Origin of the sequence: Pseudomonas sp. TH08, assembly GCF_016651275.1 — a bacterium.
In the GTDB taxonomy this organism is placed as follows: Bacteria; Pseudomonadota; Gammaproteobacteria; order Pseudomonadales; family Pseudomonadaceae; genus Aquipseudomonas.
Map to the genome: position 1 here is coordinate 576,714 of NZ_JAEKEE010000004.1, position 56,259 is coordinate 632,972.

At 59.6% G+C, this 56,259-nt stretch carries 55 protein-coding genes, 2 pseudogenes and 1 riboswitch (2 of these 58 running past the window's edge); of the genes and pseudogenes, 33 read left to right on the plus strand and 24 right to left on the minus strand.

Annotated elements, in window-relative coordinates; all coding sequences use genetic code 11:
- The 4 genes in view from JFT91_RS19665 to JFT91_RS19680 are tightly spaced (at most 53 nt apart) and all read right to left on the minus strand, a layout consistent with a single transcriptional unit that may run on beyond the window.
- Positions 1–343, minus strand: partial view of an agmatine deiminase family protein gene (locus JFT91_RS19665; RefSeq protein ID WP_201204181.1) — the 5' end (the start) only. 779 nt of this gene lie to the left of the window's left edge; the window shows 343 of its 1,122 coding nt (coding positions 1–343); the start codon lies at positions 341–343; its stop codon lies off the left edge, out of view.
- 53 nt (positions 344–396) lie between these two features.
- Positions 397–1,500 (minus strand): extracellular solute-binding protein, encoded by a 1,104-nt coding sequence (locus JFT91_RS19670; RefSeq protein WP_201204184.1) that lies wholly within the window; start codon positions 1,498–1,500, stop codon positions 397–399.
- Positions 1,501–1,502: 2 nt separating this feature from the next.
- Positions 1,503–2,411 carry an N-carbamoylputrescine amidase gene (aguB, locus tag JFT91_RS19675; protein WP_201233564.1) on the minus strand — a complete coding sequence of 303 codons (909 nt, stop codon included), beginning with the start codon at positions 2,409–2,411 and terminating at the stop codon, positions 1,503–1,505.
- A gap of 3 nt (positions 2,412–2,414) precedes the next feature.
- Positions 2,415–3,467: an agmatine deiminase family protein gene (locus JFT91_RS19680; RefSeq protein WP_201233565.1), complete on the minus strand. Its 1,053-nt coding sequence runs from the start codon at positions 3,465–3,467 to the stop codon at positions 2,415–2,417.
- 111 nt (positions 3,468–3,578) lie between these two features.
- On the opposite strand from JFT91_RS19680, the gene JFT91_RS19685 reads away from it, so the two are divergent.
- Positions 3,579–4,439 carry a LysR substrate-binding domain-containing protein gene (locus JFT91_RS19685; RefSeq protein ID WP_201233566.1) on the plus strand — a complete coding sequence of 287 codons (861 nt, stop codon included), beginning with the start codon at positions 3,579–3,581 and terminating at the stop codon, positions 4,437–4,439.
- A gap of 7 nt (positions 4,440–4,446) precedes the next feature.
- Here the strand turns inward: JFT91_RS19685 and JFT91_RS19690 are convergent, their stop codons facing one another.
- Both JFT91_RS19690 and JFT91_RS19695 read right to left on the minus strand, forming a co-directional pair.
- Entirely contained in the window at positions 4,447–5,601 is a 1,155-nt protein-coding gene (locus JFT91_RS19690) for a radical SAM/SPASM domain-containing protein (protein WP_242489321.1), read from the minus strand.
- A gap of 125 nt (positions 5,602–5,726) precedes the next feature.
- Entirely contained in the window at positions 5,727–6,620 is an 894-nt protein-coding gene (locus JFT91_RS19695; protein ID WP_201233568.1) for a LysR substrate-binding domain-containing protein, read from the minus strand.
- 115 nt (positions 6,621–6,735) lie between these two features.
- On the opposite strand from JFT91_RS19695, the gene JFT91_RS19700 reads away from it, so the two are divergent.
- The 5 genes from JFT91_RS19700 to phnE all read left to right on the plus strand — a co-directional run bounded on the left by JFT91_RS19700 (position 6,736) and on the right by phnE (position 10,546).
- Positions 6,736–7,137, plus strand: coding sequence for a RidA family protein (locus JFT91_RS19700; protein WP_201233569.1), 402 nt, complete (start codon positions 6,736–6,738; stop codon positions 7,135–7,137).
- Positions 7,138–7,306: 169 nt separating this feature from the next.
- Positions 7,307–8,170: a putative selenate ABC transporter substrate-binding protein gene (locus JFT91_RS19705; RefSeq protein ID WP_201204201.1), complete on the plus strand. Its 864-nt coding sequence runs from the start codon at positions 7,307–7,309 to the stop codon at positions 8,168–8,170.
- Positions 8,167–8,964 (plus strand): phosphonate ABC transporter ATP-binding protein, encoded by a 798-nt coding sequence (locus tag JFT91_RS19710; RefSeq protein ID WP_201204203.1) that lies wholly within the window; start codon positions 8,167–8,169, stop codon positions 8,962–8,964. Before JFT91_RS19705 ends, JFT91_RS19710 begins: the two co-directional genes overlap by 4 nt.
- Positions 8,958–9,782 (plus strand): PhnE/PtxC family ABC transporter permease, encoded by an 825-nt coding sequence (locus JFT91_RS19715; protein WP_201204205.1) that lies wholly within the window; start codon positions 8,958–8,960, stop codon positions 9,780–9,782. Before JFT91_RS19710 ends, JFT91_RS19715 begins: the two co-directional genes overlap by 7 nt.
- Complete coding sequence (gene phnE, locus JFT91_RS19720) at positions 9,779–10,546, plus strand: phosphonate ABC transporter, permease protein PhnE (RefSeq protein WP_201204207.1); 768 nt, start codon at positions 9,779–9,781, stop codon at positions 10,544–10,546. The genes JFT91_RS19715 and phnE overlap by 4 nt, the downstream gene beginning before the upstream one ends.
- A gap of 39 nt (positions 10,547–10,585) precedes the next feature.
- On the opposite strand, the gene JFT91_RS19725 is transcribed toward phnE, so the two are convergent.
- The 4 genes from JFT91_RS19725 to JFT91_RS19740 are packed head-to-tail and all read right to left on the minus strand — an operon-like array spanning position 10,586 to position 16,851.
- Positions 10,586–13,486 carry a bpX6 domain-containing protein gene (locus JFT91_RS19725; protein WP_201204208.1) on the minus strand — a complete coding sequence of 967 codons (2,901 nt, stop codon included), beginning with the start codon at positions 13,484–13,486 and terminating at the stop codon, positions 10,586–10,588.
- Positions 13,479–15,299 (minus strand): hypothetical protein, encoded by a 1,821-nt coding sequence (locus JFT91_RS19730; RefSeq protein WP_201233570.1) that lies wholly within the window; start codon positions 15,297–15,299, stop codon positions 13,479–13,481. Before JFT91_RS19730 ends, JFT91_RS19725 begins: the two co-directional genes overlap by 8 nt.
- Entirely contained in the window at positions 15,299–15,733 is a 435-nt protein-coding gene (locus JFT91_RS19735) for a bpX5 domain-containing protein (protein WP_242489322.1), read from the minus strand. Before JFT91_RS19735 ends, JFT91_RS19730 begins: the two co-directional genes overlap by 1 nt.
- The gene (locus JFT91_RS19740) at positions 15,730–16,851 is read right to left on the minus strand and encodes an AAA family ATPase (protein ID WP_201233571.1); all 1,122 of its coding nucleotides are present in this window, start codon (positions 16,849–16,851) and stop codon (positions 15,730–15,732) included. The genes JFT91_RS19735 and JFT91_RS19740 overlap by 4 nt, the downstream gene beginning before the upstream one ends.
- 270 nt (positions 16,852–17,121) lie before the next feature.
- Between JFT91_RS19740 and JFT91_RS19745 the strand changes: the two genes are divergently transcribed.
- The 4 genes from JFT91_RS19745 (at position 17,122) to JFT91_RS19760 (ending at position 21,869) form a co-directional block, all read left to right on the plus strand.
- Positions 17,122–18,801 (plus strand): MFS transporter, encoded by a 1,680-nt coding sequence (locus tag JFT91_RS19745; protein ID WP_201204211.1) that lies wholly within the window; start codon positions 17,122–17,124, stop codon positions 18,799–18,801.
- Positions 18,802–19,040: 239 nt separating this feature from the next.
- Positions 19,041–19,910, plus strand: a complete 870-nt coding sequence (locus JFT91_RS19750) for a hypothetical protein (protein ID WP_201233572.1) — start codon at positions 19,041–19,043, stop codon at positions 19,908–19,910.
- A 20-nt stretch (positions 19,911–19,930) separates the two neighbouring features.
- Entirely contained in the window at positions 19,931–21,355 is a 1,425-nt protein-coding gene (locus tag JFT91_RS19755; protein ID WP_201233573.1) for a hypothetical protein, read from the plus strand.
- 295 nt (positions 21,356–21,650) lie between these two features.
- Positions 21,651–21,869, plus strand: a complete 219-nt coding sequence (locus tag JFT91_RS19760; protein ID WP_201204212.1) for a hypothetical protein — start codon at positions 21,651–21,653, stop codon at positions 21,867–21,869.
- Between the two features lie 65 nt (positions 21,870–21,934).
- On the opposite strand, the gene JFT91_RS19765 is transcribed toward JFT91_RS19760, so the two are convergent.
- The 6 genes from JFT91_RS19765 to JFT91_RS19790 all read right to left on the minus strand — a co-directional run bounded on the left by JFT91_RS19765 (position 21,935) and on the right by JFT91_RS19790 (position 27,222).
- The gene (locus tag JFT91_RS19765) at positions 21,935–22,333 is read right to left on the minus strand and encodes a DUF1801 domain-containing protein (protein ID WP_201204213.1); all 399 of its coding nucleotides are present in this window, start codon (positions 22,331–22,333) and stop codon (positions 21,935–21,937) included.
- 69 nt (positions 22,334–22,402) lie between these two features.
- A complete protein-coding gene (locus tag JFT91_RS19770; protein WP_201233574.1) occupies positions 22,403–24,430 on the minus strand; it encodes an LTA synthase family protein in 2,028 nt (675 codons plus the stop codon).
- 22 nt (positions 24,431–24,452) lie between these two features.
- The gene (locus JFT91_RS19775; RefSeq protein WP_201233575.1) at positions 24,453–25,064 is read right to left on the minus strand and encodes a hypothetical protein; all 612 of its coding nucleotides are present in this window, start codon (positions 25,062–25,064) and stop codon (positions 24,453–24,455) included.
- On the minus strand, positions 25,064–26,359 hold the full coding sequence (locus JFT91_RS19780) for a sialidase family protein (RefSeq protein WP_201204217.1): 1,296 nt from the start codon (positions 26,357–26,359) through the stop codon (positions 25,064–25,066). The genes JFT91_RS19775 and JFT91_RS19780 overlap by 1 nt, the downstream gene beginning before the upstream one ends.
- A 51-nt stretch (positions 26,360–26,410) precedes the next feature.
- Positions 26,411–26,956, minus strand: a complete 546-nt coding sequence (locus JFT91_RS19785; RefSeq protein WP_201204219.1) for a cytochrome b/b6 domain-containing protein — start codon at positions 26,954–26,956, stop codon at positions 26,411–26,413.
- Complete coding sequence (locus JFT91_RS19790; RefSeq protein ID WP_007960465.1) at positions 26,956–27,222, minus strand: PepSY domain-containing protein; 267 nt, start codon at positions 27,220–27,222, stop codon at positions 26,956–26,958. Before JFT91_RS19790 ends, JFT91_RS19785 begins: the two co-directional genes overlap by 1 nt.
- Positions 27,223–27,391: 169 nt before the next feature.
- Between JFT91_RS19790 and JFT91_RS19795 the strand changes: the two genes are divergently transcribed.
- The 4 genes from JFT91_RS19795 (at position 27,392) to JFT91_RS19810 (ending at position 31,332) form a co-directional block, all read left to right on the plus strand.
- Complete coding sequence (locus tag JFT91_RS19795) at positions 27,392–28,054, plus strand: response regulator (RefSeq protein WP_158829731.1); 663 nt, start codon at positions 27,392–27,394, stop codon at positions 28,052–28,054.
- Positions 28,051–29,430, plus strand: coding sequence for an ATP-binding protein (locus JFT91_RS19800; RefSeq protein ID WP_201233576.1), 1,380 nt, complete (start codon positions 28,051–28,053; stop codon positions 29,428–29,430). Before JFT91_RS19795 ends, JFT91_RS19800 begins: the two co-directional genes overlap by 4 nt.
- A gap of 216 nt (positions 29,431–29,646) precedes the next feature.
- A riboswitch (yybP-ykoY riboswitch) is annotated at positions 29,647–29,817 on the plus strand.
- Positions 29,818–29,825: 8 nt separating this feature from the next.
- Positions 29,826–30,389, plus strand: coding sequence for a manganese efflux pump MntP (gene mntP, locus JFT91_RS19805; protein WP_201204223.1), 564 nt, complete (start codon positions 29,826–29,828; stop codon positions 30,387–30,389).
- Positions 30,390–30,495: 106 nt separating this feature from the next.
- A complete protein-coding gene (locus tag JFT91_RS19810; RefSeq protein ID WP_201204225.1) occupies positions 30,496–31,332 on the plus strand; it encodes an SDR family oxidoreductase in 837 nt (278 codons plus the stop codon).
- Here JFT91_RS19810 and JFT91_RS19815 read toward each other — a convergent pair.
- From JFT91_RS19815 to JFT91_RS19825, 3 genes and pseudogenes are all read right to left on the minus strand, one after another.
- A pseudogene (locus JFT91_RS19815) lies at positions 31,292–32,040 on the minus strand (DUF72 domain-containing protein). The gene JFT91_RS19810 and the pseudogene JFT91_RS19815 overlap by 41 nt on opposite strands.
- Before the next feature lie 121 nt (positions 32,041–32,161).
- On the minus strand, positions 32,162–33,949 hold the full coding sequence (locus tag JFT91_RS19820) for a thiamine pyrophosphate-requiring protein (protein WP_201233577.1): 1,788 nt from the start codon (positions 33,947–33,949) through the stop codon (positions 32,162–32,164).
- Positions 33,950–34,098: 149 nt separating this feature from the next.
- A complete protein-coding gene (locus JFT91_RS19825) occupies positions 34,099–34,374 on the minus strand; it encodes a DUF2798 domain-containing protein (RefSeq protein WP_158829718.1) in 276 nt (91 codons plus the stop codon).
- A 123-nt stretch (positions 34,375–34,497) separates the two neighbouring features.
- Between JFT91_RS19825 and JFT91_RS19830 the strand changes: the two genes are divergently transcribed.
- From JFT91_RS19830 to JFT91_RS19870, 10 genes and pseudogenes are all read left to right on the plus strand, one after another.
- Complete coding sequence (locus JFT91_RS19830) at positions 34,498–35,469, plus strand: LysR family transcriptional regulator (RefSeq protein ID WP_201233578.1); 972 nt, start codon at positions 34,498–34,500, stop codon at positions 35,467–35,469.
- Positions 35,466–35,864 (plus strand): hypothetical protein, encoded by a 399-nt coding sequence (locus JFT91_RS19835; RefSeq protein ID WP_201233579.1) that lies wholly within the window; start codon positions 35,466–35,468, stop codon positions 35,862–35,864. The genes JFT91_RS19830 and JFT91_RS19835 overlap by 4 nt, the downstream gene beginning before the upstream one ends.
- A gap of 48 nt (positions 35,865–35,912) precedes the next feature.
- The gene (locus JFT91_RS19840; protein ID WP_201233580.1) at positions 35,913–36,956 is read left to right on the plus strand and encodes an alpha/beta hydrolase family protein; all 1,044 of its coding nucleotides are present in this window, start codon (positions 35,913–35,915) and stop codon (positions 36,954–36,956) included.
- A 212-nt stretch (positions 36,957–37,168) separates the two neighbouring features.
- Positions 37,169–38,224 (plus strand): Rieske 2Fe-2S domain-containing protein, encoded by a 1,056-nt coding sequence (locus JFT91_RS19845; RefSeq protein WP_201226159.1) that lies wholly within the window; start codon positions 37,169–37,171, stop codon positions 38,222–38,224.
- Positions 38,225–38,262: 38 nt separating this feature from the next.
- Positions 38,263–38,424 (plus strand): annotated as a pseudogene (locus JFT91_RS29710) (rubredoxin); the annotation flags it as partial.
- Positions 38,413–39,618: an NAD(P)/FAD-dependent oxidoreductase gene (locus JFT91_RS19850; RefSeq protein ID WP_242487334.1), complete on the plus strand. Its 1,206-nt coding sequence runs from the start codon at positions 38,413–38,415 to the stop codon at positions 39,616–39,618. The pseudogene JFT91_RS29710 and the gene JFT91_RS19850, both read left to right, overlap by 12 nt.
- A gap of 169 nt (positions 39,619–39,787) precedes the next feature.
- Positions 39,788–40,741: a LysR substrate-binding domain-containing protein gene (locus JFT91_RS19855; RefSeq protein WP_201233581.1), complete on the plus strand. Its 954-nt coding sequence runs from the start codon at positions 39,788–39,790 to the stop codon at positions 40,739–40,741.
- Between the two features lie 136 nt (positions 40,742–40,877).
- Positions 40,878–41,717, plus strand: a complete 840-nt coding sequence (gene yghU / locus JFT91_RS19860) for a glutathione-dependent disulfide-bond oxidoreductase (RefSeq protein WP_201233582.1) — start codon at positions 40,878–40,880, stop codon at positions 41,715–41,717.
- A 278-nt stretch (positions 41,718–41,995) separates the two neighbouring features.
- Positions 41,996–44,173 (plus strand): TonB-dependent siderophore receptor, encoded by a 2,178-nt coding sequence (locus tag JFT91_RS19865; protein ID WP_201204239.1) that lies wholly within the window; start codon positions 41,996–41,998, stop codon positions 44,171–44,173.
- A gap of 141 nt (positions 44,174–44,314) precedes the next feature.
- On the plus strand, positions 44,315–45,508 hold the full coding sequence (locus JFT91_RS19870) for a GAF domain-containing sensor histidine kinase (protein ID WP_201204240.1): 1,194 nt from the start codon (positions 44,315–44,317) through the stop codon (positions 45,506–45,508).
- A 15-nt stretch (positions 45,509–45,523) separates the two neighbouring features.
- Here the strand turns inward: JFT91_RS19870 and JFT91_RS19875 are convergent, their stop codons facing one another.
- Positions 45,524–46,165 carry a LysE family translocator gene (locus JFT91_RS19875; protein WP_201204241.1) on the minus strand — a complete coding sequence of 214 codons (642 nt, stop codon included), beginning with the start codon at positions 46,163–46,165 and terminating at the stop codon, positions 45,524–45,526.
- Between the two features lie 100 nt (positions 46,166–46,265).
- On the opposite strand from JFT91_RS19875, the gene JFT91_RS19880 reads away from it, so the two are divergent.
- Positions 46,266–47,021, plus strand: coding sequence for a phytanoyl-CoA dioxygenase family protein (locus tag JFT91_RS19880; protein WP_201233583.1), 756 nt, complete (start codon positions 46,266–46,268; stop codon positions 47,019–47,021).
- The gene (locus JFT91_RS19885) at positions 47,021–48,019 is read left to right on the plus strand and encodes a zinc-dependent alcohol dehydrogenase family protein (RefSeq protein WP_201204243.1); all 999 of its coding nucleotides are present in this window, start codon (positions 47,021–47,023) and stop codon (positions 48,017–48,019) included. The genes JFT91_RS19880 and JFT91_RS19885 overlap by 1 nt, the downstream gene beginning before the upstream one ends.
- Before the next feature lie 117 nt (positions 48,020–48,136).
- Here JFT91_RS19885 and JFT91_RS19890 read toward each other — a convergent pair whose 3' ends face one another.
- Both JFT91_RS19890 and JFT91_RS19895 read right to left on the minus strand, forming a co-directional pair.
- Complete coding sequence (locus JFT91_RS19890; protein WP_201204244.1) at positions 48,137–48,478, minus strand: hypothetical protein; 342 nt, start codon at positions 48,476–48,478, stop codon at positions 48,137–48,139.
- A gap of 86 nt (positions 48,479–48,564) precedes the next feature.
- Positions 48,565–49,209: an ATPase gene (locus tag JFT91_RS19895; protein ID WP_201204245.1), complete on the minus strand. Its 645-nt coding sequence runs from the start codon at positions 49,207–49,209 to the stop codon at positions 48,565–48,567.
- A 170-nt stretch (positions 49,210–49,379) separates the two neighbouring features.
- On the opposite strand from JFT91_RS19895, the gene JFT91_RS19900 reads away from it, so the two are divergent.
- The 4 genes from JFT91_RS19900 to JFT91_RS19915 all read left to right on the plus strand — a co-directional run bounded on the left by JFT91_RS19900 (position 49,380) and on the right by JFT91_RS19915 (position 52,474).
- Positions 49,380–49,628: a hypothetical protein gene (locus JFT91_RS19900; protein ID WP_201204246.1), complete on the plus strand. Its 249-nt coding sequence runs from the start codon at positions 49,380–49,382 to the stop codon at positions 49,626–49,628.
- A 49-nt stretch (positions 49,629–49,677) separates the two neighbouring features.
- Positions 49,678–50,706 (plus strand): NADPH-dependent aldehyde reductase Ahr, encoded by a 1,029-nt coding sequence (ahr, locus tag JFT91_RS19905; protein WP_201233584.1) that lies wholly within the window; start codon positions 49,678–49,680, stop codon positions 50,704–50,706.
- Positions 50,707–50,813: 107 nt separating this feature from the next.
- Positions 50,814–51,971 carry a GGDEF domain-containing protein gene (locus tag JFT91_RS19910; protein WP_201233585.1) on the plus strand — a complete coding sequence of 386 codons (1,158 nt, stop codon included), beginning with the start codon at positions 50,814–50,816 and terminating at the stop codon, positions 51,969–51,971.
- Positions 51,972–51,979: 8 nt separating this feature from the next.
- Positions 51,980–52,474 (plus strand): PaaI family thioesterase, encoded by a 495-nt coding sequence (locus tag JFT91_RS19915; RefSeq protein WP_201204248.1) that lies wholly within the window; start codon positions 51,980–51,982, stop codon positions 52,472–52,474.
- Here JFT91_RS19915 and mug read toward each other — a convergent pair.
- The gene (gene mug / locus JFT91_RS19920; protein WP_201233586.1) at positions 52,471–52,983 is read right to left on the minus strand and encodes a G/U mismatch-specific DNA glycosylase; all 513 of its coding nucleotides are present in this window, start codon (positions 52,981–52,983) and stop codon (positions 52,471–52,473) included. The genes JFT91_RS19915 and mug overlap by 4 nt on opposite strands.
- 174 nt (positions 52,984–53,157) lie before the next feature.
- Here mug and JFT91_RS19925 point away from each other — a divergent pair, with 174 nt between their 5' ends.
- From JFT91_RS19925 to JFT91_RS19935, 3 genes are read left to right on the plus strand one after another with little or no spacing between them, the layout of a single operon-like run.
- Entirely contained in the window at positions 53,158–53,604 is a 447-nt protein-coding gene (locus JFT91_RS19925) for an HIT family protein (protein WP_201233587.1), read from the plus strand.
- 46 nt (positions 53,605–53,650) lie between these two features.
- Positions 53,651–55,564: a hypothetical protein gene (locus JFT91_RS19930; protein ID WP_201233588.1), complete on the plus strand. Its 1,914-nt coding sequence runs from the start codon at positions 53,651–53,653 to the stop codon at positions 55,562–55,564.
- Between the two features lie 9 nt (positions 55,565–55,573).
- Positions 55,574–56,032, plus strand: coding sequence for a GNAT family N-acetyltransferase (locus JFT91_RS19935; RefSeq protein ID WP_201233589.1), 459 nt, complete (start codon positions 55,574–55,576; stop codon positions 56,030–56,032).
- Positions 56,033–56,147: 115 nt separating this feature from the next.
- Here the strand turns inward: JFT91_RS19935 and JFT91_RS19940 are convergent, their stop codons facing one another.
- Positions 56,148–56,259: the 3' portion of an OsmC domain/YcaO domain-containing protein gene (locus JFT91_RS19940; RefSeq protein ID WP_201233590.1), read on the minus strand. The gene runs 2,093 nt beyond the window's last position; the window shows 112 of its 2,205 coding nt (coding positions 2,094–2,205); the start codon falls outside the window, past its right edge — the gene reads right to left on this strand; its stop codon occupies positions 56,148–56,150.

Sequence of the window (56,259 nt, forward strand, 5' to 3'; positions counted from 1 at the left end):
CGAGTGCGGCAGTCACGTAGGTGATGTTGCGGGTGCCGCAAAATTCTTCGGCGAGGCTGCGCTCGTTCTTGCGGCAGAACACCGTGACCGGTTCATAACGGGCGATGGCGCGGGCGATGCGGCCGAGGGCTTCCTGGACGTCTTCGGTGAAGTCTTCCCAGATCGCATCCTGCGCGCCGAAGGCGATATAGGCTCGCTCGTGTTTGTCACCCTCGTCGGGCATGAACCAGCGTTCCTGTGCAGCCGCGAGCACTGTGCGCGGCGACAGGCCAAGGCTCATGACCGCGGCACTGACACCGGCAACCACCGAGGCCTGTTTAATGAAATCGCGACGAGTCGTCATGGGTGCTTTTCCTGAATATCGGTGAAGGCCGGCGATGGCTCGCCGGCCGTGGATCATTGGCCAGTGGCGGTTTTGAATTTGGTCCAGGTGCGCATGCGGGCACGCATGTCGGCCTGGGAAATGTCCTTGCCCGCAATCAATCGAGAATAGGTCGCTTCATCAAGATAGATGTCCGGGTTGTCGCGCATCACCGCATCGACGCCCGCCCGCGCCTTGGCGCTGGACGTCGGGTAACCGGTGGCATTACTGATCGCGGCCATGTTCTCCGGGCGCATGACGAAATTGATGAACGCGTAGGCGTATTCCGGGTGTTTGGCGTCTACCGGAATGGCCATGGTGTCCATCCATATCGTCGTGCCTTCGCGGGGCACTCGATACTGAAATTTCGTGTGCTTGCCGGCGCTGTCGGAGGTGCGCTGCGCCTGGGTCATGTCGCCGCTGTAACCGAGGGACAGGCACAGGTTACCGTTGACCAGATCGGTCACCGGTTGCGACTGGAACTTGCGAATATGCGGCCGCAGTTTCATCAGCAAATCATTTGCCGCCGCAAGATCCGCCGGTTTGGCGCTGCGCGGATCGCGGCCGAGGTAATTGAGCACGACGGCCAGCACTTCATCCGGCGAGTCGATCACGGAGATACCGCAGTTGGCGAACTTCGCAGCCAGTTCCGGTTTGAACAGCATGTCGAGGCTGTTGACCGGCGCATCGGCCATGCGCTGTTTGATCTGCTCTTCGTTGTAGGTCAGGCCGATGGTGCCCCAGGTATAGGGCACTGTGGCTTTTTGAGAATGCTCGTAGTGGCTGCGCAGTTTCTGCAAACCGGGTTCGATGTCGTCCATTGCCGTCAACTTCGATTGATCCAGCGGCATCAGGCTGCCGGCGCGCATCAAGCGCTCGGCCACCGTGTCGCCGGGAAAAATCAGGTCATAGCCGCTGCCGCCGGAGAGCATTTTCGCCTCTAACGTTTCGCTGCCATCCAGAACGTCGTAGATCACTTTGATCCCGGTTTCGGCGGTGAAACGGCTCAGGGTGTCTTCAGCGAAATAATCGGCCCAGTTGTACAGCCGCAGGGTTCTGTCTTCGGCATGCGACGACGGCATGAAGCAGGTCAGTGCCAGGCCTATCGCGCCGAGCAAGCGTTTGTGGTGGGTAACCATAATCAAACCCCTTGAGTGTTCCAGCGTGCATGAAGGTGGCGACCGTCCTGACTCAGCAGCGGCCCATACATTTCCGGACGTCGATCGCGGTAGATGCCCCAGCTCAAACGCTCTTCGCGCATGGCTGCCAGATCGAGGCTGTGCAGCAGCACGCCGGTGCTGTCGCGGTCAGCTTCGGCGAGCAATTTGCCTTTGTGATCGCAGATGAACGACGAGCCGTAGAAGCTCATGTGCAGATCTGGATCGGTGGTCGCGACTTCTCGGCCCACTCGATTCGACGCCACCACCGGCAGCAGATTGGCGGCGGCGTGGCCGCGCATGGTCATCTGCCAATGGTCGCGTGAATCCAGCGCCGCGCAGCCAGGTTCCGAGCCGATCGCGGTGGGATAGAGCAACACTTCAGCGCCCATCAAAGCCAGGCAGCGCGCCGTTTCGGGGAACCACTGATCCCAGCAGATGCCGACGCCGAGACGCCCGAACGTGGTGTCCCAGACTTTGAAACCGCTGTCGCCGGGGCTGAAGTATTCCTTCTCCTGATAACCGATGGCGTTGGGGATGTGGGTCTTGCGATACACACCCGACAGGCGCCCATCGGCATCGGCCACGGCCAGCGAATTGAAGTAGGCGTTGCCGGCCTTTTCGAACCAGCTCAGCGGCAGCGCCACACCCAACTCCCGGGCCAGCGCGGCGAAGCGAGCGAGTACGCGGCTGTCGCGATACTCCTCGGCCAGCCCCAGGTGCTTATGGCTTTGTTCGATGCAGAAGTACGGCGTGGCGAACAATTCCTGCAACAGGATGACTTGCGCGCCCTTCTCCGCAGCCTCCCGCACCAGCCGCTCAGCCTGATCGAGATTGCCGGGTAAATCCCAGGTGCAGGGCATCTGTGTAGTGGCAATGGTCAATAACGTCATCGCTCAACCCTCCAGCGGCCAGGCTGGCTGTTGCTGGGTGATGCAATGCACCCCGCCGCCACCATGCGCCAGATGATTGATTCGCACCGGCACCACTTCACGACCGGGGAAGGCTTGCTCCAGCACTTTCGCCGCAACGTTGTCTGCCTCGATGCCGTACGCCGGCATGATGATCGCGCCGTTGGCGATGTAGAAATTGGTGTACGAAGCGCAAAACACCTGGGCTTCGGTGTCCACCGCCTCGGAGGCTTCGTACAGTTCGATCAGCTCAAACTTGCGGCCATGGGCATCGGTTGCCAGTTCCAGCGCGCGACGGTTTTCCCGTGCCACTTCGGCATACACCGAGCTGTGATCGTGGGTCGCATCGACCAGCAGCACACCCGGACGGGCAAAGGCGCAGACGCCGTCGACGTGGCCGTCAGTCACGTCGCCAGTGACGTAATCCGGATCGCCCGGCAGCCAGATGGTTTTCTTCACGCCGAGCAATCGGCTGAAGATTTCTTCCATCTCGGCTTTGCTCACGCCCGGGTTTCGATTGGGGTTGAGCAACACCGATTCAGTGGTGATCAACGTGCCTTCGCCGTCGACATGGATCGCCCCGCCCTCGTTGCTCAACGGCGTGCCGAAGCATTCCAGGCCCAAGTGATTGAGCGCGCGGCGCGCCACGCTTTCGTCCAGATCATGGGCCGACTTGCCGCCCCAGGCATTGAAGCGCCAGCTGACGCCGGCCAGGCCTTGTTGCGGGTGGCAGACAAAGCTTGGGCCGGAGTCACGGAACCAACTGTCGTTGACCGCCAACGGAATCAGCTCGATGTTTGGCCCGCACAACGCTTTGGCGCTGGCGACCGCCGACGGATCGACGACCAGTTTCACCGGTTCGAATCGGGCGATGGCGTTGGCGACGCGAGCGAAATCTTCCTGCACCTGCGCCAGGGTCACGCCCCAAACCGACCCCCACAGAGCCTCGTTGTGCGGCCAGACCATCCACGTTGCGGCGTGGGTGACCCACTCGGCCGGCATCATCCATCCGCTGTTTTTATTGTCGTTGTACTGCATGATAAGCCTCGTAAGTTAAGCTGCTGTGTTCAGAGCGCTCATGCTACGAGCCGTAAATCCAGCAGACAAACGATGGATTTTGCGGATAACTGATTAGAGGAGCTTATCGATATGCTTAAACACTGGCCGCCGCTCAGCTCTCTGCGCGGCTTCGAAGCCGCCGCCCGGCTCGGCAGTTTTCACAAAGCCGCCGATGAGTTGCACCTCACGCAGTCGGCGATCAGTCAACAGATCCGCAGCCTTGAGGCGTATCTGGAACAACCGCTGTTTTTCCGCAACGGTCGCAGCGTGGCACTCACCGATGCCGGCAACGATTTGCTCAGCACCACGCAAGCGATGCTGCAGCAATTGGCGGTGGGGATTCGTCGGTTGGGGCAGTATCAGAAGCCCAATCAACTGGTGCTCAACACGACGCCGGCATTCGCTCGGCATTGGTTGTTGCCTCGATTGGCAGATTTTCGCGCGCAGCATCCAGAGGTCGATCTGTGGATTTACAGCACCGATGAAGTGCCGGACATGACCACCCAGACGATTGATCTGGCGGTACGTGACGACATCAGTTCCCAGGCCGAATGCAGCTTCAAAGTGCTGCATGCCGACCGCCTCTACCCGGCCTGTCATCCACGGGTTTTGGCGCTGCCCGTGACGCAACGCACCACCCTGCACGGCGAGCGCGAAATGGACTGGAGCCACTGGGCGGTGGAAGCCGGAATCGATGTCGGCCAACAGGATCAGGGCTTGAATTTCTCCGATCCCGGGTTGCTGCTAGACGCCGCCAGCGCCGGGCTTGGCATCGCCCTGGTCAGTCGACTGCTCAGCCGTCAGGCGCGGGCTGAGGGCCTGTTGCAGCCGCTGGTCGAGGACACTATCCGCGGGCCGAACTGGGCGCTGCTGACCCATCGCGACAGTGAGCATGATCCGTTGGCCCAGCGTTTTACCGCTTGGCTTTCGGATCATCTGCAGTCAGCCTGACGGGCGTTTAAACGACTGAAAAAACACCGGCGCCGACTCTTCCTTCCAGGCGTCCAAAAAGCACGTAGTGCTGATAGCCACTGGAGAAAGCGCCGTTGCGAACAGCCTGCCGGACGTCGTCGTTCAACTGAAGGTATTGATCTTCATCGAAGTTTTCGGCACTGACTTCACCGGCCCGGCCGAGTTGTTTGCTATCAATCGGCAACCCCGCAATGCTGCGCTGCTGGAAATCGATCATGCGATTGATTGCATGGCTTTCAAGCGCGCCCTTGCCGGGATACATCGCGTAGATGTGCATCCCCTTCTTGACGCACCGGTTGCACATGTCGGTGCAGTTTTTCTGGGTATTTTTACGCTGCATCAACTCATCGACAGCGATGTCGAGATACTTGCCGACCTGGTATTCGCTTTGATTGAAGATCGTGCAACACAGCACCGTATTGCCGTTGCAGTCGATCACCAGCCAGTTATCTTTGAGCGTGCACGCTTGCTTGTGGAAGTGCTGCACAATATTGACCAGATCATCGTAAGGCGGCAGTGCCAGCCTTTTCAGGGTTTCGTGGTCGGTTTCGGTCACAGAAGGATCGTGTTCGACAATGGCCAGCACTTTCTCCAGCGGCATCATCACGGAATAACCCGTAGTGAATGCGAAGCCGAGACGCTCACTGAACTCGCGCATCAGCGTTTCTTCTTCCAGGTTGTCCAGATAACGATGGTAATAAACCTCGACCTGGGTACTCAGACCCTGCCGCTGCACTAGCTCACTCAGGGTGATCATGTTCTGTTTTACAACTTCGATATCGCCCCCAAGATGCCCCTTCGAGTAGGTCTCCTGGTAAAACCCTGACAGCGAGATACGGAAAAACCCTGGCTCGGCCAACAAAGCTTTTTCCATATTCTTGGCGAGGTTCAGATTAGTGCTGACGCCACTGTTCATGCCCGCAGCATTGATGATCTCGATGAACTCGCCGACCTTTGGATGCACCAGAGGCTCAGTCCAGTTGTAGAGAAAGATGGAGCGAACGCCTTCACGTTTGGCCTTCTCGACGATCGCCCGGAACATGTCGAGCTGCATGGATTTCTTGAAATTGAGGTTCTCCGAATTTCCCATCGGGCAAGAGGGGCAGCTCAGATTGCAGGCGCCGACGATATCGATGTACATATTCATGAGTGAAATTCCTTGAACCCAGAGCTTTTCTGGTCAACGCCTCAGCGTCTGCGGACGCCAGCAGTGTTAGTTATTTGACGGCTTCGGAGCGAGCAAGCAAAAAGTACACCAGTCACTTTTTACGCCATTAGCTTCACCACCCAATCGATAAACACTCGCAACTTCAAGCTGACATGGCGGTTCGGCGGGTACGCCACGTAAAGTGGCATCGGATCGAGTTGCCAGTCTTCGAACAGCGGGACCAGTTCGCCCTGAGCCTGGTGAACGGCTGACATGTACTTGGGCAGCCACAGCACGCCCATACCGGCCAGCCCTGCCGCGAGGTAAGCATTACCATCGTCGACCGCCAACACATGGCGACCTTTGATGTGCAGGTTTTCGCCGGCGCGGTGCAAGGCGTACGGCACGGGTTTGCCGGTGCGAGCCCAGAGGAAACCGACGACGCGGTGATGGGAGTCTTCCAGTTCTCGGGGATGCGCCGGCGTGCCCTCGCGAGCCAGGTAAGCCGGTGCAGCAAACACACCCAACTGAAGGTCGGCGACCTTGCGTGCCATCAACGACTGATCCAGCAACTCGCCGCCACGCACCACGCAATCGACGTTCTCATCGATGATATCGACGATGCGATCGCTGACGCCCATGTCGATCTGAATGTGCGGATAACGCACGTGAAATTCGGGCAATGCGGGGATCAGGATCAACCGCGCCAGCGGGCTCGGCACATCGACGCGCAACCGTCCGCTGGGGATCGCCGCTACGCCGGGCAGGCTGGTTTCGGCATCATCCATGTCAGCCAGCAGTTTGATCACCCGTTGGTAATAGGCCGCGCCATCGGCGGTGACATTGACCTTGCGCGTGGTGCGGTTGAGCAATTTGACTCGCAGCCGCGCTTCCAACTGCTGAACCAACTGGGTCACGGTGGTCTTGCTCATGTGCAAGGTTTCGGCGGCTTTGGTGAAACTCCCCGCCTCGACCACCCGCGCAAAAGCCTGCATTGCATCGAAACGATCCACACTCGCCCCTTGATTGTTTGGTTTTTACAAACAGTGAACGCCAAGCTTGCGCGTTTATCGCCCGATTGCAAATACCTAAAGTGGCCTCATCAACTCAAATGATGGAGGCACCCCCATGACTCAGCGCGATGTTGTTTTCCCACCGGCCCGGCGAGCGCTTTACGAGCGTCATCGCTACTCGCCCGCGGTACGTTCGAATGGCTTTCTTTTCGTTTCGGGGCAAGTCGGCAGCACCGAGGACGGCTCACCCGAGCCCGATCTGCCAACCCAGGTCCGGCGAGCCTTCAGCAACCTGAATGCGATCCTCGACGAAGCTGGCTGCAGCTTCGACGACGTGGTCGATGTGACCGTGTTCATTGTCGATCCGCAATCGAAGTTCGAAACCATCTGGAATATCGTGCTGACGGAGTTCTGGGGCGATGCGCCGCATCCGACCGCGACCGCTGTGGGCGTGACCTGGCTGTATGGCTTTGATGTCGAGATCAAGGTGATCGCCAGATGCCCCGAAACCCACTGATCCCTCCCCTGTAGGGGGAACCCTGGCGTAAAACTTCGTCGCACACCGTGCTGGTCTTTGAGCGACCGGCTGCGTATAACCTCGCCATTTCGTCTAACCTGACTGCGCACCTGCGCTGATTATTCTGCGCAAGCGCACCGACATTGACGCTCATGAAATGGAGATTTCTATGCTCAAGCGAACCCTGGCACTGACCGCCGGCCTGGCCCTGTCCTTTTCTGCGCTGGCGGCACAGGCCGCCGATGTATTGCGGGTCAGCGCGATTCCCGATGAAGCGCCGACCGAACTGCTGCGCAAGTTCGAACCGCTGGGTGCCTATCTGGAACAGCAATTGGGCATGAAGGTGCAGTTTGTGCCGGTGGCCGATTACCCGGCAGTGGTTGAAGCGCTGGCGACCGATCGCCTGGACATGGCCTGGCTCGGCGGCTTCACGTTTGTGCAGGCACGCTTGAAGACCGATGCCACGACGCCGGTGATCCCGCTGGTGCAGCGTGAACAGGATGCGCAGTTCACCAGCAAATTCATCACCGCCGACCCGAATGTGCATAGCCTCGCCGATCTGAAAGGCAAGACCTTCGCCTTCGGCTCCGTGTCGTCGACTTCGGGCAGCCTGATGCCGCGCTATTTCATGCTGAAAAACGACGGCATCAAGCCTGAAGCCTATTTCAGCCGCGTCGCCTACTCCGGCGCCCATGACGCCACCGTGGCCTGGGTGCAGGCCGGCAAGGTCGATGCCGGTGTACTCAACGCCAGTGTCTGGCAGAAACTGGTCGATGCCGGCAAAGTCGACACTACCAAGGTCAAAGTCTTCGCCACCACCCCGACCTACTTCGATTACAACTGGACAGTGCGCGGCACGCTCGATCCGGCGCTGGCGGCGAAGATCAAGAAAGCCTTCCTCGATCTCGACCCGGCCAACCCTGAGCAGAAGAAGATCCTCGACCTGCAAGCGGCCAGCCGCTTCATCGACACCAAGCCTGAGAACTACAAGGGCATCGAGGAAGCCGCCCGCGCCGCCGACCTGCTGAAATGACCCTACGCCTCAACCAGGGCAGCCTGCGCCACGCCAATGGAGTCGACGCCCTGCGCGGCGTCGACTTACAGATTGGCGCTGGCGAACAGGTCGCCATCATCGGCCCGTCCGGGGCCGGCAAATCGAGTCTGCTCAACCTGCTGGCCACGGCCCTGCGGCCCAGCAGCGGTGAGATCGAAGTGCTGGGTGAGCGCGCCTGGCACTTGTCCGCGCGTCAACGGCAACGTCTGCGTGCCCGAATCGGTCTGGTGCATCAGGCACCACCGCTGCCGCCGCGCCAGCGCGTGGTCACCGCTGTGCTGGCCGGGAAACTGGGCCAGTGGAGTCTGGGCAAAAGCCTGCTGAATCTGTTGCATCCGCTCGACGTATCGGGCGCACGCGCGGCATTGGCGCGGCTGGATCTGGGCGACAAACTGTTCGCCCATTGCCAGCAATTGTCCGGCGGCCAGTTGCAGCGTGTGGGCATCGCCCGCGTGTTGTATCAGGCACCGGAAATTCTGTTGGCCGACGAACCGGTGTCGGCGATGGACCCGGTCATGGCCGCGCACACACTGTCGATCCTGTCGCGCCATGCGCGCGAGCACAACGTCACGCTGGTGGCGAGCCTGCACGCGGTGGATCTGGCGCTGTCGCACTTCCCGCGCATCATCGGTTTGCGTGATGGGCAGATTCTGTTCGACAGCCCGTCCGATCACGTCAGCCCCGAGATGCTCGATGCGCTGTACGCCAACGAAAAACTGCAATCGCCGACCGCTGCGGTGGCCCCTTTGACTGTGCAGATTCCACGATGCTGAAGGCTGATTCACGGGATCCGGCCGCATGGCCAAGATTACTGCTGACGTTGTTGGCGATTGCTTTGCTGGTGCCGGGCATCCAGCTCAGCGAACTGAACCTGGGCGTGCTGCTGCCCGACAGCCAGAACGAAATGGGCCGTTTTGTCGCGCAATTCTGGCCACCGGCGCACGACGAAGCCTTTCTCCAGTTACTGCTCAAAGCCACCCTGCAGACCCTGGCCATCGCCACGGCCGGCATGGCGTTGGCGCTGTTGTTGGCGATACCGGCCAGCCTGATTGCCAGTCGAGCGCTTTCGCTGTCCGCGGCGTCCAGGGGCGGCGTGCCCAGTCGATTGGGCCGTCTGCTGCGCTGGCCGGTGCGCGGTTTGCTGATCTTCCTGCGCAGCGTGCCGGAAATCGTCTGGGCGCTGCTGTTTGTGCGTGCCGTTGGCCTTGGCCCGGCTGCGGGTGTGCTGGCCATCGCGATCACCTACAGCGGCATGCTCGGTAAGGTCTACGCGGAGACTTTCGAGTCGACTAATCAGCGCCCGGCGCACGCATTGCTGCAGGCGGGCAGTGGTCGGCTGGCGGCGTTTGCTTACGGCACGCTGCCCAATGTCGCGGCAGAACTGCTGTCGTACACGGTCTATCGCTGGGAATGCGCGATTCGTGCTTCGGTGGTGATGGGTTTTGTCGGTGCCGGTGGGCTCGGCCAGCAGATTGACCTGTCGATCCGTATGTTCGCTGGCGGTGAAGTCGCCAGTATTCTGTTGGCCTTTCTGATTCTGGTCTTGGGCGCCGATCAACTCAGCCGTTTGCTGCGCTGGAGGCTGACATGAATCGCCTGATCAACCTGCTGCTGATCGCCGCCATTGGCGTGGCCGTCATCGCGTCCTTCAGCTATCTGGGGCTGGACCTCGGTGAGCTGGGCAGCGCCACCAGCCTGAAACAGATGAGCGCGTATGTGCAGCGTTTTCTCAGCCCGGACTTGAGCGCCGATTACCTGAAAGCGATCTTCCATGGTTCGATGGAAACGCTGGCCATGTCGGCCCTCGGCACACTGCTCGCGGCGGGATTCGGCATCGTCATTGCCCTGCCTGCCGCCGGGCGTTTCGGCTGGCCACTGCAAAGCCTCGCGCGGCTGCTGCTCAATGGTCTGCGGGCGATTCCGGAACTGGTCTGGGCGGCGCTGATGGTGCTCGCCGCCGGGCTCGGCCCGAATGCCGGCACCCTCGCCCTCGCCCTGCACACCACAGGCGTACTTGGGCGTTTGTTCGCCGAAGCACTGGAAAACACCCCGCCACAACCGGCCGAAGCCATTCGCTTGCAGGGTGGCAATCCGGTTCTCGCCTTCTGCTACGGCACCCTGCCGAACCTTGCGCCGCAATTGCTCGCTTACATTCTGTATCGCTGGGAAAACAACATCCGCATGGCCAGCGTGCTCGGTTTTGTCGGCGCTGGCGGCTTGGGGCAAATGTTGTATGTGAGCCTGAGCCTGTTTCAGGAAGCCCAGGCCAGCACAGTGATCCTGGCGATGCTGGTGCTGGTGTTCGTGGTTGACTGGTTGAGTGCGTGGAGCCGCCAGCGCTGGGTTAAAGCGTAGGCGGCCCGGTCAGTTCAGTTCAGTTCAGTTCAGTTCAGTTCAGTTCAGCGAGAGGTTGTGCTGGGTGGCCGTGTCGACGTTGATATGACTGAAGCGCCCATGGTGATCGAAGAGCAAGTAATCGGCACCTACACAGCGCACCTGCGCACCGTGCAAAGGCCATTGCAACGTGGCGCAGAGTTGGTCGCTGCCGCGATGAATGAAATGCCAGCGCATCTCCTGATCGTTGATCAAGTAACGGATCAGCATCCATTGGCCATGCAAATACACATCAAGCGAATCGAATTCTTCGCCATCCAGCCCCGGCAATCGATAGCCCTTGCGTCCGCCGATCCACTCCACCACCAACACAGGGTCTTCATTGTCGGCCAGTTTCAGTTGTGCGCCGAGTAGACGACCATCAGTGTCGAGCACCTGGAAGCTGCCCACTGGCACGGCCGGCATCAAATCCCGAGTGATCAATCGACGCTCGGGCAAGCGGTAATGCCACAGATACAAGCCTTGGTCCGGGTGAGTCAGCCACACCAGTTCGTTTTGCGCATCATCTCTCATGCCGCAGACCTGACCCGGCAAATCGCTGACATGCCACAGCGTTTCGAATCCATGATCGACATCGACTACCCGCACCTGCCGACCGCGGCCGATGGTCCAGGTCAGGCCATCGAATGACCGGGCGAATACATCGAACATCTGCACACCCAGATCCGTCGCGCTGCGCGTGACCAGATCGAGCTTGCTGATGCGCCAGACATCATCGCGCCGGGCCAACACCAGCACGACTTGTCGGTCATGGGCCAAGACGATGTTGTGTGCCGGCACCGGGAAATGGCACTGGGTCTGGCCGTGCGCATCGATGACCACCGCCCCCGCCTCGCCCAACGCGAGTAAATAACGCCCATCCTCCAGCGGCACCGCGTCGAGAATCTTGCGGTTGCCCATGAACGGGGCTGTCCATTCCAATGGCTCAGCCACCTTCGACAGCGGCACCTTCGCGGCGAGTGTCGGCAAAGCTCCCGGCAGATCGGCCTGCAACAGTTTGTCCTTGCTCATGCTGACCAATGCCTGCAATTGCAGATGCGACAAGCGACCATGGCCGTCGTTTTGGTCCGCCAGCACCGCGTGCACCATGGCTGCGGCCAGCCATGCCAGGGCATTCACGTGCGTCTTGTGCTGCAACAAAATCTCCGCCAATGCCGCGCGCTCGGCGTGACGCGCCGGATCATCGCGCAGTTGCTCGACCCACTCGGCATACGCCTGCAAGGTATCGGGCAACAACGCCGCCCGTTTGACCAATGCGCCCAACGCCAGCGTGCCGCCCGCCGCTTCGGCATCCAGCAGCCACTGGGCGGCGCGCTCGCGCTCCGCACGCAGCGGCCAGATCACTTCGACGGCTTGCAACCAGAGGCCTTTGCGGGTCAGCGATTCGGCCCATTCCAGACGCAAACGGTCGGCGCTCTCCGGCCACTTGCCTTGCAGCAATGTCACGGCGGCCGCAAACGCGTCGTCACGTCGGGCGACCAGCAAGGCACGCTGCCAGTTATCGGCCAGACACAACAGACGCACGATCATCGCGGACGGCATATCCCAGGCCAGCGCGAGGTCGGCGGCTTGTTGCAGGCGTCCGTGCTTTTCCAGATAGTCGAGCGACTCCTGACGCACCTTTAGCAGCTCGGCGAGCACGAAGACCGCTTCCTCGATGCGCCCCTCGCGATCCAGGCGCTCAAAGGTCTGCCGGTAGATCAGTCGCAGATGCGCTTCCATGTCGTGTTCGAACCTGATCGAACGCGTGGGCCCACGGCTGTGGTCGATCATCAGATCCTGACGTCGCTGCGGCGTACCGAATGATTGCTCGCCGCTGCTCTGCTCGCTGCCCAATGGAATCGCGTGACGCAGCGCCTCTTCGAAGTTGCCGTCCTCGAACATTTCGAGCATGCGCCGCATGTAGGCGGCCTGACGCTTGCCATACAGTGCCGACAGACGCGAGTTTTCAGTCAGGCGCGTCACCCAGCGTCGCCAGCGCGACGGCTTGGTTTTGGCCGGTGTGGCGCGGGCCTCGATGCCGGGCTCGGCGGCACGGGGAGCCGAAGGCTGCACCGGCACCGGCCGGCGCAACACATGGCGCAACCCTGCCAGCAACAGGGTCAGAGCGATCCCGCCGATCAATATGCTCACCACCACGCCGCCGATTTGCACCGACATTGATGGAGTGTCGGGCATGGTCATGCGCTGCATGCCGGTTTTCTCGCCTTGCGACCCCATCCAGAACAGCGCCACCAGAATCACCAGCGTTACGCTGAGTTTCAGCCACGGCAAGGAAGTGCCTGGCGTCTGCGTCCAGGTGCTGTTCTGCGTCGTGTTGACCTGAGGGGGCGGCACCTTCGACGCATTTTGCTGACGTTCCAGCAACGCTTTCATGACCTGTGCCTGCTCTGGGCTGACCGGACGCAACGCGTCGCCGAGAATTTCCCGGACGTCGGTGAACACGGCCACGGACTCAAGCACTGGCTCCGGCAGCACGTTGCGACAGTCATAGGTGTCGAGCAAGGTCAGGCCATTGATGTCAAGCCAGTCACCCGGTGCCAGGGCTACGGCATCGCGCAAATGCCGGGCACTGACGTGGCTGCCGCGCACCAGCCAGAGGTCGGCGGTGGGCAAGTTGCGCACCTCCTGTGGGTCGAGCACAGCGGAACACAGCACATTGCCTTGGCGAATCAACGGCCAGCCGAGCATGTCCTCGCACTGCACCGCCACCGGCTGGCGTAAGCGCAACAGATCGCCGTCGGCAAAACGGTAGGCGCTGGCGCCGGTTTGCCATTGTTCAAGAATCAGCTTTGCGCGCTCGTCAGGCGTGAAGCGCTCGGCGGCAAACCACAGCCCTTCAATGTGCTGGTGGCCGGTCAACAGCGGGCGGCGGATCAGTGCAGCGTCCAGTTCAAGCATCGCTGCTGTCCTTGTTTTCCGGTTGTTCATTACATAACACCTGCAAGCGCATCAGCCGTTTGGGCACCGAGTACACCAACAATTCACGCGCACTGGTCAGCACGGCGAGCACGCCACTCATGGGGCAAAAGCTTGATTTGGCAATGGTATCGGTAGTGGTGAACAACACGCGTTGCTCGCCTTCGTAATGTATGGCTACTGCCTGCCGACCGAGCAACAGCAGGGAATAGGGCTCATTGTCCTGTTTCAGCAAACCTATCGCTTCCCAGCCGGGTGCGAGGTTAATCCATTCCTTTTCGACAGGAGTGCCGTCGGCCGACACCACGCGCCAGCTCTCGCACTCGTCGTTTTTCAAGGTCAACAACGCACAGCCATCGAGATACCTGCGCCGCCCGCCGACAAACAGCACCTGACTGACGTGATCGGCCAGTCCCATATCGGTTGCATCCGAGACCTCCCCGTCAGCGTCAACCGTATGTGCGTGCAAGCGATTGCCTTCGCGGCGTACATAAGTCGCCGTACTGCCGTAAGTCTTGGCCAGACCCATGACATTATTCGCCAGGTGATGGGTATGGCGGGATATCGGCTTGGCGGGTGAGCGCCCGGTCGCCACCATCCAGAACGCCAGATGCCCCTGGGCGTCGAGCAAAAACAAGCGGCCGCTCGAGTGATTGCGCAATCCGACTACCGACAGAAAAGTGGCGGTGCCCGGCGGCAGTTTCAGTTCTTCGGGGCAAGGTTTGTCCACCGGTTTAAGACCCGGCATGTTCCAGAACGACAACTTCCACTGGTCGCTGAGGACGGCACCCAGAGCTCTGCCAAAGAACGTCGGCGCCAGTGGTGTTTGCCCGACAGCCCACAGATTGCGGCGTACCTCGATCGGTTTTTTCTGGTTTTGCGCCGGCAACTTGATGACCACCATGCCGGGCTCATCGAGCATCTTCAGGGCGACGTGCGTACCGGCACTCGAAATCACCGGCTGCAACGTCAGCGAGACACGCGGCACGAGCCCTTTGGCGGACGGCGCGGCCTGCACGACTTCGCCTTCAAAATGGCCTTTGAGCAGTTGCACCGCCAAGCGCTCGTCCGGAATCGGCAGGCTCACACGCCGGGTTTCACCGGCCTGCATCTGCACCGACAAACTTTGCCCTTCAAGGCTGCGCGACACCTGCACCCGATGTGTACAGGTGTGCCGGTCAGTCACGGGCAAACGTTGCCCCACCAGCCAACACTCGCCGACGGGCATAGGCTCGTTTTGCAGCGATTGCCGCCACGTCTGCCAATGCGCGTCGTTGACGGTGGTAAAGGTTCGCGCACTGAGCAGGCGCTTGAGTTGCGCCACCGAGTCGAGCTCGTGCAGCAGCGGTTCGTGCTGCAAAATCCCCCAACGCAGTTCGGCGCCAGCCTCTTTGGCACGACGGGCCAAAAGGATCAGCAGCGCCATGTGTACCAGGCGTGCGCTGCCCAATTGCAGGGGCCCGGCATCGAACAGTACGACAATCAGGCGGCTGGCCTGTTGGGCGCGATACTGCGGCGCGAGGAACATATGTTCGCCCACTACCGCCCGACGCAGAAACTCGTCGGGCACTTCATCGGCCAGCAGCCATTCACTGGAGAGCAAGCGCTCATAAGGCCCGCGCCGCTGCAAGTCACCCAGGCCATCCGGCTCAGGCACACCGCCCTGTTGCAGACCGCGCAAAGGGCCCAGCATCGGGTTCAGCCGACCGAGCAGATCGGCAAACAGCGGCAGTTGTTCCGGGGCAAACCATTCCAGCCATTCACGCCAGGGTTGCAGGGAGTCCGGTAATTGCATCAGCGCCCCGTCCAGTAAGCATTGATCCGCTGCAAATGCTGCGCGGTCACCGGCAATTGCCGGTCGAGGGGCACCACGGCCGGTGGATCACGCCACAGCAGCAGCGGCGTGCGAGAGAATTTTTTGGCTAACGCCTGACCCAACAGGTCGCTCGGCACATCGGGTTCCCAACTGGTGGGCAACCACAAGCCCGGCGCACGATCGTCCATCGCTGCATACTCCACGCCGTCGACCCACGGCAGATCCGCCGCCGCACCGGTCACCACCAACACGTCGCGATTGGCCGTGGCCTGCAAGCGCCCGGCCTGTTCCTCGGGAATCAGCAGCAACCGCGCGAGCAAGCGCCGCGCTACGTCGCCCCACGCCACGGCGGCCTGGGGTTCGACCGGTGTCCGCCGTGACTGCCAGGCCCAACTCATCGGTTTGATCGTCATGCCGCAGACGTCAGCAAACGCGCCACCTGACCGCGCATGTCCTGCAACGACGACGGAATGGTCTGATCATTGAAGTTGGCATCGATCTCGCGCAGCAGACCTTCGAGCAACGTACTCGCCGGTGGCTCACTGCGCGCCAGATACTCCTCGGCGGTTTCCACCAGGCGGCTGACACGCGACATCGGTTGCAGGGTCGCCTCCTCCACTGCACTGAACAAATGGCGGTTGCTCGACTGCGAGAAGATCTCGCGCAGCACTTCGCGGCCATGCTGTTGGGTTTCCTTGGTCGGCAGCACATACAGCAGCGGCCACAGGTCCGCGTCGCTGGCCTCCAAACGTCCGCCGAGCAATGCCGCTGCGGCGATCAGCCGTTGCGATTTGACGATGCGTCGATCCGACAACTGAATGCCGGCCTCGCGCAGGCGGCGAATGGCCTGAGCCAGTGCCGGGCGAACGGCCGTCAGGTCGACATTTTTCAAGGCTTGGCCGAGGGTGTCCAACTGACTCAAACCGAGCAACTGCTGAACCGGTCGCTGCTCGGATTGCCAGCCGCCGGCCAGCATCGCTTCGAGCTGATTGTCCGGCACCGATTCGACAAACAGGTGCAGCAGGAAACGGTCGCCGAATGCCGCCAGGGCTTCATCATCCGGCAGACCATTGGAGGCGCCGACGCAAACCCGCAGCGGGCACTGGATCTGCGTGTGGCCACGGCGGAAGCGGCGTTCGTTGAGCACGCCGAGCAAGGTATTGAGGATGGCCGTCGAACCGAGGAAAACCTCGTCGAGAAAGACGATGTCGGCTTCCGGCAGCATGCCGCTGACGTCGGTTTCAACCGTGCCTTCGCGAAGCTTTTTCAGGTCGACCGCGCCAAACAGCTCCGAAGGCTCGGTGAAGCGCCCCAGCAAGTACTCGAAATAACGCCCACCCATCGACTGCGCCACGCGCCGCACCACAGCACTTTTAGCCGTGCCTGGCGGGCCGATGACCAGAATATGCTCCTGCGCCACAGCGGCCAGCACGATCAGTTCGGCCAACTGTTCACGCCCCACCAGACCTTCAGTGGCGACCCGGACGGCCTGACGGATTTGCGCGGCAGCGCTCTGCAATGAAGCATTCATGGGCATCTTCCCTGAAAAGTGGATTCTGAATTGGGCTGGTCGGCAGCTATCGGCCGTCGGCGAGCGATCTTTAATCGACCGTGCCCGCAGGACGCCGAGTGGATATCCCGCAGAAGCTGATTATGCTTTAGAGAACCTTGCAGCAATGCGAGGCCGTCAGACGGTGAAAGTTTCACGCGAGAGCAATGGCGGCATTTGCCCAAGGCCAGAGTGCGATAAGCAGTAACGGGGGACTCCGGCCCACAACAATAAGCACGACGGAGAACACCCATGGCCACAATTTCCACAGCATCCTCAGGCAGTCCACCCCGCAGCGGCGGCATCACCAAGGAGGAGCGCAAGGTCATCTTCGCCTCGTCCCTGGGCACGGTGTTCGAGTGGTACGACTTTTACCTCTACGGCTCACTGGCGGCGATCATCGCCAAGCATTTCTTTGCCGGCGTCAACGAAACCACAGCGTTTATCTTCGCCCTGCTCGCCTTCGCCGCGGGATTCGCGGTGCGGCCGTTCGGCGCGATCGTGTTCGGCCGCCTCGGCGATATGATCGGGCGCAAACACACGTTCCTGATCACCATCGTGATCATGGGGATATCGACCGCCGTGGTGGGTTTGCTGCCCGGTTACGCGACCATCGGCGTCGCAGCACCGGTCATCCTGATCACCCTGCGCTTGCTGCAAGGCCTGGCGCTGGGCGGCGAGTACGGTGGCGCGGCCACTTACGTCGCCGAACACGCACCACCCGGCAAACGTGGCTTTTTCACCTCATGGATTCAGACCACCGCGACCCTCGGCCTGTTTCTCTCGCTACTGGTGATCCTCGCCTGCCGCACCGCGCTGGGCACCGAAGCGTTCGAAGCCTGGGGCTGGCGGATTCCGTTTCTGTTGTCGATTCTGCTGCTGATCGTCTCGGTGTACATCCGCCTGCAACTGAGCGAGTCGCCGGCATTCCAGAAGATGAAGGCCGAAGGCAAGACATCCAAGGCGCCGCTGACCGAATCCTTCGCTCGCTGGGACAACCTTAAAGTGGTGATCATGTCGTTGCTCGGCGGCACTGCCGGGCAAGCTGTGGTCTGGTACACCGGGCAGTTCTATGCGCTGTTCTTTCTGTTGCAGACGCTGAAGATCGACCCGCAAACCGCCAATTTGCTGATCGCCGGATCGCTGCTGATCGGTACGCCGTTCTTCGTGATTTTCGGCAGTCTTTCGGATCGTATCGGCCGCAAGCCGATCATCATGGCGGGCTGCATTCTGGCGGCGCTGACTTACTTTCCGATCTTTCATGCGCTGACCCAGTACGGCAATCCTGACGTGTTCATCGCTCAGGAGAAAAACCCGGTGAAGGTGATCGCCAACCCCGATCAGTGCTCGTTCCAGTTCGACCCGGTGGGCAAGGCCAAATTCACCAGTTCCTGTGACCTGGCCAAGACCTTGCTGGCGAAGCGGGCGATCCCTTATGAAAATGTCGTCGCCGAACCGGGCACCGTGGCGCAAGTGCGGATTGGCGACAAAGTGATTGAAAGTTTCGACGGCAGCGCATTGCCCGCCGCCGACTTCAAGACCCGCAACGACGCCTTCACCGCCACCCTCGGCACGGCACTCAAGGACGCCGGTTATCCGGAAAAAGCCGATCCGGCGAAAATCAATTACCCGATGGTGCTGCTCATGCTGACCATCCTGGTGATCTACGTGACCATGGTCTATGGCCCGATTGCCGCCTGGCTGGTTGAACTGTTCCCGACCCGCATCCGCTACACCTCGATGTCGCTGCCGTATCACATCGGCAATGGCTGGTTTGGCGGATTCCTGCCGACGGTGGCGTTCGCCATGGTCGCGGCGACCGGCGATATTTACTACGGGCTGTGGTATCCGATCGTGATCGCAGTGATGACCGCGGTACTCGGCATATTCTTCCTGCCGGAAACCAAGGATCGCGACATCCTCAAGGACTAAACCCGATGCCCCCTGTAGGAGCTGCCGCAGGCTGCGATCTGTTGATGTTGTTTTTTCAAGATCAAAAGATCGCAGCCTGCGGCAGCTCCTACAAATGCGGAATGCGATCAACCGGTGGGTGTGGCACTTTCGCCACCGCCGCACCATCCGTCGCCACCTGTCAGATCTGACAGGTGCGCAAATCCTCATTTAGCGCTCTGATGGCTCCTTCCCGTTCTCACTACGCAGGAGCCTCTTCCATGACCGCCTCGTCCTCTGGCGACAACACTGTCCTTGTCCTCTATCCGCCCATAGTCAACAGCCAGACAGAGCCCGTGGTCGGCGCGGACATCGGCGTGCCTTTGGTGGCATACGACCTGGTCACCGACGGTGAAGGCGCTGTTGTTTTTGTCGATCCGCCGCCGAAGGGCGATATGGAGTCCGGGGATGTCATGGAGCTTCGGCTCAAGGATGAGTTGGCCGCACTGGACAGTAAAACCATTGACGATCCGAACGTGCGCACCAGGTTGCGCATTCCCAAGGGCCGGCTGCTTCCTAATCGGGTCAACGAGCTTTACTACACCATCACGCGCGGCAGCCAAAACATCGGCAAATCGAATCCGCTCACCATCCTCTACAACAAGATCCGTCCAGGCCTCAAGGACAAGTACGACGCCTCCGGTGGCCATTCCGAACTCAAACTGCTGCTGCCCGACGTGATCAAGAACGGCGTCGGTGCGGATTTCGTCAGCGCCGACGTCTGTGTGTCCTACCCGTACTGCCGGGCTTATGACCTCATCACCCTCAAATGCAATGGCGAACTGCTTGAGCCAAAGCCCACGGTGAATCCGAATCAGGCGCCGCAACCGCCGAGTCATGGCTCCGAAGAGCCCATCACCATCTGCTTCACCATCACCCGCGCGTTTCTGGACAAGGCGAAACGGACAGAGCAGAAACTGTATTTTTCCTACACCGTCACCGACCAGATCGGCAACGGCCCGGACACCGATGCGCCGTGGTCGCCGGTGCAAGTCGTGGATGAAGATCTGGATGGCAAGCGTTTGCCGAAGCCGATTTTGCTGGAACGCCTGGAGGATTTCCCGGGGATGACCCCGAGGAAATCGATCTGAAAAAACTGGCCGGCAAGCCTTTGCTGCTGGTGGTGTTGACGGCGAATCCCCATTTTGTTGCGGGTGATAACGTGCTGGCGACCTACACCGCCCAAGACACCGGGCAACCCACCGATGTGGTGGTGAACGTCAGCGGCAAAGTCGAAGCGGATCAGTTCGGGTCGAAAAAGCCCTGCATTCTCGAAGTGCCCAACGCCAAGGTCTTCGCCGGCAGCCGCGTGACCGCGACCTACGAACTGCGCAGGCCCAACGGTGATCTGGTGGGCAATTCGATCACGGCCAATGCAACGGTAACCGGAGCCACGCCGATTGATCTGTTACCGCCGTTTCTCGTGGCGCCGGCCGTCGATCCTGTCGATGTGCTGGCCTATCCGAACGGGATCACGATGCGCATCGAATACCTCGCCGCCCTCGACGGCGATCGCGCGCGATTGGCCGAGGTCAATCCGCCGGCAGGTTCGCCGCAGTTTCCGTTGGTGGCATTCAACAGCAACAAACGGGTCAACACCGTGTTGACCCCGGCGTATCTCGCGGCCCGCCAAGGCAAGTCATTCGAGTTGCGCTGGAACCTCAATCGCAATGGCGGGCAGGCCGGGAAGTCAACCCCGACGCCACTGAGGGTGCTGAAGATTGCCGATGGCGACTCACGATTGCCGACGCCGAAAATCCTTCAGGCGCCTGATGACAAAGTGTTGGATTTAAACACCTTCGAAGGCAATGCTGAACTGACGGTATTGCCTTGGCTCGGAATCAGCACTGACAACGTAGTGCAACTGGAATTCAAAGGAAAAGACAACAATAACGACGATTACGTGATTCTTGTACTAACCAATCATAAAATCACAGAACAAGAAAAAACCTTCGGAATAAAAGAAACGCTACACAGAGACAAACTGTCCATTCTGCAACACGCCACATCCATTCAAGTAACTCTTGAGTTACTGCCAAGCCCAGCGTCGACATCCATTATATTTCCCATACTGATATTGCATTTCTTGAACGCCCCCCAGGTAATTACGGAGAGCTTCGAAACAGGCAAAGTGGAATGGAAAGACGAAGGCACCATCATGGACTTTCCAAGTATGACTGTGACGGTAATAAAAGGCCCGGTAGCTTTAGACGGCAACGCTGCCATTGAATATGCCCCTTTCCTGACCGGCAATTACTTCCACCTGAATGTTGACGAAACTCTAAGATTCACACTAAAAAGGCCATCAAAAAGTGTCAGATTCGGTATTGCCACTCGCATTAAATCAACCGCACTGACCGAGTACTATGACGAGGACTTCAAATTAATCAAAGCCCAGTCCACTCAATCGTACGATGCGCCTCATCAGGCATGGGTTGACGTAACAGAAACAGTCAATAGAAAAATAAAATACGTCGACGTCACCATTAAAGGTTTCGCCACTACACGTCTGGACAATTTCTCGCTGTTTTACTGAGTGCTATTTTTTGATTACGCAGGCGAATGGACAATCTTGAATGAGTTTTGGGGCTGCTTCGCAACCCAGCGGGACGGAGCAACAATTCGACAAGCTCCCTCGCCACAAATGACATCTGTAGGAGCTGCCGAAGGCTGCGATCTTTCGATTTTGAAGATCGAGATCAAAAGATCGCAGCCTTCGGCAGCTCCTACAGAGGGGTATTCGTCGGTGCCGTTGATTCAGTTATCCGTAGAAAAATCGAACGCTCGCCGCAGCGGCACCTCCAATGTTTACACCACTGGAGGTCAACGATATGAACAGCAATGATGACAAAACCCCGAACGCCCCAGCCACCGACACTTCCGGGAAACCGGTGAACGTCGTCGAGCGCGATCTTGAGGACAGGGACAATGACACCCGGGCCGTGGACGAGGTGATCACCCCCACTTCAACCCGCGTCAAAGAGCAGGATGCCGAAACGTTGCAGCGCAAGGTCGACGAGATCGAACGCAAAGTGGCAGACGGTAACTGAGATTTGTGGTGTTTGTTGGATTCACCCCCTCACCCCAGCCCTCTCCGGTACATACAGGGAGAGGGTTAGGGTGAGGGCTTCGACGTATTCAGCTTCACCGCTTCACGAATCAATGCCACCAGGGCATTTTCATCAATCACTTCGTCTTTATGCACATCAATCGCCCGCCGCGTATTGCCCTCAAGGCTTGCATTGAACAATCCCGTCGGATCCGCCAGCGATGCGCCCTTGGCAAAGGTCATTTTCACCACTGACTTGTAAGTCTCACCCGTGCAGATAATCGCGCTGTGCGACCACGTCGGCACACGCCATTTCCACTCTTCCACCACGTCCGGATCAGCCTTGCGCATGATCAAACGGATCTTCGCGAGCGTGTCGCCGCGCCAGTCAGCCAGCGCCTCGATGCGCTGATCGATCAGCGCCGACGCTGACTCCGTGCCTTCTTCCTGCTTGTCCTTGTTCATAACGAGTCCTCTGCGGATACGCGTGGAAGAACTCTAGACTCGACACTTTCCTCACGCCAGTTTCCGACCTCAGCGCGCGTTGCGGTACAACATCAATCGCGCACTTTCGTGCAGGCCTCGGGTCAGCTCCACCAGACGTTGAAATTCCTGCGGATTTTGTTCGGCGACGTTGTCCAGCGGCGTTGAGGAGCGCAAATCATGCAGGGTCGGCGCACTGCCGTCGTGCTGCATTTGCAGCAGATGATGGCGGGTCACGCCTCCGATCAGCGGGAACGTACCCTCGCGCAGCACCAACGGCACCACGCGCTCGCCCTCGGGCGTCAGTTGCTGAATATCGCGGCCCATCGCGCCATTGGTGAACGGGATGCCGGCCATTCCGGCGACGGTCGGCAGCAGATCCGCCAGGCCCACGGCTTCATCAATCACCCGAGGTTTGAGCAACCCCGGCGCGTGAATCAACATCGGCACATGGTTGCTTTCAAGGCCCAGCAGTTCGAAGGCCGGCGGCATGTGCGGGATCTGGCTGATGCGCGTGTTGTGATCGCCGAAGAACACGAAAATCGTGTTGTCGTAATAACCGCCGGCCTTGGCCATCTCCATCAGCTTGCCAATGTTGAAGTCCAGCAGGCGCACGGCGTTGTATTGCTCGACACTGCGCGATCCGGCAGCCTGCACCTGTTCCAGCGTGAGACTGCTGATCTGGAAACCATCATTGTCTTTGGGGATGGTGAACGGCCGGTGGTTGCCCGAGGTTTGCACGTAGGCAAAGAATGGCCGGTCCTTGGGCAAGTCCCGCAAGATATGGTCGCTTTCCTTGAGCAGGTCCAGATCGGAAATCCCCCACACGTCCACCAGCGGCGAACGCCAATCGCTTTCCTGATACAGGCGCACGCCATCGATGCTTTGCTGGATCAGCGCATTGATGTTTGCCCACCCGGCGTTGCCGCCGATCATGTAGAGCTTCTGATAATCGCTGAACGCGTTGATCAGCGTGTGCTGACGGGTGATCAGCGGATGGCGGGTTGCGGTTTCCTGACGCGTGACGTCGGGGACGCCAGTGATGCTCGCCCAGACGGTTTTTGCCGTGCCGGTCACCGGAACGTAAAAGTGTTTGAAGAACCAGCTCTCGCTGGCCAGTCGATCAAGGTTCGGCGTCGGATTCAACGGATTGCCGTAAGCACCCACCGCACTGGTGCCGAGCGATTCGAGCATGACGAACATCACGTTCGGCGTGCCGGCAACCCGGTACGGCTGCACGGCCTGTTGACGGCCGAAGGTCAGGGTCTGCGCATCTGGCAGATCGACGCCCAGATAGCGCGCCACCGCCGGGTAATGTTCGCGCACCTTGGCTTCATCGAACTGCGCTTGCCCGGTCTTCAGCGTGTCATAAAGGAACAGCACGGGGTTGAGGCCCAGGGCGGCGATCTGGTTGTTACCGGAAAAAAACGCGTCGCTCCAGCGCAGCGGCACCGGGTTTTCCAGGTTGAGGTTGTCCACTCGACCGAGCAGTGCGAGCAACACCGCCACCATCCCGAAACCGCTTCCGAGCGCAAGCGAAGTGCGCCCGATCACCTTGGCTTCACGCGCCAGGGTCAAGCGCTCCAGGCGCACAAATGCGTAAAACCACAAGCCGAGTACTGCCAGCCAACCGAGGGCAATCGACAGCACCGGATAGGTTTCCCAGACCATCTGCTGCGAGATCTGCGCGTCCTGCAGATAACGCAGCACCGTGGCGTTGATCCGCACCCCAAGGTAGGCGTAATGGCCAAAGTCGATGATGTAAATCAAACCGACCACGCCCAACGTCAGCAGCCAATACAACCGTGCGACACCGCGCAGCCATGGCAACCGCGTCAGGTTCCAGCGCGGCAGCCATGCGAGCACCGCCAACGGCAACATCAGCAACACCGCCAGACGCAGGTCGAAACGCAAACCGATGCCGAGGGTCTGCAGCCATTGCGGGTTGTCGGCAAATTCATTGAGATCAACGCCGGAAAAACCGAGGACGAACACCAGCCGGAGCGTGGCAAACAACAAAAACGCCAAACCTGCTGCGCCCACGCCATAGCGCAGACGTCGCGATTGCAACCAAGCCATCGTTGACCTCTGTGTCATTCGTTCAAATAGAAGATGCAGCGACGCTGGAATTGCGCCGCAGCCGTTGCCAGACCGCTTTGATGCAGAGCAGCGTGCCGGCCACCAGGCAGTAGCCCACCAGCAGCGGATCGATCAGATAGTCCCAGTAGTTTTCCGACGCCTTGAGGCGTAGCGCGAAGGCCAGTGTGCCAAGTACCAGGAGGGTGACGGCCAACGTATTGCCCAGCCACAACAGTGCCAAAGCCAGCACACCGACGCCGACAATCATCGGCCGCGGATTGAACCCCCAACGGTAAGGATCGGCATAGGTCAGGCCCATCGTCGCCGGGTACAGAATGGCCGCCAGGACGACAAACAACACCAGCACCTGAACCCGCGTCAGCGTTGCCAACGGCTGAACCACGCCCAAACGCAGCAGGCTCACCCAGCCGAGCAAGACCAGCGTGGTGATCGCCAGATCATCGGTAAAGCTGCGCACATACGCCGCCAGCGGCAGGTCACTGATCGGGATGAAACTGACCAGCGCCAACACTGGCAACAACCATGGGCGCCAGCGCTGGGTGAAGCGAAATGCGCTCAGTAAAACGAAACCGAGCAGGATGAAACTCAAGTGGGCTTGCCAGAGAATCAGCATCACAGGCGCTCCTCCAGCCAGGCTTCATTGAAGCTGACATGTTTGATAAAGGTGTTATTCCACGAATACACCAAGTGATAGAGGCCGTCCGTGCCCCGGCTGAAGTACGGGTATTCGTACTCGAAATCACAGCCCTGCGGCTTGCACACGCGGTAATCCAGGTTGCTCAGAAAACGCTGTTCCAACGGTAACCGCCGGGCACCGCTGGAGGCGCGAAAGCCTTCACCGATGATTGCCTTGTAGGCCTCAGGCGCGAACGGCTGGCCGAGCGGGTCTGGCGACTGATCGAGTTCGATCACGCTGCGCCAGTCGTTGAGGTTGGCATCGGTGCCGTACAGGCTGAGCTTGAAACGACCGTCCTGCAGGTCATTCAACGCCACCAGCAGACCGTTATCGTGAGTGCCGACAGCCGCCAGCGATGAGTTCGGGTTGGCCGGCTCCAGCGGGTACGGTTCGCTCCAGGTTTGCCCGGCATCGTCGGTGCGGCTGGCCAGCACGCGATGGTGAGTGTCACCGGCATAACGCAACATCGCTACCGCGCGACGCCCGTCGAGGGGCACGATGGTCGGTTGCAACGAGTGCTTGCCCCGGCTGATACGGAATTTGTCGACCACCGCGCCGTCGGCGCTCAGGTACAGGTATTCGGCGAACTTGCCCATGAACTCGTGGTAGACCGGCAAACCGATCGAGCCGTCGGCATGGAACACCGGCGCGGCGCGTACCAGCGTGCTGATGTTGAAGAACGGCGAGGTGATCAGTTGCCGAGGCGCCGTCCAGTTGCGGCCGAGGTCATCGGAGACCATCACGTTGATCGCACTGGTGGCCCAGCCACCCACGGACACCGAGACGTAGAACATCCACAAGCGCTGATCCGGCGCGAGGGCGATCACCGGGTTGCCGAGTTTGCGGATGTACCGCCGGGTGCCGTCACGCGTCGATTCACGGGTCGCGAGAACTTGCTCGGCGCCCCACTCCGCAGTTTTCGCATCGTAGCGCGCGGTGCGAATCTGTACGTCGGCGGCGCCCTCACGCGAGCCGGCAAACCACACCGCCATCAAGTCACCGCCGGGCAGCGAGGTGACCGATGAAGAGTGGACGAAATCGTTCAGTTCCGAGGACACGAAACGGCTGCTGTACATCGGCTCGGGGGCTTGCAGCGCAGCGTCGACCGCTGGTGTCGACAGCGCAAACGGTGACAGTACGTGGGTGGGATGACTGCGCCACGCAGCCAGAAAAACAAGGATCACTGCCAGGCTGCCGAGAATCATTTTCAAGCGAAAGGACAACGCACGCATAGTGGGCTCGTGACAGAAACAGGATGGAAGACGTACGGCAAGACATCCTTGTCAGCGCGTCGGATCGTCCGGTAATCGGCGACGGCGTCCTGTGAGCATCGACAACGGCAAGTTGTCGCGAACCTGAAAACTTTCAAACAGCGCAGCGGCGATATGGATGCAAACCAGCACCAACAGGCCATCGGCAGCGGTTTCATGCACCTGTAACGGCCAATCGGCTCCCCACAGGGCATCGACCTCCTCCATGGCCCAACCGCTCAGCCCCACAGTCAGCAACGCCAGCAACATCACAATCATCACCAGCGCGCCAATCGGTGAGTGGCCGAGGCGGTGCTCTGGCCGTCCGGCGAGCAGTGACCGTGCATGTGCCAGCAATCGGCTCGGCGTCGGCCAGAAGTCCGACCAACGCGCGCTGCGCGGCCCTGTGAAACCCCACATCGTGCGCACCAGTAGCCAGCCCATGGCGTAGTAACCGAGCCAGACATGCCAGTCGTCACCGGCTTCGTTGAAAAAATAATTGGCAACGAAAACCCCCGCGATGGACAGATGAAACAGTCGCACCACGGGGTCCCACAGGCGCACGGACGCGCTCGGCATCAGCCCTTGATCTCGGTTTTCACCGCTTTACCGCTGACCGGATCGTGGTAGATCTCGACCTTGCGCTTGTCCTTGTCGAAACCGTAGATCTCATAGCAGTTGCCGTCAGTGACCTTGAACTTGCTGATCTCGTAACCCTGGGCTTTCAGTTGTTCCTGAAAGGCTTTCTGGTCTTGCCATTGTGAGCGCTCGGCGGTGGTGCATTGCGGACCGGCGACGGCCAGCGGGCTGGCAACGATGAGGGACAACAGCAGCAGTTTGCGCATGGAAACACTCTCGCTAGTTGAGGAAGGCCCCACTGTGCAAAAGCAACCTTAGCGAAAGCTTAGTTGGCAACGAGTGGTTACATCTTTCCCGTCGGGCGGGCTGCCACGGCGGCCTGCGCAGCGGCATCATGCCGCCGATCAAACCCCTTATTTCCTCTAGAGAACTTCCATGCGCCTGCTTCTGGTCGAAGATGATCGTGCCCTCGGACAAGGCATCCGCGTTGCGCTGAGCAGCGAAGGTTATGCCCTCGACTGGTTGCAGGACGGGGTCAGTGCCTTGCATGCGTTGCGCACGGAAAGCTTTGATCTGCTGCTGCTCGATCTTGGCCTGCCACGCCTCGACGGTCTGGCGCTGTTGCAGCAATTGCGCGGCGAGCAACATGACTTGCCGGTGCTGATTCTCACCGCCCGCGACGGCACTGCCGAGCGCATCGCGGGGCTTGATGCCGGCGCCGACGATTACCTGATCAAGCCCTTCGATGTCGATGAGCTGAAGGCACGCATCCGCGCCTTGCTGCGACGCAGTCAGGGTCGCGCGCAACCGGTGCTGGAGCATGCGGGGGTGAGCCTCGATCCGGTCAGCCAGCAAGTGACCTGGCAAGGCAGTGATGTGGTGGTGACGCCGATGGAGTATCAGTTGCTCCATCAGTTGATGGCGCGCCCCGGCAAAGTGGTGACCCGCGAACGCTTGTCCCGGGCGTTGTATGGCTGGCAGGAGCGGGTCGAAAGCAACACCCTTGAAGTGCTGATTCACAACTTGCGCAAAAAACTCTCGGGCGAGTTGATCCGCACCGTGCGCGGCGTCGGCTACGTGCTGGAGCTCAAGCCATGAACTCGATACGGACACGGATTCTGCTGCCGGTGCTGATGCTGGTGTTGCTGGGCGATGTGCTGATCAGTTGGCTGGTGCTGCGCGACAGCCACCATGAAATCGAAGAGGTTTACGACGCGCAATTGGCGCAAAGCGCGCGCCTGCTGCAGGGCGTGCTGGCGCAACGTGCGCCCGGCGACGACGACTGGCAGCGGCTTCATCAGGCCTTCGACCAGGCGATGAGCCGGGTGGGCGATGGCGAGGCAGCGCATCCCTATGAGACCCGTCTGACGTTTCAGGTCTGGCGCAGCGACGGCCAACTGCTGATGCGCTCCGCCGAAGCGCCGGAGCTTGCGGCGCCGCCGACCACCGTGGGCTCTCACGATATTCTCGAGAACGGTCGCGACTGGTGTGCCTTTCTGCTCAAGGATCCGCAACAGGGACTACTGATCTGGGTCGGTGAGCGTGACGACATTCGTCAGGATCTGATTCAACGCATCGTTGGCCATACGTTGTGGCCGAGTCTGATCGGGGTGCCGGCGCTCGCTGTACTGATCTGGCTGACCATCGGATGGGGCCTGCAACCGCTGCGCGCGATGGCGCAATCGATCCGTGGACGCACTACCGAAACGCTCAAGCCACTCAACCTCAGCCCCCTGCCCCACGACCTCGAACCGATGCAGACGGCGCTCAATCGACTTTTGCAGCAGATCGACAATTTGCTCGCGCGGGAACGGCGCTTCATCGCCGACGCGGCCCATGAATTGCGCACGCCGCTGGCGATTCTGCGCATCCATGCGCAAAACGCGCAGCTGGCCAGTACCGCGCAACAGCGCGACGAAGCCCTGGAGTTTCTGCTCAGCGCGGTAGATCGCGCCACACGCATTGCCAGCCAGTTGCTGACCATGGCGCGTATTGAACCGCGCCTGGCCAACCCACAGCGAAGCCCGGTGGAACTGACCGCACTGGTGCGTGAAGAACTCGCTGAGCTGGCGCCGCTGGCCATGGCAAAAGACATCGAACTGATCCTCGACAGCGATCACCACTGCCCGGTCGAAACCGACCCGGTGGCACTGGCCATCGCCCTGCAGAACCTGGTGACCAACGCACTGAACTTCGCCCCGCCCGGCAGCGAAGTGCGCGTTCAGGTGCAGCCGCAAAGTGATGGCTCGGTGTACATCAGCGTCGAGGATGCCGGCCCGGGCATCAACGAGACTGATTACGCGCGACTGTTCGAACGTTTCTACAGCCAGGGCCACGCCAATGGCGCCGGATTGGGCCTGGCGATTGTGCAAATGATCGTCAGCAAGATCGGCAGCACCCTGCAGCTGTACAACCGGCCGCAGGGCGGCTTGTGCGCTGAGCTGCGGATCAATCAGACCCTGCCAAACAATTAAGTCTTGCCTGTGGCGAGGGGATTTATCCCCGATGGGTCGCGAAGCGGCCCCTGATTTCAAAGCTGGGACTGCTGCGCAGTCCATCGGGGATAAATCCCCTCACCACAAAGAACCCTCATCGCCAGTGAAAATCAGGCCATAGCAATAATCTCTCACTGAGTTATTTTCTTGATTCGAAGTTTTTGACAAAATTTTCATGTTTGCCCGCATAAGATCCGCACCCTCGTTGGGGAGTAGCCTGTTTCCGAGCCTTTCGGAAGCGTTCGTATCAACATTCTCGGCAACATGCCGTGGTGCGAACACCTTTTGGTTGGTGAGACCGACGACACATCCATGCCTAAAGTCGGGCGTGTGGTTGTGTCGTTGACTCATAGCCCGACTGGAAGTACACCACCGTGAATCCCGTTTCCCTCATCTTCCTCGCGCTGGCCATGTCCACGGATGCGTTTGCAGCCGCCATCGGCAAAGGTTCCAGCCTGCACAAACCGCGCCTGACCGAAGCCCTGCGCACCGGTCTGATCTTCGGTGTGATCGAAGCCATCACCCCGATCATCGGCTGGTTGATCGGCCAGGCTGCTACTCGCTGGGTGTCCGAATGGGACCACTGGATCGCCTTCACCCTGCTGCTGATTCTCGGCTTGCACATGATTTACAACGGCCTCAAACACGAAGACGAAGCAGAGGAAAAACCCGGGCAACATTCCTTCCTGATCCTCGCGGTGACCGCGTTCGCCACGAGCATCGATGCGCTGGCGGTCGGTGTTGGCCTGGCGTTTGTCGACGTGAACATCTGGGTGGCAGCGGCCGCGATCGGTCTGGCAACCATGACCATGGTGACCATTGGCGTGATGCTCGGTCGGGTGCTGGGTGCGGTGGTCGGCAAACGCGCCGAAATCGTCGGTGGCGTGGTGCTGATGATTGTTGGTGCGACGATTTTGTATGAGCACCTGTCGGTTTGATCCGACGCTATTGATGAGCTCTCCTCATGGGTCTATGCAGCGCCAACTCTATTGTTGAGCGGATAGCCGCCCTATAAGGTGCTGCATTCACTAGAGGAGAGACGCCATGCCTACCCCGTCCGACGTTATTGTCGTCATCGGCGCCGGTTCGATCGGTCAGGCCATCGCTCGCAGAGTCAGCGTTGGCAAACACGTCGTAGTGGCGGACTTGAAGCAAGAAAATGCCGACGCCGCTGCCCGCGTCCTGCTCGATGCCGGGTTTGCCGTCACGACCGCTGTGGTCGACGTGGCTTCGCGCGAATCGATCGAGGCGCTGGTGCGCACCGCCACTGCACTGGGCCCAGTCACCGGGGTCATTCACGCCGCCGGTGTTTCACCTTCGCAAGCGCCCGTGGCAACCATTCTGCGCGTTGATCTGTATGGCACCGCCGTAGTCCTTGAGGCGTTTGGCAACGTGATTGCCCCGGGCGGCAGCGCGATCGTCATCGCCTCGCAATCCGGGCACCGTTTGCCGGCCTTGAGTGCCGAGCAAAACAAGGCGCTGGCGACGACTCCTGCGGACGATCTGTTGGCTCTGCCGATGCTTCAGGCCGATCAGATCACTGATCCCCTGCACGCCTATCAAATCTCCAAACGCGGCAATTCATTGCGCGTGATGGCCGAAGCGGTGCGCTGGGGCAAACGCGGTGCACGGGTCAACACGATCAGTCCGGGGATCATCTTCACGCCACTGGCGCGCGACGAATTGAATGGCCCCCGCGGTGCGGGTTACCGCCGCATGATCGAACTGAGCCCGGCCGGACGCGGTGGTACACCTGATGAAGTCGGTGCCGTTGGCGCGCTGCTCATGGGACCTGATGGTACGTTCATTACCGGCAGCGACTTCTTGATGGATGGCGGCGTTACCGCGGCCTATTGGTACGGTGATCTGGCGCCGCAATGATGCTCTCGTGAACCAGCGTCAAGGCGTTTCCGAGCGCTGCGCCGCTGGCGGTGTTGTCAAAAATGCACCAGGTGGTTGCGCCCGCCGCCACCGCGGTTTGCAAGGCTTGCGCCAGTGTTTGCAGAAAGGGCAAATCGTAGGCGCTGTGGTAAATGCGCGATGAGCCGTGCAGTCGCCAATACTTTGTGCCCTGCGAACCTCTCGGTGAAGCGTCATTGCTGATGCGTGAGGGTCGACCGCCGCCTGACTGACTTGATGCTTGATCAATAGCGGCTCGGCGTTGCCCCACGACTCATGCCGCGGTTCGAGTACCACTGGTCCGGCGAAACGCTGGCGCAATGCGCTGAAAAAACCTTCGGCAACGGCTGGGTCAAACGCCAGCGACGGCGGTAACTGCACCAGCAGGCAGCCCAGGCGATTACCTAATCCGCTGCACTGCCCAAGGTATTCGTCCAACGCCGCCTCACTGCCGGCAAGGCGCAGTTCGTGGGTGATGTGTTTGGGGATCTTCACTGAAAAAGCAAAACCGTCCGGCACCGAGTCTGCCCAACGTTCGTAGGTTTGGCGGCGATGCGGGCGATAGAACGAGCTGTTGATTTCGACGCTGTTGAATTGCGCGGCATAGCGCTGCAAATGCGTGCCCTCAGCCGGGAATGCCGGCCAATGCTCACGCGCAAGACTCCAGCCTGCACAACCAATGAAAATCAATTGCCTGCCTCCATTGCAATGTAGGCGCTGCCGCAGGCTGCGATCTTTCGATGTTGTTTTTCAAGATCAAAAGATCGCAGCCTGCGGCAGCTCCTACACGGTTGGCGAGAAACCTACGGGGTTATTTTTTGCCGGGCAGTACGGAGCTGAGCACTTGCTTGGCGGCCTGAACGATGATTCCGGCTTCGTCCGGATCACCTTTGAGCAAGGTCGTGGCGAATTTCTTCGCCTGCTCGAGCTTGATGTGCGGCGGCAGTGGCGGCACGTTCGGGTCGGTCTTGAATTCGATCAGCACTGGTACGTCCGACGCCAGAGCCTGCTCCCAGGCGCCGGCAACGTCTTCTTCGCGATCGACGAAAATACCTTTCAGGCCGATGGAAATCGCAAACAGGTGGTAAGGCACGTCCGGAATGCTCTGCGAAGCCTCGAATTTCGGATCGCCCTCCATCACACGTTGCTCCCACGTGACCTGATTGAGGTCTTCGTTGTTGAACACCGCACAGATCCATTTCGGGCTCGCCCACTGCCGCCAATATTTGGCCACGGTGATCAGCTCGGCCATGTTGTTCATCTGCATCGCGCCGTCGCCCACCAAAGCGATGACCGAGCGCTCGGGATAGGCGAATTTTGCAGCAATCGCATAAGGCACCGCCGCGCCCATCGAGGCCAGTCCACCGGACAGTGAGCACTGCATGCCTCGGCGGATCTTCAGGTCGCGGGCGTACCAGTTGGCACAGGAACCCGAGTCGCTGGTGATGATCGCCTGCTCCGGCAGGCGTGGCGACAGCTCGTACACCACCCTTTGCGGATTGATCGGGTCGGCTTTGGCCATGGCGCGTTTTTCCAGGGTTTTCTCCCAGGTGCCGCGCCAGCCTTCGACCTTCTTGCGCCATTTGCCTGAGGTCTTCTGCTCCAGCAGCGGCAACAACGCCGCCAGGGTTTCCGCCGAATCCCCGACCAGATTGACCTCCATCGGATAGCGCAAGCTGAGCATGTCGGGCTGCAAATCGATCTGCACACCACGGGCGTGGCCTTCCTTGGGTAGAAATTCGGCGTACGGGAACCCCGAACCGATCATCAGCAAGGTGTCGCATTCGTTCATCAATTTGTAGCTGGGCTCGGTGCCGAGCAGGCCGATGCTGCCAGTGACCCACGGTAGATCGTCGGGTAACGCAGCTTTCCCCAGCAGTGCTTTGGCGACCCCGGCACCGAGCTTCTCCGCCACCGCAATCACTTGATCGGTCGCCTGCAAGGCGCCGGCACCGACCAGAATGGCGACCTTTTCACCGGCGTTCAAAACGTCGGCGGCACGTTGCAGATCCGCTTCGTAGGGCAGCACTTTCGGTTTCGTGTAACCGACCCCGGAGTGCGCCGTGCCATGGGCGCGGGCCGGCGCTTCGTAAGGCAGATCCTGCAAATCGTTGGGCAGAATGATCGCCGTCACGCGGCGCTCGCCAACGGCCGTACGAACCGCACGGTCGAGAAGATGGCGCACTTGCGACGGCACCGAGGCCTGCTGCACAAAGGCGCCAGCGACGTCCTTGAACATCGAGACCAGATCAAGCTCTTGCTGGTAATGACTGCCCAACGCAGTGCGCGCCTGCTGACCGACAATGGCCAGCACCGGCATGTGATCCATTCGCGCGTCGTAGAGCCCGGTGATCAAGTGCGACGCACCAGGGCCTGAGGTAGCGATGCAGACGCCCAACTCCCCCGTGAACTTGGCATGGGCCGAGGCCATGAATGCGGCCATTTCCTCATGGCGCGCCTGGACGAATTCGATCTTGCCCTTGGCCCGACTGAGCGCGCCGAACACGCCGTTGATGCCATCGCCCGGATAGCCAAAAATCCGCGTAACGCCCCATTCGCTGAGCCGCTCAACCAGAAAATCTCCCACTGTCATCGTCATTTCGATCCTCATCCTTCACCAATGCATGGAGCGTTCCCGGCAGAACATTGGCCGGGAGGTGTAAGGGTCTGGACAGCCGCGCTGACGGCGAAGTTTCGATTGATTTGCCGGGACAACGCACTGCCCCGGAAGGGTTAAGGGTTCAGCGCTCAGCGATGCGGATGTACGGTCCATGCGACCAGTTTGATCACGATGGGCCGCACGACGAGAATGCACAGAAAGGCAATCGGCATGGCCAGTTTGTAAGCGTTCAGCACATTGCGCAGGTATTCGTTATCAATCCCTGAGTTGGCCGCCGTGATCACCAGCGACATCAAAAATGCCATGATCGTCGCCATGTACAGGGCAAATACATACGGTGTGGCGCGCGGCGACAGTTTGCGACGGCTGACATAAGTGGCGGCGGGATTTGTTCTTTGATTCATGGCTTTTCCATCCATTGACAGGGAGCCGGCACCTTAACAAAGCCTAATAGGGCCAACTAGACGGCCAAACGCAGGTGCTTTATAAAGCACAACTTACGAATCAGTCCTTCTCGCAGGCCACGGATGAATCTGTTAGCGGCGATTGCCAGTTTTATAAAAGTGGTCGAATCCGGCTCGATTGTCGGTGCGGCCAAGACGCTGGGCGTCAGCGCCGCCGCTGTCAGCCAGACCCTCAGTCGCCTGGAAACGCATCTTGGCGTGCGTCTGTTGCAACGCACCACGCGCAGCATGGCGCTCACCGAAAATGGCAGGGTGTATTACGAGAAGGTCAAACGCATTGCAGCAGATCTGGAGTCGGCTCAAAGCTTGATCAGCGACGACGACAGCGAATTGCAAGGTCGCCTGTGCATCGCCTCTACCTCCGCTTTCGGCCGACATGTATTGGCGCCGCTGATCGCCGGATTTTCGGCGCAGCACCCGCGCCTGTTGCTTGAACTCTCCACCACCGACGGCAAGATCAGTCACATCCAGGACGGCATCGACCTGAGCCTGCGAATCAAACCGCAACTGGAAGACGGCATCGTTGCGCGCCGGATCGTTTCGCTGCCCTTCGTCCTTTGCGCCTCGCCCGCCTATCTGCAACGCGCGGGCCGGCCGCAGTCGCCTGACGACCTGCAAAACCATGCCTGCCTGGCGTTTCGATACCCTCTGGATGGACGCTTTCTGCGCTGGAGTTTTATCCGCGACGGGCAGCGCTACGACGCACCGGTCAATGCAACGGCCATCAGCGATGACATTGACGCGCTGGCGCAAATGGCAATCAACGGCGCTGGCATCACCCGTCTGGCAGAGTTCGTCGCCGCGCCTTTTCTCGCCAGCGGCCAATTGCTGCCGCTGTTTGAAAACCATGACGGCGCAGGTCACGGCTTTGTCGAGCGAATGGACATTTATGCCTGTGTGCAGGAGCGTGCGGCGATGACTCCGAAGGTCAAGGCATTCATGGACTATCTGATCGAACACCTGAAGGTGCGCTGGCCGCAGGAAGATGCTTTGGCCGCACCGTTTCAAGCCTCCACTGACAAGGAATTGCTGTGAGCACATCTCGTTATGCCAAGGGCTCCGGCCGACCTCCGGTACATCTGGCCTCGATAAATGCGGCAGGCCATCTGGTTTTTTCCGGCGGCGTTTGCGGGGACCGTCATGTCCCCTTCTGCTCCCACGACGAACTGCTGGGAATGCTCAAAGACCTGATACTTGCGCGTGTACCTTTTTCGGTCGGCGGCATGTGTCCCGGCCCAGCAGATGAAGTCGGTTTGCTGATCGACAACGCAGAGCTGACGAGAGCCTGCATCGAGCTGTCCTGGATCGGCTCGCAACAATGGATTGTGCGCGAAACTGCGAACGCTTCTGGCGCATGGCAGCAAGAACCTGACGCCAGCAGAATCGCCAATTTAATGTTCAATCCGGACTCGCTGAAACGTTCGGACTAAGGCAAAGTCCACCTCGCCAATCGAGGCTCATCACGGAAGATAAAAACAATGAAACGTGCTTTCGGCGCTCTGCTTCTTTTCTGCCTGACCACCCACGTATTCGCTGACGACAACTCTATCGGTTTCCAGCGCTCGACCCTGCCGGACGCGAGCAATGAGCGTCCGTTGGAAATGGTCGTCTGGTACCCAGCCGGTGCAACCACTGCCGCACCGAAACTGGTCGCCGACAACCCGGCGTTTGTCGGCGTAATGGTCGCGGAAAATGCGCCACCGGCTGCAGGCGGACATCCGTTGGTAGTGCTCTCACACGGGTACCGCGGCAACTGGAGCAACCAGGCATGGCTGGCCAGCGCGCTCGCGCACCAGGGTTATATCGTCGCGGCGGTCAATCACCCCGGCAGCACCACGCATGACCGCAGCCCTCAGGCGGCGGCACAGTTGTGGCTGCGTCCTGCGGATGTCAGTCGAGCCATCGATGCGGTGACGGCTCAGCCGGAAAAGTTCGGTATGGTCGCAAAACCGCGCATTGCCGTCGTGGGCCACTCTCTCGGCGGCTGGACCAGCCTGGAAATTGCTGGCGCGCGTTTCGATACCGAGCGTTTCGCTGAAGACTGCAAAGTCCATTCGCAATTGTCCAGTTGCTCCGTTTATCAGCAGATGAATCCCGCCAGCAAAGCGGATTCGAAGACACGACTGGCCGCCGACATGCGTGACAAACGCGTCTCTGCCGTGGTGTCACTGGACCTCGGTCTGTCGCGTGGTTTCACCGATGCCAGCCTTGCGGCACTGCCTGTTCCGGTGCTGGTCATCGCAGCGGGCGTGCCGTCGCAAGACCTGCCCGCCCAGCTTGAGTCCGCCGATCTGGCCAAACGACTGCCAAAAACATCGAGCCAATACGTCGAGATCAGCGACGCCAGCCACTTCAGTTTCATGTCGCCATGCAAGCCTGGCGCGATGGAAATGCTGGAAGAAGACGCACCCGGCGACGGCATCATTTGCACCGATGGCGACGGTGGACGCGGCCGAACTGAAATTCAGCAGCAGACGATTTCGCTGATCAGCGAGTTTCTGGCGCGCTCTGCTGCGGGTTGAAATCGGTCAGATGTTTATCACCAATAAGGGAACACGCCACACACATATCAAATTGCACATAAGCAACATGTTCTCCGCGACATGGGCGCGACGGGCTCGCGTCCCTAGCATGGGTCACGCACTCGTTGTCCGTCCGGCTGACCAAGCAGCCATCGGATCGCTCGCGGACGCACTGCACTTCAGTGCCGATCCCACCCTAAGGAGAACTGAACATGACCCTGGCCGCCATCGCCTGCAAGGACATCACCTGGAACCCGATCACCAAGTCCAGCACCTTCACTGAACACGATCGTGAAATCCTCAAACACCATTGGCATCCCGTCGCTTTCTCGGCAGACGTTGCCGATAAACCGTTTGCCGTCACGCTGCTCGACGAGCCCATCGTGCTTTATCGCACCGGCGAAAAACTCAATGCTGCCCGTGATATTTGCAGCCATCGCGGGGCGCCGCTGAGCAAGGGGTGGGTACAGGGCGAAAACATCATTTGCCCTTACCACGGCCTGCATTTCGGCACCGATGGCCGCTGCACGCGCATTCCCTCGGAGCCGAACGCCAACCTCACCGAGCGCCATCGCATCCAGATGTATTCGACCCGCGAAGACTACGGCTTGATCTGGGTCTTGATGGCGGGCAGCAGTGCTCCCTTCGCTGAAATGCCGTCGTGGCATGACGAAGAATCCCAACGTATTCTGCCGCCGTCGCTCGACATCGCTGCCTCGGCCGGGCGTCAGGTGGAGGGCTTTATCGATGTGGCGCACTTCGCCTGGATTCACCACGAAGCGTTTGCCGAGCGCGACAATCCGGTGGTGCCAACGTACAAGGCCGAGGTCACGCCGTACGGCGTCCACGCCGAGTACGTGAGCAATGTCAGCAACTTCCCCAAGAGCATGCAGCACCGCGCCCCGGAAGATTTTTTGTGGAAGCGCACGTTCGATGTGTTTGCACCGTTTACCGCGCGCTTGACCGTGAACTTTCCCGATCCGCAGCACCGTTTGGTGATCCTCAACGCCGCCAGCCCGATCTCGGCACGCAAGACGCGGATGTTCTGCGCGATCACGCGCAATTTCGACCAGGAGATGCCGTTGGAGGATGTCTACGCGTTCAACCAGCAGGTGTTTGAAGAGGATCGCGACATTGTCGAACTGTGTCGCCCGGAAGATCTGCCGTTGGATCTGTCGCTGGAAATCCATATTCCCGCCGACCGCTCTTCCACTGCCTATCGCCGCGCCTTGAGCGCCCTTGGCCTGGGACGCGCGTTCACCAGCTGAGGCTCGCGTTGTTTCCCCCATCGATAGGAGTGAGCAAAATGTTCAAGTGGGAATGTCTGGTGTGCGGTTTTATTTACGATGAAGCGGCGGGCCTGCCGGAAGACGGGATTGTGGCGGGCACACGTTGGGAGGACGTGCCTGAGGATTGGTACTGTCCGGAATGCGGCGTCGGCAAGTCCGACTTCGACATGATCCGGATACAGGCCTCGGCCGAGCCCAATCGCCCGGCCGCGCAACCGGATCCGGTCGTCATTGTCGGCTCAGGGCTGGCGGGCTACACCGTGGCACGCGAGCTGCGCAAGCTGAACGCCGAGACACCGATCCTGATCGTCACCCGCGATGGCGGCGAGTTCTATTCAAAACCGGCGCTCTCCAACGCCTACCAGACCGGGCGCTTGCCCGATCAACTGGTCACCGCCAGTGCTGAGCAGATGGCCGCGCAGTTGCAGGCGCAGATCAAAACGCGCACCTCGATTGAGCGTATCGACACCCACGCGCAGTTGATTTATCTCGACGGCCAGCCGCTGCGCTATGGCTCGCTGGTACTGGCGCTGGGCGCTGACGCTCGCCGCCCGGAGCTGCAAGGCGATGGCGTGGCAGCGATCATTACGGTCAACGATCTGGAAGACTACCGGCGTTTCCGTCAGCAGATCGGCGTCGAAAGCCGCATCGCCATTTTGGGCGGTGGTTTGATCGGCTGCGAGTTCGCCAATGATCTGCGTCATGCGGGGCATGAGGTTTCGGTTATCGACCGCGCGACCTGGCCGCTGAGCCGGCTATTGCCGGTGGAGGCTGGTGATGCCATGGCCAGCGCGCTGCAATCGATCGGTGTCCACCTGGAACTGGGCAATGCGCCGATGGCTGTGCGCCGCGCCGACAGCGGGTTCGAGTTACAGCTAGCCGATGGTCGTGTGCTTGCGGTGGATCATGTGCTCAGCGCAATCGGTCTGGAGCCGCGCGTCGATCTGGCGCGAGCTGCCGGCATTGCCGTGGCCAACGGCGTCATTACCGATGCCTGCCTGCGCACCAGCACGCCGAATGTGTATGCCTTGGGCGACTGCGCGCGTGTTCACGATCTGGTCTTGCCGTACGTGATGCCGATCATGTTGCAGGCCCGCGCTCTGGCCCAGACCCTCGCGGGGCGGGCAACAGCGGTCGCCTATCCGGCAATGCCGGTGACGATCAAGACCAGCGTCCTGCCGACAATCGTAGCGTCGCCGCTGGACGGCGCCGGGCTGTGGTCGACCGAGTGGGCTGAGCGCTGCGACAAAGGCATCGCCAACGTCAAATCGCTCTACCACGATCCGCAGAGCCGCATGCTCGGCTTCGTGCTGATGGGCGCGGCGACGCAAGAAAAAGCCGAATTGCTGAAATCGCTGCCCGACTGGCGCTAGCCGCGTTTCTTTCAGGCGTAACCCGCAGATTTACTGACGTGGAGAGCTTTGCATAGACGCTTCCAGGCGTATCGCTATATAGTTATTTATATAGCGATACGCTTTTCACCCTCAGCCACTCAGGGACATGGACCGATCTGCAGTTGGCCGCCCAAGAAGAGAGCCTGCCGTGTCTAACGCCGTCCCCAACTGCGATGCACAACTGATTCGCACGCTATACACCTTGCTGACTGAATGCAGCGTTTCGCGTACGGCAGAGTTGCTCGGCCAATCGCAACCGGCGATCAGCGTTGCCCTGCGCCGGCTGCGAGAGCTGACCGGTGATCAACTGTTGGTGCGCAGTGGCAGCCGCATGGTGCTGACCACCCACGGGCTGACCCTGATCGATCCCGTTGCACAGGCGCTGAATGGCATCGAACAGATTCTGCACCCGGTCGACCGGTTCGACCCAGCCACTACCCGGCAAACTTTTCGCATCAGCACGCCGGATTATCTGAGTGTGTTTTTCGTTCCGGCGATCATCGAACGTTTCAACGCGCAGGCGCCGCTGGCCACGTTGGAGCTCAAGCACTTACAAGCCGAGGGCGGCTATTCGCGCGGACTTGAGGACGGATTTCTCGATCTGGTGATCGGCAATTGGCGAGCACCGGCAGAGCACCTGCACCTGCAAATGCTCTGCGACGATGATCTGGTGTGTCTGTTGCGCGAGGAACACCCGATCCCGCCCGGTGGCTTGACGCGCGAGGCTTACATGGACGCCGACCACTTGGCCGTCATGACCCACAACTCATCCGGCCAAGGCACCATCGGCGCCGAACTGGCCAGGAACGGCCTGGTCCGGCGAGTGACCACCACGCTGCCGTACTTCTGCATCGCGCCGTATGTGCTGGTGAAATCGAATCTGCTCTTCACCACCACACGTTCTTTTGCCAAGCACTACAACGATTTGTTGCCGCTGCGCATCGAGCCCTTCCCCGTGCCTGCGCAACCGCTGCGCTATTACCAGTTGTGGCATGCGCGCAAACATCGCTCGCAGGCCTCGAAGTGGTTGCGCAGCGTGGTGCTCTCTGCGGCCAGGGCGATTGCACCTGAGCCAATGATGGCCGAACGCGAAGCACTGTAGGAGCTGCCGCAGGTTGCGAAGTTTTTTGCTGGATGGTTTTGTATATCGGGAGGTAACGATAAATCGTGCTGGCATGAATCGGATTTTTCCCTACGGTGTTCCTCTGTTCTCAGCCAGTCACGATGAGGTCCGTTTCATGAGCAAAGCGCCCTACGTACCGCCCAAGGTCTGGAAAAACGATGCGCCGTCCGGCGGCCAGTTCGCCAGCATCAATCGCCCGATTGCCGGGCCGACGCATGAGAAAACGCTGCCAGTGGGCAAACACCCGCTGCAGCTGTATTCACTGGCCACGCCCAACGGCGTGAAAGTCACGATTCTGCTCGAAGAACTGCTGGCGCTGGGACACACCGGCGCCGAGTACGACGCGTGGCTGATCCGCATTGGTGAAGGCGATCAGTTCTCCAGCGGGTTTGTCGAAATCAATCCGAATTCGAAGATTCCGGCGCTGCTGGATCGCAGTGTCGAGCCGCCTGTTCGGGTATTCGAGTCGGGTTCGATTCTGCTGTATCTGGCAGAGAAATTCGGCGCCTTGCTGCCCAAGGACCTGGCGGGACGCACCGAAACGCTGAACTGGCTGTTCTGGCAAATGGGCGCGGCGCCTTATCTGGGCGGGGGCTTCGGGCATTTTTATGCTTATGCGCCGGAGAAGCTCGAGTACCCGATCAACCGCTTCACCATGGAAACCAAGCGTCAGCTCGATGTGCTCGATCGCCGTTTGGCTGAAAGCCCTTACCTGGCAGGCGACAGCTACACCATCGCCGACATCGCCGTGTGGTCGTGGTACGGGCAACTGGTGCGCAACACCGTGTACTCGGCCGCCGAGTTTTTATCGGCGCAGGAATACACGCATGTGCAGCGCTGGGCAGAGGACATCGCCCAGCGTCCGGCGGTCATCCGTGGGCAGCGAGTCAATCGCACGTGGGGTGATGAGGCGAGCCAGGTGCCTGAACGGCATGACGCTGAAGACCTGAACTGATCCACGCGTTTTCCCTCCCTTCGACCGCGCCCGAGCAGATTTCATGTTGATCGGGCGCGGTCATTTTACCTCCCTCGCCTGAGTCTGCTGATTTCCACTGGAAGCGCCAATTTCTGCCGCTGTGGTGATTGTTTCCCTACGCCGAAAATGTGAAAAATTTGTTAACCAATTGAAGTGGATGGCTTTCTTCGACGGGATCAATCTGACATTCTAATGCGAATACTTCTTGTATGCGCTTGCATCAGATTCGTTTTGGTATTACCTGGGGAAGCAGATTGATGTCGTTTCACACCATTCACCGCCGTTCGAACCTTTCACCCAACCTGTTGGCACTGGCGATCTGCATCGCCGCTGTCGCACCGGTTGCGGCAGACGAATCTACGCAAGACCAGCCTGACAACGTCGCTCCGCCGACCACGCTGGAGTTGGGCGCCACCGAAATCGGCGCCACGCAGATGGGCAGTACCACCGAAGGTACGGACTCCTACACCACCGGTCCCATGCAGACCGCTACCAAACTGTCGCTGACCATGCGCGAAACACCGCAAGCGGTGACCGTTGTCACCCGCCAGCGCATGGACGATCAGGCCATGACCAGCATCAACGACGTGGTGAAGGCCACGCCGGGCTTGTTTCTCAACCAGTCAGGCGGCCCGGGGCGGCAGACTTACAGTTCGCGCGGTTTCGACATCGACACCATCATGTACGACGGCTTGCCCAGCTCGTATCAGGCCTACTCGATGGCGGTGCAGCCGAACCTGGCCATGTTCGACCGAGTCGAAATCGTCCGCGGGGCAACCGGCCTCGTCACCGGTGCCGGCAACCCTTCGGCGGCGATCAACATGGTGCGCAAGCGCCCGACGGCAGACCAGCAAGTGACCCTCACTGGCGCGGCCGGCAGTTGGGACGATTACCGTGGCGAGATCGACGCCTCCAGCCCGCTCAATGAAAGCGGCACGTTGCGTGGCCGGGTGGTCAGTTCCTATCAAGGCGCCGACAGTTTTCGCGACAAAGAACAAAACGACCACGGCCTGTTCTACGCCATCGGTGAAGCCGACCTCAGCGACAGCACCACGGCCACGCTTGGCTTCTCTCGCCAAAATGAACAGACCAACTATTTCTGGGGCGGTTTGCCACTCGGCACCGATGGCCACCACCTCGATCTGCCGCGCTCCACCTACCCCGGCACCAACTGGGAAAACAAGAAGCTGCAGATCGACACCGTGTTCGGTGAAGTGGAGCATCGCTTCGACAACGACTGGAAACTGCACGTTGCCGGGACTTCCTCGACGCTGAATGGCGAGTTTTCCGGCACTTACCTGTCGCGCTACAACGGCCCGCTGGAAACCACCGCCTATCAATCGCATAACACCGACAAGCAGACCGCACTGGACGCCTTTGCCAGCGGCCCGTTCGAAGCCTTCGGCCGCACTCATGAACTGGTCGTCGGTGCGAGCAACCGTGTCTACGATGCGACCTCCAAGGAATACGACCCGTACACCACCGCGTGGCCGATCGGTGCGCCAAAACCTGACTTTGTGCGTGACAGCAAAACCCGCACGGTGACCACGCAGGATGCCGTCTACCTGACCTCCCGACTGAGCCTCGCCGACCCACTGACCCTGATCCTCGGCGGCCGCCTCGACTGGTACGACTACGACGACCGCACCGGCGACGGTGATTACAAAGTCACCCGCAACCTGACGCGCTACTCGGGTCTGATCTACAAGCTCGACGATCACCATTCGCTGTACGCCAGTTACACCGACATCTTCACCCCACAGACCTCCAAAGACCTTTCGGGCAAGGTGCTGGACCCGATCGTCGGCGAAAATTACGAAGTCGGGATCAAAGGCGAATACTTCAACAGCGCTCTCAATGCCAGTCTGGCCGTGTTCCAGATGGATCAGACCAATCGCGCTGCCCTTGCAGCAACGCAGTTGGGGTGCCCGGTCATGACCTGCTATCAGGCTTCCGGCAAGGTTCGCAGCCAGGGCGTCGACATGGAGCTGCAAGGTGCGCTGACCGAAAACTGGCAGGTCGGCGGCGGTTACACTTACACCCGCGCCCATTACATCAAGGACGAGAACCCGGACAACGATAATCAGCGCTTCAAAACCGACATCCCCGAGCACCTGTTCAAACTCTCGACGATGTATCGCCTGCAAGGTCCGCTGGAGAAGTTTCGCATCGGCGGCAACGTCTACTGGCAGAGCCGCTTGTACAACGATGTTCCGGTCGCCAACAGTACCTATCGCGTCGAACAGGGCAGTTACGCCGTCACTGACCTGATGGCCGGTTACGAAGTGAACAAACACCTGGACCTGCAAGTCAACGCGAACAACATCTTTGACCGCGTCTACTACTCCTCCATCGGCTACAACACCACCTGGGGTGCTACCGACAACTACGGCAATCCGCGCAGCTACATGCTGACGGCCAAATACAGGTTCTAAGCCGCGCAATACCCGCAACAACATCGACCAAGGGCGCCCCGGAAAATCCGCGGCGCCCTTGGCTTTGTGCAACCGGCCTATTAGCAATAGGCGACAATAAGGGATAGTCTTTGCCTCGATACCCTCTCGAAGCGCCAGCCCATGACCAACCCAGCATTCTTATCCGACATTGAAGCCATCCGCAGCATCGACGCGGTGCCGGTCATCCTGAGCATGGTCAAACACCTTACCGGCATGCGCTTCGCGGCGGTCGCGCGCGTCACGGACAGCAACTGGGTGGCGTGCGCCGTCGACGACTCGATCGAATTCGGGCTCAAGCCCGGCGGCGAGCTTGTACTCGAATCGACCATCTGCCACGAGATCCGCCAACACAAACAGCCGGTCATCTTCGGTCATGCCAGCACGCACGCGATCTTTTCTGCGCATCACACGCCGAAAACCTATGGGCTGGAAAGCTACATCTCCATTCCGATCGTCAAAGCCAACGGCGATTTTTTCGGCACGCTGTGCGCCATTGATTCGGTCCCGGCGAATCTCGACGAGCCGGCCATCGCGAAAACGCTGACTCTCTTCGCCCAACTGATAGCCATGAGCCTAGACACGCAAAGTCGTCTGCAGGCAACGGAAGTCGAACTGAGCAACGCCAATGAGCTAGGCCGCCTGCGCGAACAGTTCATTGCTGTACTCGGCCATGACCTGCGCACGCCATTAAGCGCCGTGCGCATGAGCACCGACCTGCTGGAAAGCAAAACCGAGGACAAACGCTCGCTCTCACTGATTTCGGCGATCCGCAACAGCTCGGTGCGTATGGGCGTACTGATCGAAAACATCCTCGACTTTGCTCGCGGTCGTTTGGGGGGCGGGATTCCGCTTCAGCGAAAACTCGTGGATGACCTGCAACAAACCCTGCAACTGACCCTTGACGAGGTCAAGGCGTCCCACCCGAATGTAACGTTCGTGCACGCGCTGGACGTTCCGGGCGGCGTCTATTGCGACGCGTTGCGCATCAGCCAGTTGCTGTCGAACCTGTTGGGCAACGCAGCCACTCATGGCTCGACCAGTGCGCCGATCACCCTCAAAGCCTATTCGGAGAATGATGAGATTGTCATCTCGCTGACTAATCAGGGCACACCTATTTCAGCGCAGTTGCTGCCGCTGTTGTTTGAGCCTTTTACCCGATCCGAAGCCGGTCAGCGTTGCGAAGGACTGGGTCTGGGTCTTTACATCGCGTCGCAGATCGCGACTGCGCACAATGGCACCTTGAGCGTCACGTCGAACATCGAGTCGGGAACCTGCTTTGTGGCGCGCTTCCCGGCTCAGTTCAAATGGCTTTAAGCAGAGGTTCCGCGCTTACACAGTCTGCCGGCGCATCGTCAGAATCGCTGCGCCAAAACCGATGAATGTCGACCCGACGATCCGGCTTACCCAACGCGACAGCGCCGGACGGGTCAGCACGCCCTTGGCGCGAGACGCCAATGCGGCATAGATAGTCAGCGAAGACACCGACAACGCCATGAAGATCGAGGTCAGAATCAGGAATTGCGGCAGCAGCGCTGCGCCCTGATCGATGAACTGTGGAAACAATGCAGTGAAGAACATCGTTGCCTTGGGGTTGGTCACCGCCGTCAGGAAGGCCGACTTGTACAGTTTGCCGCGCGTTGGGCGGACCTTGCTCGCCTCACCTTCAAGCCCCTCTGGCAGCATCGGGCCCTTTTTGAACAGCTGTTTCACGCCCAGGTAAAACAGATAACCGGCACCGAGAATCTTCACTGCGTTGAAGAGGATTTCCGAGCTGGCCAACAACGCTCCCAACCCAAGCATCGCCGCCGCCGACAGACAGAACAAACCACTGGCATTGCCAAGCGACGACCATACAGTGCTGCGTTGCCCGTACGTCAGGCTGTTGTTGATCGCCATCAACGTCGCCGGTCCCGGGCTGGCAATGGCAATCGCGCCAACCAGGGTGAACGTCAGTATCGAGTGAGAATCCATTTCCGCTGCTCGTGGTCAATGTGGTGCTGCATGTTACCGCAGCCAGGCGATCTGTCGCTTTTCACGGCTATAACTGTACTGCGCCCCTGCCGAGAAAACCATGACTGACCGCGAACAGCTACATCGACAAGGCTTTGCCCTGCTTCGTGGCGCGATTCCCACCGAATGGCTGGATGCCCTGCGCGCCGCGTTCGATGCGGGTGTGAAGCCTTCGTCGCAATGGCCAACACCGCGCGGGATGGACTGGCGTCATGCGCAATTGGATCTGGATCCGCAGATTCAGGCGACCTGTCGTCTACCGCAAGTGTTGGCGATCGTGGGCGAACTGATTGGCGAGCGTTTCTTTCTTGCGCAGGTAGAAGGCCGCGAACCCCTTGGCGGTGGTGGTCATCAACCGTTGCATCGCGACATGTCGGCGCAACGGCCAGGGGACATGGTCAATGCTCTGGTCTTTCTCGACGACTATGGCCCCGACAATGGCGCAACACGCATCGTCCCCGGCAGCCATCGGCCTGAGCCGGGAGCGCCACCCCTGGATATCAATGAGCTGCCCGGCTGTGTGCAGCTAGCAGGCCGCGCGGGCGACGTACTGCTATTCGATGTCGATCTGGTGCACGCGGGCAGTTTGAATCACACCGGTGCGCGCCGCCGCACGCTGCTGATCAGCTATTGCGCTGTGGCGCTGTACGACTCACAGCTGCAAACGGCGCATCTGCGAGGCGTGCGAATGGACATCGGCGACCGCTTCGAACCATCGGACTTTGCCTACAACCTGTGTCCCGTTTCGGGGGTCGACAAACCTGCCTTGCGCTCCCAACATAGCGCTTTCTCTGAACATGACAGCGAGGCGTTGTAATGAGCCACCCGACTATCCGTGCGTTGATCCTGGATGACTACGCCCACAACGCCTTCCGTGAAGCGCACATCGAGCGCCCCCAGCCTCAAGCTCACGAAGTGCTGGTGCGGGTGGTGGCCAGCGGCGTCAACCCGATCGACTACAAGATCCGCTCCGGCAACGCGCCCTACGCGATGCCGGAGCTGCCAGCGATTCTCGGCACCGACATGGCCGGGGTGATCGAAGCTGTCGGTGCCGACATCAAGCACTTGGCTGTCGGCGATGAAGTGTACGGAATGGTCGGCGGCGTCCGTGGTTTGCCGGGATCGCTGGCGGAATACCTCGCGGTGGATGCCGATCTGGTGGCGCGTAAACCGAAAAATCTCGGGTTTCGCGAGGCGGCGGCAATTCCGCTGGTGTTCCTCACCGCTTGGGAAGGTCTGGTCGATCGTGCTCACGTCCAGGCCGGGCAAAAAGTCCTGGTGCATGGCGGCGCCGGCGGCGTGGGCCACATGGCCGTGCAAATTGCCAGGGCGCTGGGCGCCGAAGTGTTCGCCACGGTTTCGCCGGGCAAACGCTCGATTGTCGAAGGCTACGGCGCCACGGCGATCGACTACCGCGACGAGCCGGTTGCGCAATACGTGAACCAGCATACCGGCGGCAAAGGTTTCGACGTGATTTACGACACCGTCGGCGGCCAGAGCCTCGACGATTCGTTCGCCGCCATTCGTCTCTATGGCCACGTCACCAGTTGCGCGGCGTTCGGCACCCACAACCTTGCCACCGGCTCGCTGCGCAGTGCGACGCTGTCGGGGATTTTCGTGTTATTGCCTATGCTCACTGGCGTTGGTCGCAAGCACCACGCCGAGATCCTCGGTTACGCAACGCGACTGATCGAAGAAGGCAAGGTCAAGCCGTTGATGCATCCGCAGCGCTTCAGCCTCGGCGAAGCACGCCAGGCCCATGATGCGGTTGAACAAGGCACTGGCATCGGCAAAGTGGTGATCGACATCGCTTGATCCCACAGCAGATTGAGAAGCAAAAAAAACCCCGCGACCGAATGAAGGCGCGGGGCAAAGAATTGGTTGGTTGCGGCCAACCAAAGGAGCTCTGTTACATACGTGTACCGGGCAGGATCAGATGCAGTCTTGCGCAGCTCGTTCAAAACTCGATGGCAGGTAGTTCGAGGCCAGCAGGTGGCGCTCGTAGAGGAACACCTTGCCGCCGGTACCCGCCTTGTAGGCTTCGAGTATGTTGTCCGCGGAAATCTTGCTCGGTACCACGATCCGGTAACTGCGTTGGGTCTGCGAGACCGTTGGGGTCAGCGCGCTGCCCTGCAGCTTCGGCACCACACAATCGGCGTACTGCGCAGGGGTTTTGCTGGTCTGCAAAACCAGGGTCGGATTGTTCGGTGTCGAGGCACAACCGGCGAGCAGCAAGGCAGCGACAGCCATGGCAGGCACAAATAAAGGACGCATAGGGGTAATCCTGAAAATAAAGGTTCTGTTCAACCGGCAACGGTTCAGCCTCACGGAGCTGCCGTCGCCATTTATGTTTTAAGTGTTCAGCTCGACGCCACCAGCGCCTTGAGCGACACATCGAATTGCTTCAAAGCGTTAAGCTGCAAGTCGCGTTGCTTGTCGATCTGCGCAGCAATTGCCGCTGCCGCCTGGTTGTGGACCCACACGGAAGGCAGCTGTTTTTCCACCGCCCCTTCAGCTTTGCCGATGTATTGCAGGTCGGCGTCGTAGAAACGTGCGGTGAAGCGCGCTTCGACCAGACTGTTGCGTTGCGTCAGCAAGCGGTTGAACGTGTCGAGTTTCACCACGATGTCTGGATGTGCCTGGACCAACGCATCGAGGCTGTCGTAAACGGTGACGGACAAAAACTGTTGCTGCAGCGAACTGATCAACCAATCGATGGCCAGTTCAGGATCGGAGCTGCCGACGAAGGCCTCGCGAATCCTTGAGTCCAGCGCATCTTTGGCACCGTTGGCGGCCATGTCGTGGTAACGCTCAAGGTATTGCAGGTTTTCCAGTGTGTTCTCGCTGTACAGCACGCCGACGCTTTGCGAGTGTCGCAACGTCGCGCTGCTGCCGGCGATGGGCTGGAGATGACACGACCGGGCGTCGTCTGCGTAGGTCGGTGCAGCGGCAACCGCTCCGCCCATCAACAGGGCGACCAGAGCCAGTCGGGTCAAAGTGTTCATCGCGCAAATTCCTTGAGCTGCGTGTTCGATGGAAGCGATTTTCCGCCCATTGGCGACAAAGCAAAACTTGCGTTTCGTGATGGTCACTATTACTTCTAGCAATAGTTGCGCGACGTGCAGACTGATACACACTTCAATACAACTAGAAAAAGATGAAAGAGGATCTCTCTTTGAGAACATTCGACCTGATCCGTGACGCCGTTTTGCCCGACTTTCGCGAGCGAGTGGCGGAATACCTGGTCCAGTACGAGACTGTATTGCTAGCCGACGCCCCCGGCGACACCCAGCTGATTCGGGACACAGCCCATCAGCTGCGCGGTTACCTGCGCGGCCTGAACACCACGCGAGTGCTGGGCATGGCGGACTGGGAAGAGCTCGATCGGCGGGTGGTAAACACCTGGCTAGCGCCGCAGCAATGACCGACTAGACTTGCCGGGCTGTTTCCGACTGTCGAACCGGAGGTGCCCCATGAGCAACACCGAACCCACTACTTTCAACGGCTGGGCGGCCACCGCTGCCGGCGCACCGCTAGAGCGTTACAGCTACGATCCCGGCGCATTGGGCGAAGAAGACGTCGAAGTCGCCGTGGAATACTGCGGTGTCTGCCACTCGGATCAATCGCTGATCGACAACGACTGGGGCATCAGCCGCTATCCGTTCGTGCCGGGCCACGAAGCGGTCGGCAAGATCGTTCGTATGGGCTCGCAGGTACGTGGCTTGAAAATGGGCCAGCGTGTCGGCATCGGTTGGTACAAGGGCAGTTGCATGCACTGCTCATCCTGCATCTCGGGCTCGCAGCAACTGTGCGGCACCGCGCAGCCGACCATCATCGGCAGTAACGGTGGCTTCGCCGATCGCTTGCGCTCGCACTGGGCCTGGGCGATTCCGGTACCTGACAACCTTGATCCAGCGATGGTTGGGCCATTGTTCTGCGCAGGTTCAACGGTATTCAACCCGTTGCTGCAATTCGGCGTGAAACCCACCGACCGCGTCGGCGTGGTCGGCATCGGCGGCCTTGGCCACTTGGCGCTGCGCTTTCTGAATGCCTGGGGCTGTGAAGTCACCGCGTTTACCTCATCGCTGAACAAGCAGGATGAAGCTAAACGCCTCGGCGCGCACAATGTCGTCGCCTCAACCGACAGCAATGCGTTGAAAGCCATTGCCGGTACGCTGGATTTTCTGCTGATCAGTGCCAACGCCGACCTCGACTGGAAGGCCATGCTCGCCACTCTGCGGGCCAATGGGCGGCTGCATTTCGTCGGCATCGTGCCCAGTGCGATTCCGGTTCACGTGTTCGATCTGATCCCTCAGCAAAAATCCCTGTCCGCCTCACCCGTTGGTTCGCCGGCCACCATGGCGACCATGCTCGAGTTCTGTGCGCGGCATCAGATTCTGCCGCAGGTCGAGATGTTTCCCATGAGTAAGGTCAACGAGGCCGTCGAGCATTTGCGCAGCGGCAAGGCGCGTTATCGCGTGGTGCTGGACGCCAGCCAATAAAACAGCGGCGCGTCGGCCAGTGCCGTACGCGCCGCCCCTCCTGCCAAAACAGCCCCGAACGCTTACAATCGCCCGTCTAACCGCCCACCAGACAGGCCCGCCCAGAAATGCCGCTCGACCCTCCGACGATGCTGACCCTCTCCATCGCCCTCGCAGCCGCTGCCGCGCTGTATCTGGCGATCGAGTGGCGGAGCATCCGTGAACCTTCGCTGCTGTTCTGGAGCGCCGGTTTCGCCACGATCACCGTCGGTTCAACCCTGGCCCTGCTGCGCAGCAGCGGCTTTTTGCTGATCGGCATCTGGTTCGCCAACGGCCTGCTGGTGACCGCACACTTCCTCTTCCTGCTGGGCGTTGCGCGCTTCACGCAGATACGCCTGTCCCGCGGCTGGTACCTTATCTTCCTCACCTGGCTGGTGATGTTGTTATTGCCCGACGGGCCACTGTGGTCAAAAGTCATGCTCGCGGCCAACTCGCTGCTGGTGGCGCTGGTGACGCTCAAGGCGAGCACGCTGCTGCGCCCGCATGGCAAATCGCTGAGTGTGGGCGCGGTGCAACTACGCTACGTCTTGCTGGCCCACGGGATTTTCTATGTGCTCAAAGCGCTGACGGTGGTCATCCCCGGCACGCTGATCGATCTGGCCGCATTTCGCGGCGAGATCATCCAGATTTCGCTGGTCGAAGGCGCCATGGCAATCATGTTGATCGCGCTGTCGATGACCGGCACCGAGCGTTACCGCCGGGAAAAAGAGATCGCGCGCCTCGCCGAACGTGACCCGCTGACCGCCCTCTACAATCGCCGCGCCCTGGAAAAACGCGCTACGCGTCTGCTCGCCGACGTCTGCGCAGAACGCCCCGGCGCCCTGCTGCTGATCGACATCGACAACTTCAAACTGGTCAACGACCAATACGGCCACACCGCGGGCGATCGTCTGTTGATTGCATTGAGCGAAATGATCCGCTCGCTGCTGCCGCGCAATGCATTGACCGCACGCTTGGGCGGCGACGAGTTCGTCATACTGCTGGGCGGCGCCTCAAGCGAGCGCATCGTCGAGCTGGGCAACAGCCTGCGCGAACAGTTTCTGAGCACCACCTCACAGACATTCCCCACGCCCGAGGCCGTCACGTTGAGCATCGGCGCCAGTCTGTTCGAGCAACCGCCCGCCAGCCTCACGGCGTTGATCGAACAAGGCGATGTCGCTCTCTACGAGTCCAAACGCGGCGGTCGCAACCGCCTGCGCCTGACCGGGCTCCCCACACAAGGATGACCACAATCATGTCCAGCCTCGACAGTTCTCTGCAAGACAGCGCCGCGCCAGAAGGCGTTTGCTATGGCTGCGGCAGCAGCAACCCCCATGGATTGCACATTAAAAGCCACTGGCATGAAGATGGCGTGCACGTCCTCGCCGAGCACGTGCCAGACGCCAAATACTGCGGCTGGCCCGACCTGGTTTACGGTGGACTGATCGCGATGCTGGTCGATTGCCACTCCAACTGGACGGCGATGGCCTACCACTATCGCGCCGAACAGCGTGCCCCCGGCAGCCTGCCGCGCATCGACTGCGTGACCGGTAACCTGGGCATCAAATTCATCAAACCGACACCGATGGGCGTACCGTTGACCTTGCGGGCCAGAGTTGATGGCGACGTCGGGCGCAAGACTCGGGTGATCTGCGAGGTATATGCAGGGGATGTGCTGACGGCGGTGGGCGATTCAATTTTTGTGCGCGTGGACACCGGGCAACTGGCAGCGGTTGCGCACGGGCGCTAAGGCTTGGCTGCCAGACGAAGTGCTTGATACGCCGTGACCAATTGCTCCTGCGTGAACGCCAGATTGCGCCCACTCGGATTAGGCAACACCCACACCGCCGCTCCGCCGAAGGTGCTGTCCTGACGCCCCCACTGCACCTCACGTTGACCGGACAACGCGGCAAACGCCGCTTTGCCCAGAAACGCAACAAAGTCTGGCGCACAGTGGATGATTTTCTGCTCGAAGGCTGCCGCGGCGGTATCGAATTCGTGCCGTGACAGTTGATCAGCCCGCGCCGTCGGGCGATCCACGACAGCGGTCAATCCGCAGTGATATTGCAGAATCGTCCGGTCATTTTCCGGGCAAATCTCCTCAGGCGTGAACCCGGCCAGATGCAGCGTGCGCCAGAACCGATTACCTCGCCCGGCAAAGTGATGCCCCTGCGCGGCGGCTAACAGGCCGGGGTTGATGCCGCAAAAAATCACTGAAAGATCTTTATCGAGAATGTCGTTGAGTTTTTCCGGGGGCATAAGGCGCTCAAACGTTGAAACAATATGGGCGATTGACGATGCCGCCAACGATACCTAATCTCCGGACACTTCGCCCAAGGCAATACGCCGCCCCGAACATTCAGGTCGCGCCCAATCCTTGGGCGTTTTGCTATCTGAAGACTGCTTGTGACACAACATCATTAAGGACAATGAATGCCGCTGATTTCGCAACGCGTAGAACTGGCACGCAACGGAGCCAACGATAAAGTCATCTGCCGCATGCCATCCGGCTGGGCGGTGATGGGCGATGTGCAATTTCTTCCCGGCTACTGTCTGCTGCTTCCCGACCCCGTCGTGCCAAGCCTCAACGATCTTGATGGCGACGCCAGAGCCACTTACCTGCTCGATATGGCCCGCCTCGGCGATGCAGTGTTGCAGGCGACGGATGCATTGCGCATGAACTATGAAATCCTCGGAAACTCGGAACCCGAGTTGCACTGCCACCTTTTTCCTCGATACGCCTCGGAACCGGAAGAAAAGCGCAAGATGCCGGCGTGGTTCTATGACTGGAAGAACGCGGTGCCCTATGCAGAGGAAGTGCATGGTGAGTTGCGAACAAGGATTGCTGATTTGTTGGGTGCTACGAGTAGGCCTCAGTAGTTTTTTGAACCGGCAGTGAACCCCGTCAAGGACAGATGCAGACGATATGAAGACACCCACCTGGTTCATACCACTCAGCGAATCACTGAGTACTTTGCTAAAACATGGAGCCACCCCGGACTCGACGAATCTGAGCCGGTATGAAGTGGCGTCCATCCTCTACGTACTCCAGCTGTCGAAGCCTCTCAAATCTCCCGCTCCCTCAGCTCTGGACCTGGAGCGTAAGTTTGCAACAATCCTTGCTGTCCCCAGCGACCAACTCAGGGCGGCTCTGACTGAAAGCTACAATCAGGCGGCTTTCATTGCAGGCTTGGCGAGAATCTCCGATCTGGGCATTGGTCTGGTTGATAAGAAAACCATTTCCAATCATCCATTCATTCGCCCTGAAGGCGATTGGGATTTCGATTTCGCCAGACGTTATCGGGATATCTACGGGGCCATCAGTCACGAACATGTTCGGCCCGGTGGTGCGATTATCAGGTTAAGTGATCACCAACTTCGCTTGATCCACAACATCAGGGCTAACCTGGAAGATTCGATCGAAACACAAGCGCTTGCAGGGACGGGAAAAACCTTTGTTCTTGATGAAGTCATGGCGCTGATGCCAGAAAAGCGATTTATTTTCATGACAGACGCCGAGCCCAAGCTTAAAGCGATCCGTGCTCGGTTCACCGCAAAAAAAGTGCCCACGTCTACCTTCAAAAGATTGGCAGAGTCCACGCTGTCGGGTGGAAACGAGTTCCTCCAAAACAAGATGGAGGCAGAGTCTCGTCTACCCTTGTCCTATTCTCAGTTGGCTGAACAAGTCGGGCTTGGCCCTATCGGCAACCGGGGTGCCACACAGGTAGCAGCATTGTGCTGGTCCGTTATCTTTAAGTTTTGCATGTCAAAGGACCGATACATTACATCCCGCCATATTCCACTGGATCAAATTCGTTGGCTATCAATGAAGGATCAGGAAATTGTTGCTGCGGTATCGGTCAGACTCTGGAACCAACTGATTCAACTGGATATGGAAGCCCCTTCTCTGCCGGTGCGTGGATACCACCGCATCAAACAAATGTCCCTGGAGAATCTTTACATTCCGGAACGTTTCGACACAGTACTGATAGACGAGAGCCATGACCTTTCCGCCCCTATGGTTGTAATACTCGACAAATCACCTCAAACCGTGATCTCCCTGGGCGACCAATTTCAGAACCTGGAAGGTCAGTACGTACCGCACAGTGCAATAATTCGTCATCGAGAAATGGCGACATCCCTACGTGCCGGGCCACCTCTAGTTGAATACATCAACCCGCTTCTAGAGATTTTTCCTGACGCTTCCAGCTCACCGTTCATGGCTGATAAAGCGAAAGAAATGGTAGTCAGGCAATACTCTGCTGATGCTTTCCCTCCCGAAGCGAGCGTCATTCTGGTCGCGGACAACTGGGGAATATTCGACTGGCTCCTTCGTAGCCGCGAAATGGGCAAAGGAGCAGCTGTTATCGACTGGAATCGTGATGTCGAGTCGTTTTTAAGCGACTGCTGGGGTTTGTTTATGGATATCAACAAACCGACTCACGGTGCTCTTGCGCGCTATCGGACCTGGGATCAACTCCATGAAGCGATGAAGTGGAATCATGCGTTTCTCAGGGTTGAAAGATGGCTGAGTACGGTCGGTGTCAAAATTGGTGTATCGGGTCTTTACAAGCGTGCCAGCCACGATGAGTTTGCGAATCACCTTCCCATTCGCCCACTGTTGGCAACAGTTTTCGCCGTCAAGAACTTCGAGTTCAAGCGAATGGCTATCTCAGAGGACCTCTACTATTCCCCGGACCTGTTAGGTAAAAGGGTGCTTTCCAAAAAACTCGCCTTGCTCTACACAGCAATTACTCGTGCGTGCGGAGAAATCTACTTTCCAGACACCCATCAAGTGTGGATGGATGACATAACGCGTGCAGCTGGGAGCTTGAGGTAAACACTACCAATGACTCAACAGATTCGACTCGCATCCGACTTCGATGCCCAAGCCATAAGCCAAGTGATTGTCGCTACTTTGCGTGAATCCAATGCTCACGACTATTCGCCGGAAATCATCGGTCAGGTGGAGAAAAGCTTCTCTCCTGCGGCGATCCTGCAGTTGTTGAATCAGCGTCGGGTGTTTGTGGCGACAATCGATCAGCACGTCGTTGCAACGGCCAGTCTTGATCGAGATGTGGTTAGAAGCGTGTTTGTTGCTCCGTGCCATCAAGGCGCCGGAATCGGCAAAAAGCTGATGGAGACCCTTGAGTCAATCGCCATCAAGGAAGGCCTACAGCGCCTGCGAGTGCCCTCTTCCATTACCGCCGAAGCCTTTTATGCCTCGTTCGGTTTCGAGAAAATCCGCGATGAGTTTCAGGGTGCCGAACGCACGATCGTCATGGAGAAACCGCTGAGCCGGTCGTGACGACACGCAGAACTGTGGCGAGGGAGCTTGCTCCCGCTGGACTGTGAAGCAGGCCCTCTCTTTTAAAACAAGGGCTGCTGCGCGCCCCGGAGAGAGCAAGTTCCCTCGCTACAGGTTATTGCATTGAACCCACGACTTTAGCCCGCGCCGTGTGCAGTTTCTGGTAGCTCTCGATCAAGCGCAGATGCCGGTCAAGACCTTCCAGCTTCATGCTCGTCGGCGTCAAG

What these genes read in the sequence shown, in the direction of transcription:
- JFT91_RS19670 (WP_201204184.1), bottom strand. Translation starts at nt 1,500, where the DNA reads ATGGTTACCCACCACAAACGCTTGCTCGGCGCGATAGGCCTGGCACTG.
- aguB (WP_201233564.1), bottom strand. Translation starts at nt 2,411, where the DNA reads ATGACGTTATTGACCATTGCCACTACACAGATGCCCTGCACCTGGGAT.
- JFT91_RS19680 (WP_201233565.1), bottom strand. Translation starts at nt 3,467, where the DNA reads ATGCAGTACAACGACAATAAAAACAGCGGATGGATGATGCCGGCCGAG.
- JFT91_RS19685 (WP_201233566.1), top strand. Translation starts at nt 3,579, where the DNA reads ATGCTTAAACACTGGCCGCCGCTCAGCTCTCTGCGCGGCTTCGAAGCC.
- JFT91_RS19690 (WP_242489321.1), bottom strand. Translation starts at nt 5,601, where the DNA reads ATGTACATCGATATCGTCGGCGCCTGCAATCTGAGCTGCCCCTCTTGC.
- JFT91_RS19700 (WP_201233569.1), top strand. Translation starts at nt 6,736, where the DNA reads ATGACTCAGCGCGATGTTGTTTTCCCACCGGCCCGGCGAGCGCTTTAC.
- JFT91_RS19705 (WP_201204201.1), top strand. Translation starts at nt 7,307, where the DNA reads ATGCTCAAGCGAACCCTGGCACTGACCGCCGGCCTGGCCCTGTCCTTT.
- JFT91_RS19710 (WP_201204203.1), top strand. Translation starts at nt 8,167, where the DNA reads ATGACCCTACGCCTCAACCAGGGCAGCCTGCGCCACGCCAATGGAGTC.
- JFT91_RS19715 (WP_201204205.1), top strand. Translation starts at nt 8,958, where the DNA reads ATGCTGAAGGCTGATTCACGGGATCCGGCCGCATGGCCAAGATTACTG.
- phnE (WP_201204207.1), top strand. Translation starts at nt 9,779, where the DNA reads ATGAATCGCCTGATCAACCTGCTGCTGATCGCCGCCATTGGCGTGGCC.
- JFT91_RS19725 (WP_201204208.1), bottom strand. Translation starts at nt 13,486, where the DNA reads ATGCTTGAACTGGACGCTGCACTGATCCGCCGCCCGCTGTTGACCGGC.
- JFT91_RS19730 (WP_201233570.1), bottom strand. Translation starts at nt 15,299, where the DNA reads ATGCAATTACCGGACTCCCTGCAACCCTGGCGTGAATGGCTGGAATGG.
- JFT91_RS19735 (WP_242489322.1), bottom strand. Translation starts at nt 15,733, where the DNA reads ATGACGATCAAACCGATGAGTTGGGCCTGGCAGTCACGGCGGACACCG.
- JFT91_RS19740 (WP_201233571.1), bottom strand. Translation starts at nt 16,851, where the DNA reads ATGAATGCTTCATTGCAGAGCGCTGCCGCGCAAATCCGTCAGGCCGTC.
- JFT91_RS19745 (WP_201204211.1), top strand. Translation starts at nt 17,122, where the DNA reads ATGGCCACAATTTCCACAGCATCCTCAGGCAGTCCACCCCGCAGCGGC.
- JFT91_RS19750 (WP_201233572.1), top strand. Translation starts at nt 19,041, where the DNA reads ATGACCGCCTCGTCCTCTGGCGACAACACTGTCCTTGTCCTCTATCCG.
- JFT91_RS19760 (WP_201204212.1), top strand. Translation starts at nt 21,651, where the DNA reads ATGAACAGCAATGATGACAAAACCCCGAACGCCCCAGCCACCGACACT.
- JFT91_RS19765 (WP_201204213.1), bottom strand. Translation starts at nt 22,333, where the DNA reads ATGAACAAGGACAAGCAGGAAGAAGGCACGGAGTCAGCGTCGGCGCTG.
- JFT91_RS19770 (WP_201233574.1), bottom strand. Translation starts at nt 24,430, where the DNA reads ATGGCTTGGTTGCAATCGCGACGTCTGCGCTATGGCGTGGGCGCAGCA.
- JFT91_RS19775 (WP_201233575.1), bottom strand. Translation starts at nt 25,064, where the DNA reads ATGCTGATTCTCTGGCAAGCCCACTTGAGTTTCATCCTGCTCGGTTTC.
- JFT91_RS19780 (WP_201204217.1), bottom strand. Translation starts at nt 26,359, where the DNA reads ATGCGTGCGTTGTCCTTTCGCTTGAAAATGATTCTCGGCAGCCTGGCA.
- JFT91_RS19785 (WP_201204219.1), bottom strand. Translation starts at nt 26,956, where the DNA reads ATGCCGAGCGCGTCCGTGCGCCTGTGGGACCCCGTGGTGCGACTGTTT.
- JFT91_RS19790 (WP_007960465.1), bottom strand. Translation starts at nt 27,222, where the DNA reads ATGCGCAAACTGCTGCTGTTGTCCCTCATCGTTGCCAGCCCGCTGGCC.
- JFT91_RS19795 (WP_158829731.1), top strand. Translation starts at nt 27,392, where the DNA reads ATGCGCCTGCTTCTGGTCGAAGATGATCGTGCCCTCGGACAAGGCATC.
- JFT91_RS19800 (WP_201233576.1), top strand. Translation starts at nt 28,051, where the DNA reads ATGAACTCGATACGGACACGGATTCTGCTGCCGGTGCTGATGCTGGTG.
- JFT91_RS19810 (WP_201204225.1), top strand. Translation starts at nt 30,496, where the DNA reads ATGCCTACCCCGTCCGACGTTATTGTCGTCATCGGCGCCGGTTCGATC.
- JFT91_RS19820 (WP_201233577.1), bottom strand. Translation starts at nt 33,949, where the DNA reads ATGACGATGACAGTGGGAGATTTTCTGGTTGAGCGGCTCAGCGAATGG.
- JFT91_RS19825 (WP_158829718.1), bottom strand. Translation starts at nt 34,374, where the DNA reads ATGAATCAAAGAACAAATCCCGCCGCCACTTATGTCAGCCGTCGCAAA.
- JFT91_RS19830 (WP_201233578.1), top strand. Translation starts at nt 34,498, where the DNA reads ATGAATCTGTTAGCGGCGATTGCCAGTTTTATAAAAGTGGTCGAATCC.
- JFT91_RS19840 (WP_201233580.1), top strand. Translation starts at nt 35,913, where the DNA reads ATGAAACGTGCTTTCGGCGCTCTGCTTCTTTTCTGCCTGACCACCCAC.
- JFT91_RS19845 (WP_201226159.1), top strand. Translation starts at nt 37,169, where the DNA reads ATGACCCTGGCCGCCATCGCCTGCAAGGACATCACCTGGAACCCGATC.
- JFT91_RS19850 (WP_242487334.1), top strand. Translation starts at nt 38,413, where the DNA reads ATGATCCGGATACAGGCCTCGGCCGAGCCCAATCGCCCGGCCGCGCAA.
- yghU (WP_201233582.1), top strand. Translation starts at nt 40,878, where the DNA reads ATGAGCAAAGCGCCCTACGTACCGCCCAAGGTCTGGAAAAACGATGCG.
- JFT91_RS19865 (WP_201204239.1), top strand. Translation starts at nt 41,996, where the DNA reads ATGTCGTTTCACACCATTCACCGCCGTTCGAACCTTTCACCCAACCTG.
- JFT91_RS19870 (WP_201204240.1), top strand. Translation starts at nt 44,315, where the DNA reads ATGACCAACCCAGCATTCTTATCCGACATTGAAGCCATCCGCAGCATC.
- JFT91_RS19875 (WP_201204241.1), bottom strand. Translation starts at nt 46,165, where the DNA reads ATGGATTCTCACTCGATACTGACGTTCACCCTGGTTGGCGCGATTGCC.
- JFT91_RS19880 (WP_201233583.1), top strand. Translation starts at nt 46,266, where the DNA reads ATGACTGACCGCGAACAGCTACATCGACAAGGCTTTGCCCTGCTTCGT.
- JFT91_RS19885 (WP_201204243.1), top strand. Translation starts at nt 47,021, where the DNA reads ATGAGCCACCCGACTATCCGTGCGTTGATCCTGGATGACTACGCCCAC.
- JFT91_RS19890 (WP_201204244.1), bottom strand. Translation starts at nt 48,478, where the DNA reads ATGCGTCCTTTATTTGTGCCTGCCATGGCTGTCGCTGCCTTGCTGCTC.
- JFT91_RS19895 (WP_201204245.1), bottom strand. Translation starts at nt 49,209, where the DNA reads ATGAACACTTTGACCCGACTGGCTCTGGTCGCCCTGTTGATGGGCGGA.
- ahr (WP_201233584.1), top strand. Translation starts at nt 49,678, where the DNA reads ATGAGCAACACCGAACCCACTACTTTCAACGGCTGGGCGGCCACCGCT.
- JFT91_RS19910 (WP_201233585.1), top strand. Translation starts at nt 50,814, where the DNA reads ATGCCGCTCGACCCTCCGACGATGCTGACCCTCTCCATCGCCCTCGCA.
- JFT91_RS19915 (WP_201204248.1), top strand. Translation starts at nt 51,980, where the DNA reads ATGTCCAGCCTCGACAGTTCTCTGCAAGACAGCGCCGCGCCAGAAGGC.
- mug (WP_201233586.1), bottom strand. Translation starts at nt 52,983, where the DNA reads ATGCCCCCGGAAAAACTCAACGACATTCTCGATAAAGATCTTTCAGTG.
- JFT91_RS19925 (WP_201233587.1), top strand. Translation starts at nt 53,158, where the DNA reads ATGCCGCTGATTTCGCAACGCGTAGAACTGGCACGCAACGGAGCCAAC.
- JFT91_RS19930 (WP_201233588.1), top strand. Translation starts at nt 53,651, where the DNA reads ATGAAGACACCCACCTGGTTCATACCACTCAGCGAATCACTGAGTACT.
- JFT91_RS19935 (WP_201233589.1), top strand. Translation starts at nt 55,574, where the DNA reads ATGACTCAACAGATTCGACTCGCATCCGACTTCGATGCCCAAGCCATA.